The organism is Gordonia sp. w5E2 (assembly GCF_036540975.1).
Classification (GTDB): Bacteria; Actinomycetota; Actinomycetes; order Mycobacteriales; family Mycobacteriaceae; genus Gordonia; species Gordonia jacobaea.
Map to the genome: position 1 here is coordinate 805491 of NZ_CP144213.1, position 57671 is coordinate 863161.

At 65.5% G+C, this 57671-nt stretch carries 48 protein-coding genes (1 of these 48 only partly in view); 33 read left to right on the top strand and 15 right to left on the bottom strand.

Annotated elements, in window-relative coordinates; all coding sequences use genetic code 11:
* The 7 genes from RND64_RS03630 to RND64_RS03660 form a co-directional block, all read left to right on the top strand.
* On the top strand, positions 1 to 1646 hold the 3' portion of the coding sequence (locus tag RND64_RS03630) for an ATP-dependent Clp protease ATP-binding subunit (protein ID WP_049697687.1). It extends 898 nt beyond the left edge of the window; 1646 of the gene's 2544 nt are visible here — the last part of the coding sequence; its start codon lies beyond the left edge, outside the window; its stop codon occupies positions 1644 to 1646.
* Between the two features lie 161 nt (positions 1647 to 1807).
* Positions 1808 to 2446: a hypothetical protein gene (locus RND64_RS03635; RefSeq protein WP_152929997.1), complete on the top strand. Its 639-nt coding sequence runs from the start codon at positions 1808 to 1810 to the stop codon at positions 2444 to 2446.
* A gap of 233 nt (positions 2447 to 2679) precedes the next feature.
* Positions 2680 to 3054, top strand: coding sequence for a hypothetical protein (locus RND64_RS03640; RefSeq protein WP_049698036.1), 375 nt, complete (start codon positions 2680 to 2682; stop codon positions 3052 to 3054).
* Between the two features lie 45 nt (positions 3055 to 3099).
* Complete coding sequence (locus tag RND64_RS03645; protein WP_049697689.1) at positions 3100 to 4038, top strand: aldo/keto reductase; 939 nt, start codon at positions 3100 to 3102, stop codon at positions 4036 to 4038.
* A gap of 81 nt (positions 4039 to 4119) precedes the next feature.
* Positions 4120 to 5262, top strand: coding sequence for an enoyl-CoA hydratase/isomerase family protein (locus tag RND64_RS03650; protein WP_083444304.1), 1143 nt, complete (start codon positions 4120 to 4122; stop codon positions 5260 to 5262).
* The gene (locus tag RND64_RS03655; protein WP_049697690.1) at positions 5211 to 5987 is read left to right on the top strand and encodes an enoyl-CoA hydratase; all 777 of its coding nucleotides are present in this window, start codon (positions 5211 to 5213) and stop codon (positions 5985 to 5987) included. The genes RND64_RS03650 and RND64_RS03655 overlap by 52 nt, the downstream gene beginning before the upstream one ends.
* An 86-nt stretch (positions 5988 to 6073) precedes the next feature.
* A complete protein-coding gene (locus RND64_RS03660; RefSeq protein ID WP_049698038.1) occupies positions 6074 to 6994 on the top strand; it encodes an SGNH/GDSL hydrolase family protein in 921 nt (306 codons plus the stop codon).
* A 326-nt stretch (positions 6995 to 7320) separates the two neighbouring features.
* On the opposite strand, the gene RND64_RS03665 is transcribed toward RND64_RS03660, so the two are convergent.
* Positions 7321 to 9492, bottom strand: a complete 2172-nt coding sequence (locus RND64_RS03665; RefSeq protein WP_152929998.1) for a sensor histidine kinase — start codon at positions 9490 to 9492, stop codon at positions 7321 to 7323.
* 259 nt (positions 9493 to 9751) lie between these two features.
* On the opposite strand from RND64_RS03665, the gene RND64_RS03670 reads away from it, so the two are divergent.
* The 3 genes from RND64_RS03670 to RND64_RS03680 all read left to right on the top strand — a co-directional run bounded on the left by RND64_RS03670 (position 9752) and on the right by RND64_RS03680 (position 13304).
* The gene (locus RND64_RS03670; RefSeq protein ID WP_049697692.1) at positions 9752 to 10447 is read left to right on the top strand and encodes a response regulator transcription factor; all 696 of its coding nucleotides are present in this window, start codon (positions 9752 to 9754) and stop codon (positions 10445 to 10447) included.
* A gap of 637 nt (positions 10448 to 11084) precedes the next feature.
* On the top strand, positions 11085 to 12956 hold the full coding sequence (locus tag RND64_RS03675; RefSeq protein WP_049697693.1) for an Ig-like domain-containing protein: 1872 nt from the start codon (positions 11085 to 11087) through the stop codon (positions 12954 to 12956).
* A gap of 144 nt (positions 12957 to 13100) precedes the next feature.
* Entirely contained in the window at positions 13101 to 13304 is a 204-nt protein-coding gene (locus tag RND64_RS03680; RefSeq protein ID WP_005207466.1) for a cold-shock protein, read from the top strand.
* 67 nt (positions 13305 to 13371) lie between these two features.
* Here RND64_RS03680 and RND64_RS03685 read toward each other — a convergent pair whose 3' ends face one another.
* From RND64_RS03685 to RND64_RS03695, 3 genes are all read right to left on the bottom strand, one after another.
* Positions 13372 to 14748: an acyltransferase gene (locus tag RND64_RS03685; protein WP_049697694.1), complete on the bottom strand. Its 1377-nt coding sequence runs from the start codon at positions 14746 to 14748 to the stop codon at positions 13372 to 13374.
* A 232-nt stretch (positions 14749 to 14980) separates the two neighbouring features.
* A complete protein-coding gene (locus RND64_RS03690; protein WP_049697695.1) occupies positions 14981 to 16207 on the bottom strand; it encodes an MFS transporter in 1227 nt (408 codons plus the stop codon).
* Positions 16204 to 16689 (bottom strand): TspO/MBR family protein, encoded by a 486-nt coding sequence (locus RND64_RS03695; protein ID WP_049697696.1) that lies wholly within the window; start codon positions 16687 to 16689, stop codon positions 16204 to 16206. The genes RND64_RS03690 and RND64_RS03695 overlap by 4 nt, the downstream gene beginning before the upstream one ends.
* A gap of 49 nt (positions 16690 to 16738) precedes the next feature.
* Here RND64_RS03695 and RND64_RS03700 point away from each other — a divergent pair, with 49 nt between their 5' ends.
* Both RND64_RS03700 and RND64_RS03705 read left to right on the top strand, forming a co-directional pair.
* Positions 16739 to 17398, top strand: a complete 660-nt coding sequence (locus tag RND64_RS03700) for a GntR family transcriptional regulator (protein WP_049698039.1) — start codon at positions 16739 to 16741, stop codon at positions 17396 to 17398.
* A gap of 54 nt (positions 17399 to 17452) precedes the next feature.
* Positions 17453 to 17887 carry a MarR family winged helix-turn-helix transcriptional regulator gene (locus RND64_RS03705; protein ID WP_049697697.1) on the top strand — a complete coding sequence of 145 codons (435 nt, stop codon included), beginning with the start codon at positions 17453 to 17455 and terminating at the stop codon, positions 17885 to 17887.
* 4 nt (positions 17888 to 17891) lie between these two features.
* Here the strand turns inward: RND64_RS03705 and RND64_RS03710 are convergent, their stop codons facing one another.
* The 5 genes from RND64_RS03710 to RND64_RS03730 are packed head-to-tail and all read right to left on the bottom strand — an operon-like array spanning position 17892 to position 22827.
* Positions 17892 to 18701: an alpha/beta fold hydrolase gene (locus RND64_RS03710; protein WP_049697698.1), complete on the bottom strand. Its 810-nt coding sequence runs from the start codon at positions 18699 to 18701 to the stop codon at positions 17892 to 17894.
* Positions 18698 to 19543, bottom strand: a complete 846-nt coding sequence (locus tag RND64_RS03715) for an HpcH/HpaI aldolase/citrate lyase family protein (protein ID WP_049697699.1) — start codon at positions 19541 to 19543, stop codon at positions 18698 to 18700. Before RND64_RS03715 ends, RND64_RS03710 begins: the two co-directional genes overlap by 4 nt.
* Positions 19540 to 20409 carry an FAS1-like dehydratase domain-containing protein gene (locus tag RND64_RS03720; RefSeq protein WP_049697700.1) on the bottom strand — a complete coding sequence of 290 codons (870 nt, stop codon included), beginning with the start codon at positions 20407 to 20409 and terminating at the stop codon, positions 19540 to 19542. Before RND64_RS03720 ends, RND64_RS03715 begins: the two co-directional genes overlap by 4 nt.
* A complete protein-coding gene (locus RND64_RS03725) occupies positions 20406 to 21626 on the bottom strand; it encodes a CaiB/BaiF CoA transferase family protein (protein WP_049697701.1) in 1221 nt (406 codons plus the stop codon). The genes RND64_RS03720 and RND64_RS03725 overlap by 4 nt, the downstream gene beginning before the upstream one ends.
* Before the next feature lie 40 nt (positions 21627 to 21666).
* Positions 21667 to 22827 carry an acyl-CoA dehydrogenase family protein gene (locus RND64_RS03730; RefSeq protein WP_049697702.1) on the bottom strand — a complete coding sequence of 387 codons (1161 nt, stop codon included), beginning with the start codon at positions 22825 to 22827 and terminating at the stop codon, positions 21667 to 21669.
* A gap of 204 nt (positions 22828 to 23031) precedes the next feature.
* On the opposite strand from RND64_RS03730, the gene RND64_RS03735 reads away from it, so the two are divergent.
* The 10 genes from RND64_RS03735 (at position 23032) to RND64_RS03780 (ending at position 38000) form a co-directional block, all read left to right on the top strand.
* Positions 23032 to 24090: an alpha/beta hydrolase gene (locus RND64_RS03735; RefSeq protein WP_049697703.1), complete on the top strand. Its 1059-nt coding sequence runs from the start codon at positions 23032 to 23034 to the stop codon at positions 24088 to 24090.
* 273 nt (positions 24091 to 24363) lie between these two features.
* Positions 24364 to 25821 (top strand): nitrate/nitrite transporter, encoded by a 1458-nt coding sequence (locus RND64_RS03740; protein ID WP_049697704.1) that lies wholly within the window; start codon positions 24364 to 24366, stop codon positions 25819 to 25821.
* Between the two features lie 8 nt (positions 25822 to 25829).
* The gene (gene nirB, locus RND64_RS03745) at positions 25830 to 28373 is read left to right on the top strand and encodes a nitrite reductase large subunit NirB (RefSeq protein ID WP_049697705.1); all 2544 of its coding nucleotides are present in this window, start codon (positions 25830 to 25832) and stop codon (positions 28371 to 28373) included.
* Positions 28370 to 28774, top strand: coding sequence for a nitrite reductase small subunit NirD (nirD, locus tag RND64_RS03750; RefSeq protein WP_049697706.1), 405 nt, complete (start codon positions 28370 to 28372; stop codon positions 28772 to 28774). Before nirB (RND64_RS03745) ends, nirD begins: the two co-directional genes overlap by 4 nt.
* Entirely contained in the window at positions 28771 to 29952 is a 1182-nt protein-coding gene (locus tag RND64_RS03755) for a uroporphyrinogen-III synthase (protein ID WP_049697707.1), read from the top strand. The genes nirD and RND64_RS03755 overlap by 4 nt, the downstream gene beginning before the upstream one ends.
* Positions 29942 to 30676 carry a sirohydrochlorin chelatase gene (locus RND64_RS03760; protein ID WP_049697708.1) on the top strand — a complete coding sequence of 245 codons (735 nt, stop codon included), beginning with the start codon at positions 29942 to 29944 and terminating at the stop codon, positions 30674 to 30676. Before RND64_RS03755 ends, RND64_RS03760 begins: the two co-directional genes overlap by 11 nt.
* 56 nt (positions 30677 to 30732) lie before the next feature.
* Positions 30733 to 34833, top strand: a complete 4101-nt coding sequence (locus RND64_RS03765) for a bifunctional nitrate reductase/sulfite reductase flavoprotein subunit alpha (protein ID WP_235434291.1) — start codon at positions 30733 to 30735, stop codon at positions 34831 to 34833.
* Between the two features lie 16 nt (positions 34834 to 34849).
* Positions 34850 to 35203 (top strand): hypothetical protein, encoded by a 354-nt coding sequence (locus RND64_RS03770; protein ID WP_049697710.1) that lies wholly within the window; start codon positions 34850 to 34852, stop codon positions 35201 to 35203.
* Positions 35203 to 37692: a nitrite reductase large subunit NirB gene (nirB, locus tag RND64_RS03775; protein ID WP_049697711.1), complete on the top strand. Its 2490-nt coding sequence runs from the start codon at positions 35203 to 35205 to the stop codon at positions 37690 to 37692. The genes RND64_RS03770 and nirB (RND64_RS03775) overlap by 1 nt, the downstream gene beginning before the upstream one ends.
* Positions 37689 to 38000 carry a Rieske (2Fe-2S) protein gene (locus RND64_RS03780; RefSeq protein ID WP_049697712.1) on the top strand — a complete coding sequence of 104 codons (312 nt, stop codon included), beginning with the start codon at positions 37689 to 37691 and terminating at the stop codon, positions 37998 to 38000. Before nirB (RND64_RS03775) ends, RND64_RS03780 begins: the two co-directional genes overlap by 4 nt.
* A gap of 27 nt (positions 38001 to 38027) precedes the next feature.
* Here RND64_RS03780 and kstR read toward each other — a convergent pair whose 3' ends face one another.
* Positions 38028 to 38762 carry a cholesterol catabolism transcriptional regulator KstR gene (kstR, locus tag RND64_RS03785; RefSeq protein WP_049697713.1) on the bottom strand — a complete coding sequence of 245 codons (735 nt, stop codon included), beginning with the start codon at positions 38760 to 38762 and terminating at the stop codon, positions 38028 to 38030.
* Between the two features lie 130 nt (positions 38763 to 38892).
* Here kstR and RND64_RS03790 point away from each other — a divergent pair, with 130 nt between their 5' ends.
* The 8 genes from RND64_RS03790 to RND64_RS03825 all read left to right on the top strand — a co-directional run bounded on the left by RND64_RS03790 (position 38893) and on the right by RND64_RS03825 (position 49191).
* Positions 38893 to 41085 carry an acyl-CoA dehydrogenase gene (locus RND64_RS03790; RefSeq protein ID WP_049697714.1) on the top strand — a complete coding sequence of 731 codons (2193 nt, stop codon included), beginning with the start codon at positions 38893 to 38895 and terminating at the stop codon, positions 41083 to 41085.
* A 116-nt stretch (positions 41086 to 41201) separates the two neighbouring features.
* A complete protein-coding gene (locus RND64_RS03795) occupies positions 41202 to 42299 on the top strand; it encodes an acyl-CoA dehydrogenase family protein (RefSeq protein WP_049697715.1) in 1098 nt (365 codons plus the stop codon).
* Between the two features lie 57 nt (positions 42300 to 42356).
* The gene (locus tag RND64_RS03800; protein WP_049697716.1) at positions 42357 to 43520 is read left to right on the top strand and encodes an acyl-CoA dehydrogenase family protein; all 1164 of its coding nucleotides are present in this window, start codon (positions 42357 to 42359) and stop codon (positions 43518 to 43520) included.
* On the top strand, positions 43517 to 44572 hold the full coding sequence (locus tag RND64_RS03805; RefSeq protein WP_049697717.1) for a bifunctional MaoC family dehydratase N-terminal/OB-fold nucleic acid binding domain-containing protein: 1056 nt from the start codon (positions 43517 to 43519) through the stop codon (positions 44570 to 44572). The genes RND64_RS03800 and RND64_RS03805 overlap by 4 nt, the downstream gene beginning before the upstream one ends.
* Complete coding sequence (locus RND64_RS03810) at positions 44569 to 44979, top strand: MaoC family dehydratase (protein ID WP_049698040.1); 411 nt, start codon at positions 44569 to 44571, stop codon at positions 44977 to 44979. Before RND64_RS03805 ends, RND64_RS03810 begins: the two co-directional genes overlap by 4 nt.
* On the top strand, positions 44979 to 46154 hold the full coding sequence (locus RND64_RS03815; RefSeq protein ID WP_049697718.1) for a lipid-transfer protein: 1176 nt from the start codon (positions 44979 to 44981) through the stop codon (positions 46152 to 46154). The genes RND64_RS03810 and RND64_RS03815 overlap by 1 nt, the downstream gene beginning before the upstream one ends.
* Positions 46155 to 46217: 63 nt before the next feature.
* A complete protein-coding gene (locus RND64_RS03820; protein ID WP_049698041.1) occupies positions 46218 to 47864 on the top strand; it encodes an AMP-binding protein in 1647 nt (548 codons plus the stop codon).
* Between the two features lie 121 nt (positions 47865 to 47985).
* Positions 47986 to 49191, top strand: a complete 1206-nt coding sequence (locus RND64_RS03825) for an alpha/beta hydrolase family protein (RefSeq protein WP_049697719.1) — start codon at positions 47986 to 47988, stop codon at positions 49189 to 49191.
* Between the two features lie 28 nt (positions 49192 to 49219).
* Here RND64_RS03825 and RND64_RS03830 read toward each other — a convergent pair whose 3' ends face one another.
* Both RND64_RS03830 and RND64_RS03835 read right to left on the bottom strand, forming a co-directional pair.
* A complete protein-coding gene (locus RND64_RS03830) occupies positions 49220 to 50533 on the bottom strand; it encodes an SLC13 family permease (protein WP_049697720.1) in 1314 nt (437 codons plus the stop codon).
* A gap of 19 nt (positions 50534 to 50552) precedes the next feature.
* Positions 50553 to 52265: an MFS transporter gene (locus RND64_RS03835; protein ID WP_049697721.1), complete on the bottom strand. Its 1713-nt coding sequence runs from the start codon at positions 52263 to 52265 to the stop codon at positions 50553 to 50555.
* Positions 52266 to 52424: 159 nt separating this feature from the next.
* Here RND64_RS03835 and RND64_RS03840 point away from each other — a divergent pair, with 159 nt between their 5' ends.
* Positions 52425 to 52565 (top strand): hypothetical protein, encoded by a 141-nt coding sequence (locus tag RND64_RS03840; protein ID WP_197494559.1) that lies wholly within the window; start codon positions 52425 to 52427, stop codon positions 52563 to 52565.
* A gap of 23 nt (positions 52566 to 52588) precedes the next feature.
* Here the strand turns inward: RND64_RS03840 and RND64_RS03845 are convergent, their stop codons facing one another.
* The 3 genes from RND64_RS03845 to kstD all read right to left on the bottom strand — a co-directional run bounded on the left by RND64_RS03845 (position 52589) and on the right by kstD (position 55750).
* The gene (locus RND64_RS03845; protein ID WP_049697722.1) at positions 52589 to 53020 is read right to left on the bottom strand and encodes a DUF6918 family protein; all 432 of its coding nucleotides are present in this window, start codon (positions 53018 to 53020) and stop codon (positions 52589 to 52591) included.
* A gap of 138 nt (positions 53021 to 53158) precedes the next feature.
* On the bottom strand, positions 53159 to 54022 hold the full coding sequence (locus RND64_RS03850) for a MaoC/PaaZ C-terminal domain-containing protein (protein WP_049697723.1): 864 nt from the start codon (positions 54020 to 54022) through the stop codon (positions 53159 to 53161).
* 3 nt (positions 54023 to 54025) lie between these two features.
* Positions 54026 to 55750: a 3-oxosteroid 1-dehydrogenase gene (gene kstD / locus RND64_RS03855; RefSeq protein ID WP_049697724.1), complete on the bottom strand. Its 1725-nt coding sequence runs from the start codon at positions 55748 to 55750 to the stop codon at positions 54026 to 54028.
* A 96-nt stretch (positions 55751 to 55846) separates the two neighbouring features.
* On the opposite strand from kstD, the gene RND64_RS03860 reads away from it, so the two are divergent.
* Together RND64_RS03860 and RND64_RS03865 are read left to right on the top strand one after the other, a co-directional pair.
* Positions 55847 to 56707, top strand: coding sequence for an SDR family NAD(P)-dependent oxidoreductase (locus RND64_RS03860; protein ID WP_231894254.1), 861 nt, complete (start codon positions 55847 to 55849; stop codon positions 56705 to 56707).
* 144 nt (positions 56708 to 56851) lie between these two features.
* A complete protein-coding gene (locus RND64_RS03865; RefSeq protein ID WP_049697726.1) occupies positions 56852 to 57640 on the top strand; it encodes a 2-keto-4-pentenoate hydratase in 789 nt (262 codons plus the stop codon).
* Positions 57641 to 57671 lie beyond the last annotated feature (31 nt).

The following is a 57671-nucleotide window of genomic DNA, read 5'->3' on the forward strand; positions in this document are numbered from 1 at the left end:
GCGCAATCGACGCGGCGAGCATCCTCAAGCCGAAGCTGGCCCGCGGCGAGCTGCAGACCATCGGTGCCACCACGCTCGACGAGTACCGCAAGTACATCGAGAAGGACGCAGCACTCGAGCGTCGCTTCCAGCCGGTGCAGGTCGGCGAGCCGTCGGTGGAGCACACCATCGAGATCCTCAAGGGTCTGCGCGACCGCTACGAGACGCACCACCGCGTGTCCATCACCGACGGAGCTCTCGTCGCAGCGGCAACCCTTGCCGATCGGTACATCAACGACCGCTTCCTGCCCGACAAGGCGATCGACCTCATCGACGAGGCCGGCGCGCGCATGCGCATCCGCCGGATGACCGCACCGCCAGACCTGCGCGAGTTCGACGAGCGCATCGCCGACGCGCGCAAGGAGAAGGAAAGCGCGATCGACGCGCAGGACTTCGAGAAGGCCGCAAGCCTGCGCGACAAGGAGAAGCAACTCGTCAACGAGCGCGCCGAGCGTGAAAAGCAGTGGCGCAGTGGCGATATGGACGTCGTGGCCGAGGTCGACGACGAGCAGATCGCCGAGGTCCTCGGTAACTGGACCGGCATTCCGGTGTTCAAGCTCACCGAGGAGGAGACCACCCGTCTGCTCCGCATGGAGGACGAGCTGCACAAGCGGATCATCGGCCAGGAAGACGCGGTCAAGGCCGTGTCGAAGGCGATCCGTCGTACCCGCGCAGGGCTGAAAGACCCGAAGCGCCCGTCGGGCTCGTTCATCTTCGCCGGCCCGTCCGGTGTCGGTAAGACCGAGCTCTCCAAGGCGCTCGCCAACTTCCTGTTCGGCGAGGACGACGCGCTCATCCAGATCGACATGGGCGAGTTCCACGACCGCTTCACCGCGTCGCGTCTGTTCGGTGCGCCTCCCGGATACGTCGGCTACGAAGAGGGCGGCCAGCTCACCGAGAAGGTGCGCCGCAAGCCGTTCTCGGTCGTCCTGTTCGACGAGATCGAGAAAGCGCACTCGGAGATCTACAACACCCTGTTGCAGGTCCTCGAGGACGGACGTCTCACAGACGGCCAGGGCCGTACCGTCGACTTCAAGAACACGGTGCTGATCTTCACCTCGAACCTCGGTACCTCCGACATCTCGAAGGCAGTCGGCCTCGGATTCTCGAAGACCGGCTCCGACGGCTCGCAGTACGAGCGGATGAAGCAGAAGGTCAACGACGAGCTCAAGAAGCACTTCCGGCCGGAGTTCCTCAACCGCATCGACGACATCGTCGTGTTCCACCAGCTCACCCAGGACGAGATCATCCAGATGGTCGACCTGATGCTGGCACGCGTCGAGACCGCGCTGCGCAACAAGGACATGGCCATCGAGGTCACGGACAAGGCCAAGTCGCTGTTGGCCAAGCGTGGTTTCGATCCGGTTCTCGGTGCGCGCCCGCTGCGTCGCACCATCCAGCGTGAGATCGAGGATCAGCTTTCGGAGAAGATCCTGTTCGGCGAGGTCGAGCCGGGGCAGATCGTGCTGATCGACGTCGAGAACTGGGACGGCGAAGGCGAAGGCGAGGACGCGAAGTTCACCTTCGTCGGTTCGGAGAAGCCGCGCGAGCTGCCCGACGCTCCGGTGGAGCTGAGCAAGGCAGGCGAGGGCAAGAGCGACGCCTGAGTCAGTCGAAAGACCGACAAGTCAATAGATCGACAAGTGCAGGGGTGCAACAGTAAAAGCTGTTGCGCCCCTGCGCTGTATCTTCTCGGGTAGTTGCCGCAGCGTCCGCCAGAAGGACAGCGTCTGCCCGAAAGGGCAGTGCGTGCCGAAAGGACATCGGGATGTTTCGACGTGGGCCCAATGCGCCGACCGCGTTGTATGAGGTCGGCGCGCAACTCGGATGGGCCACGGCCACGTCGGTGGACCTCTCGGCCATCCAGCCGCCGACCTACGCCGGCGTCGATGTCCACGACCTCCGGCGACGTGGCGCCCGATGGCAGGCATGGGCGATCGAGGGCCCCGGCGGTGTGCTGGCCTCACACCTCGAGGTGTTCAACGACGAGTACGACCAGCCGGTGTACGACGTCGCTGGTCGCGCGGCGCCCGATCACACGCGGGTTGCGTTGCCGCATGTCGAGATCGGATGGCGGTTGGTGCCGTACGGCCATCACCGACTCGCGGGCCGGTTCGGGTCGCGGGGGTCGCGCAAGGTGTCGTCGAAGGGCACAGGCATGGCGGTGCGAGTGTCACGCGATTGCGACGAGGCCGCCGTCGATTCGTTGCTCGCCGACCCACGATGGACCGACATCGGCCGTCGCGCACAAGCGATTTCGCGAACCGGACTGGCGGTGGAGATCGTCGGCGGCCGCGCGGTGGTGTTCACCACGACGGCCACAGCGCCACGCGGCACCGAGCGATGGCGTGAGCTGATCGCCGCCGAGGAGGTGCTGCACACCATTCTCGACGAGCACCGCAGATGACCGATCGGCTGACGAAGGTAGGCGCCGGCCAGCGTCGCGATCCGATAGAAAATTCAGCAGCGAAGAGCCTGGTACCGCCCGTGGTGCCGGGCTCTTCGCATGTCTAAGGTGAGGCGTCGGAAAAAGATTCCGGCACGGGGGAACATGTCAGTGCTTTGGCCGCATCCAATGTAATGACAACGCAGAAAGCGTTGACGACCACCGGAGATCCACTCCTCGAAAGGACCATGATCATGGCGACTGCAAGCTACGACACCAACGGCGACGGCTACGTGGATGTTCAGCTCAAGGACACCAACGGTGACGGTTACGCCGACGTGAAACTCCAGGACACCAATGGCGACGGCTACGCCGACGTTCGGTACACCGATACCAACGGTGACGGACGAGTCGATGTCCGTGAGAGCGACACCAATGGCGACGGCTACATCGACACGCAGTACGCCGACACCAACCGCGACGGCTATGTCGATACCGCGAACTACGACACCAACGGTGACGGCTACGTCGACACCGCGAACTACGACACCAATGGCGACGGCTACGTCGACACCGCGAACTACGACACCAACGGTGACGGCTACGTCGACACCAGCTACGGCGTCTAGCGCGCGTGTGCAGCGGCTGACTCAGTGGCGCCTACCATCGGCGTGATGAAACGAATCGCGCTCGGCGCCACTGATGTCACCGTGCCCAATGTCGTCCTGGGGATGATGCGTATCCAGGACCGCTCCGACGACGAGATCCGCGAGCTCGTCGGGGTGGCCCGCGACGCGGGCATCGACTTCTTCGACCACGCCGACATCTACGGCACAGCACCTGCGCACGGATGCGAACAACGGTTCGCGCAGGCCCTGCGGTTCTCGTCGTCGGAGCGTGAGCAGATCACGATCCAGTCGAAGGCGGGCATCGTCAAAGATGGTCCCTACTACGACTTCTCGTACGACCACATCGTCGAGGCCGTCGACGGATCGCTGCGGGCACTCGACACCGACCACCTCGATATCCTGCTCCTGCATCGACCCGACGCCCTGGTCGAGCCCGACGAGGTGGCACGCGCCTTCGACGACCTGGCACAGGCGGGCAAGGTGCGCCACTTCGGGGTGTCCAATCACACGCCACGGCAGATCAAACTGCTGAAAAGGTCTGTGACACAACCGATCGTCGCCAATCAGCTGCAACTGTCGATCACCCACGCGCCGATCATCGCGCAAGGTGTTGCAGCGAATATGGCGGGCGAGGGGCAGGCGCAGACCCTCGACGGCGGGGGCGTGCTCGACTACTGCCGCCTCAATGACATCACCGTCCAGGCGTGGTCGCCGTTCCAGGCCACATTCTTCGACGGCGTCTTCCTCGGATCCGACCGCTACCCGGAACTGAACACCGTGATCGACAGGCTCGCAGCGAAATACGACGTCGCACCGATCGCGATCGCCACGGCGTGGATCACGCGACATCCTGCCCAGATGCAGGTGGTTCTCGGCACCACCACCCCCGCACGCGTCGCCGCCGCGTCGAAAGGTTCCGACATTCCGCTCACCCGTCCGGAGTGGTACGAACTGTTCCGCGCCGCCGGGCATCGCGTCCCGTAGGTCAGGCGACTGGCACCCGAATACTAGGATGTGCAAGTATTTGGGGGGGAAGGTAGGCGCGCGACAGCGAGGAGTGCACTCATGACGGATCAGCCGACGGTTCTCATCGATGTGGTCGGACGGATCGGGCAGATAACACTCAATCGGCCCGCGTCCATCAATGCGCTCGATCATCCGATGGCGCTCTCCATGCACGACGCTTTGCGCACGTGGGCGAACGACCCCGCCATCGACGCAGTCGTCGTCGCAGGTGCGGGTGAGCGTGGGCTGTGCGCAGGGGGCGACATCGCGGCCATCCATCGAGACGCGTCAAAGCTCTCGTCGGGTGGAGGGGGAGACGACGCCGCGACCGCGAACAGCCCGTCCGGCCGCTTCTGGGCGGACGAGTACCGCCTCAACCTCGACATCTCGACCTATCCCAAGCCCTACGTCGCGATCATGGACGGAATCGTGATGGGTGGCGGCGTCGGTATCTCCGCGCACGGCAACACGCGCGTCGTCACCGACAGAACTCGTCTGGCCATGCCGGAGGTCGGTATCGGCTTCGTGCCGGACGTCGGCGGGACATTCCTTCTCGCACGCGTGCCGGACCAACTCGGTACGTACGCGGCGCTGACCGGCGGCACGCTGTCCGGTGCCGACGCGATCGCCATGGGCCTCGCCGACCACTACGTCCCGGCCGAGAATCTCGACGCCTTCCGTGATTCCATCGTCTCCGACGGCGTCGACGCCGCGCTGTCTCGCTACGCCGTGACGCCGCCCGCATCGACGCTCGACGCCGAAAGAGACTGGATACGTGAGGCTTTCGCAGCCGACACGGTGTCGGAGATCATCGAGGGGTGTCGAGCGGTTGGTGTCGAGTCGGCCGATCGTGCCGCGGATCGGATTGCGTCGAAGAGTCCGGCCTCGTTGGCCGCAACCCTGTACGCGTTGCGCCACAAGGAATCCGACCTCGCGCAGACACTGCGTCGTGAGTATCGCGTCTCGCTGCGCTTCCTGCAGCATCCCGACATGGCCGAGGGAATCCGCGCGCAGGTGATCGACAAGGATCGCACCCCGGCGTGGACCTCGGATCATGCGTCGGCCGCCGCGTCGCTCGACGCCGTGTTCGCCCCGCTGCCTGCAGCCTGTGAACTCTCGCTCGAGACCACAACCCGTCTAGGAGGAATCGAATGTCCGAGTACGAGACGATCATCACCGAGAGTGCCGATGGAATCGGTGTGATCACGCTGAACCGACCGAAAGCGCTCAACGCGCTGAACACCACGCTGATGAACGAAGTCGTCGCTGCGGCAGAGCAATTCGACGCCGATCCGGACATCGGCGCCATCGTCATTACCGGCTCCGAGCGTGCCTTTGCAGCGGGCGCCGACATCAAGGAGATGTCCGACAAGACCTTCAGTGAAGTGGTCAGCGAGTCGTTCTTCGGCGCCTGGGACAACCTCTCACGGCTGCGCACCCCGACCATCGCCGCGGTGACCGGCTACGCACTCGGAGGCGGCTGCGAACTCGCGATGCTCTGCGACATCCTCATCGCGGGCGACAACGCGGTGTTCGGGCAACCGGAGATCAACCTGGGGGTCATCCCCGGTATCGGCGGTTCGCAGCGCCTGACGCGCGCCATCGGCAAGGCCAAGGCGATGGATCTGATCCTCACGGGTCGCCAGATGAAGGTCGATGAGGCCGAGCGTGCCGGACTCGTCTCCCGCGTCGTGCCGGCCGCCGAATGCCTCGCGACAGCGAAAGAGGTTGCCGTGACGATCGCGGGCAAGTCGTCGATCGCGGCGGGGCTGGCCAAGGATGCGGTGAATCGTGCCTTCGAGACGACACTGACAGAGGGTGTGCGTGCCGAACGCGGCCTGTTCTACTCGACGTTCGCCACCGACGACCAGACCGAGGGCATGGCGGCGTTCGTGGCCAAGCGCGAGCCGGATTTCCGTAACCGCTGAACCCGATCGATCGCCGACCGGCGGTCATGAGGGGCGACGGGTGTGGTCGCGACGGTCTGCGCCAGGAATATGGGAAGATCACAGGCGTGTCTCGACGCCTGTTCCGCCGCATGGGTATTGCCGCCGGTGCACTTCTCGCTGCCGCGGCAGTGGTCGTGCCCGGCGTCAGCGGAGACGGCACGTCGCATGGGCCGACCGTCAAGCCTGCCGTCCGTGCCTCCGCTGAGACACCGCCGGCGTATGTGGCGCTCGGAAGTTCGTACGCCGCGGGTCCAGACGCCGTACCGACGCGACTGAACGTCTGCTTCCGCAGCCCCGACAACTACCCCAATCGGGTGGCCAAAGCGATGCGCCTGCGACTGGTCGACGCCACGTGTTCGGGTGCGACGACGGAGAACATCGTCGACAAGCCGCAACGATTCCTCGCGCATAAGCAGATCGATGCCGTCACCCGCAACACCGCGCTCGTGACCGTCACCAGTGGCGGAAACGACATCGACTACATCGGTCGATTGCTCGCGATGAGTTGCAACAACGTCGCGAGCGGCGTCGACAAAGCTTTGGGGCCGGCCGCCAGGAGTTGTCACACCGGGCATCGGATCGCCGCGGAACCCACCGACGCCGACTACGCGAGGGTTCAGCGCCTATTGATCCAAACGGTGTTGGAGATCAAGCTGCGTGCTCCTCACGCGCGAGTGGTGCTCGTCGACTACCCACCGCTCACCGTCGCGGGTGAGGCGCCATGCGACCTGCTGCCACTCACGCCCGAGCAGACTGCGCAGACGGTGCGGATCTTCGACAGACTCGCGGACGCCACAGCGCTGGCGGCACACGAGACAGGCGTCGACCTGGTCCAGGCGTCGGTCGCCGGCGCCGACTACACCGTGTGTTCTGCACAGCCGTGGCTGCGCGGGTTCGCTCCGCCGATTCCGTATCACCCGACGACGCGCGGCAAGGCCGGCGTCGCGGGCCTCGTCGTCGAATCGCTCGGCGGTCCGGTCGCCTGATCCGGCGCCCGATTTTTCCTGAAAGCCGGCGTCCCAGTCGGTGTCCCTGAAAGCTGGGGCATGTGCGTGAGGCGGGGTGCCTTTAGCGTTGGTCATGGCTCCGGTGCCACCGGGGTGAGGGGGTAGGCCGCCGTCGGACGAATGTCAGTGTGGATGGAGATCTCGTGGGTGCAGGTTGTTGTGACCATTGCCGCCGCTGTTATCTGCCCAGCTCGCGTGGTGCCCTGGGGAGGGGGCCGCGAGCTGGGCGGCGTCTACATCCGAGCGTGACGTTTCGACGACGGTCGGTGCCTCCGAACACGACGGTCGCCGAGAGGGAACCTCCGTCATCTCGGTGATTCTATGAATCCCAGGTCGGTAATCCCCATCTCGGTGACTGTCGTGCGGACCCGGCCATCAGCGTCGACTCCGACCCACTCGCATCGGTCGTCGGCCTCGGCGACGACGCTCACAGCAAACGTGCGGTGCCGTGGCAGCGCACGTATGCGGACTGCGCCGTCCGCCGCTCGGCGGAGCGTGCCGATGATCAGCTCGCGTGTGGACTTGTCGAGAGGATCCGGGGCGTCGCTGTCGGGGCGATCGAGTCCGCGGTCGTCGAGGAGGCTCACCGCGACCCCTCGACGTCGGGCATCGTCGACCGCGGCGTTGATGTCCGGAGTGCACAATGCCCTGGAACGCAACAGATCTCGTAGCCGCGCCTCGGTGAGGCTGCATTCGGTTCGGGTTGCGTCGTCAAGGCGCTCGCCTCCGCAGAGTCGCAGCAGGAGCGGTCGGGCCAATGCGGTGACCGGTTCGAGTTGTCGGGCGCGTTCCTGGGCCGCGGCACGCGCCGCGGCGACGTTGCCCGCAGCTTCTGCCGTTCGTTGTCGACTGTCGGTCAGATCACGCGCCAGCGTTCGATTGACCCGCGCAAACACGATGCCGATCGCGACGAAGCCGCCAGAGGGGCCGATCAGCAGAATTCCGGGAAGTGCGTTGCCCGTGGCGGCGTACGACCACAGACCTGTCACCGCCAGGGCAACGGCGAAGCCGATGATCGCTGTGGCGGGCCGTCCCCTCATCGCGAGCAGTGCCGCGATCAGCGCCGGTGGGCCGGTCACCCACAGGGGAATCGCCTGCGTGGTGTCTTCGAGTGCGAAGAGGTAGGTGGCGCACATGAGCGCGGGCACCGCTGCGACGAAGAGTGCCGGCAGTGGGCGCAGGACGTCTGTTGCGCCGCCGACCAGGAACGCGACCGCGACCGCCATCATGACGACGATCCCTACCGGGACCCACCAGGGAGCGGAACCCGGATTGAGTGCAGCAGCCGCAGCAAGGACGATGACGATCGACGCAGCGAGCACCCGAGCGGTGGATGAACGCAGGCGGAGTGGGTCGGGTTCATCGACGCGGACGGGATCGGCAGGCCTGTGCCAGACGAGCGTCACGGTGGTGCCCCTGCCGGGACCGGAGTCGACGGTCGCCTCACCACCGACCCGCCGTAATCGTTCCTCGACGGACATCGCGAGTCCGAGCCGCTCACGTGGCACAGCAAGGCGATCGAAACCAGGCCCGTCATCACCGATGGTGACCTCGATCCCATGATCTTCGACGAGTATTCGGCAGGATCGGCTGCACTCGGGTGGAACGTGCCGAAAGCAGTTGCGAGCGGCCTCCGCGGTCGCGCCGACCAACGCTTCCACGGACACCTGCGGAAATGTCGATCCGGCGGATGCGCGCACGTCGCTGCTCACAGTCATGCCGGGATCGTTGTGCTGCGCGGCCTCGCTGAGCCTGCGCACGACCCCGGCAGGTTCTGGATTGAGACCCGACGTCGTCTCGCGCAGGGCGTCGTCGAGCGCGACCAGCGTTGCGGTTGCACGAGAGGGGAGTCGAGGCGAGTCCGGGTTTCGTGCGGCCTCAAGAAGAGTGGACATGATCTCGTCGTGGGTGATCGCCCGTGTGAGCGCGCGTTCGGCCAACCGCGCGCGGGTCGCAGCCGTCTGCTCGGCGAGGGCGATCTCAGCGGCAGAGTTGCGGTCGAGGGTGGCCGCGATGCGCAATCCGGACACGCCGAGTGCGAACGGCACGATGGCAAATGCCGCGCTGCACGCGGCGTCGGCAATCATCGTCGCCGGCGACGAAATCCCCTGGGTCACATTGCCGGTGACCTTGATCGTGATCGCGCAGACGATCAGATACAGAGCTGCCGGGGCAGGTTTCCATGCGATCATCGCGCAGATCGTGCCCAACACCACGAAGGGTCCGAGCCAGTAGACGGTGGCATCGTCGAGCGGTGTGCCGTTCCACGCAGGCCACCAGAGGAGTTCCGCCACGAGCACACCGAGTGCTCCGAGGGCGGCCCACCGTCGGAGCCGGACCGGATTGGCCGAGATCAGGCAATGAACTCCGACGATGACGCCCGGGAGTGCTGCACAGATCAATGCCGTCGGAGTCCACCACCACGCCGATATCGAGCGTGCTTGCGCTACTGCGGGAATCAGAAATGGAATGAACACGCAGTAGGCCGCGCCCGCAAACAATCCGTAGTAGCGAAGCGTTCGAGAGACAGCCGTTCGAGAGGCAGCGGAGTCCGCGGTGGGCGATTGGTGCGTGGCATTCTTCGATGGTCGCCTCGCACTGTTCCGACGGAACTCGGACACCGACCGATATGGTCGGGGGAATTGCCGTGCGGTCACCGCCCGCATTATTCCCCCAAGCAGCTCGTGCTGTCTCGTAGAGAGCACATTCCGACCACTTTCCCGAAGGGACTATCCCATGGTGAATTCGGAAGAATCCGAAAGTCAGATCCGGCGAATCGGAGTCATCGATGATCACGATTCGGTGATCGAGGGCTTACGGGGTTTCTTCGCGGATACACGTGACCTGCAATTGGTTGTCGGCGCGCACACCGTCGAAGAACTCCTTGCTCAGCTCGGACCCGGCTCTCCCGACATGGGCGTCCCACTTGACCTGGTCGTTCTCGATCTCCGACTCGGTGACGGGTCGACGCCTGCGCGCAACATCGCCGAGTTATCGCAAGCCGGAGTAGCGACGCTCGTCTACACGTCAGGAGACGAACCCTATTTGGTTCGGGATGCGGCAGGTGCTGGAACTCTTGGCGTCGTCCGCAAGAACGCGACGAAGGCAGAGGTGTGCGCAGCGGTGCGTACGGCAGCGGCGGGGTCGACCGTTGTGTCGATGGATTGGGCGGCGGCGCTCGACTCAGACCCGCAATTCGTCGACCTTCCCACGCGACTGAGAGAAGTGTTGGAACTGTACGCCGCAGGCGGATCGGGGGCTCACGTCGCTCGGGTCATGGGGCTCTCTCCGGACACCGTCAACGAATACATCGAGCGCATTCGTAGCAAGTACCGCGAGGTGCATCGCGACGCTCCGACGAAGACGGACCTCTACAAAAGAGCCGTAGAAGACGGCTGGCTTCCTATGCCGCGTCGGAATCCGCCGAAATAGCCGCCTCCGATACGGCAATTGTGTCCCCAAATGATGGGGCTTTCCAGTGATCGCAGTAGTTGGAATCGTTTGCGGTGCGGGCGCGCGCCGCCCGCGTGTCGACTCTGCGCGGCCGACGCGAGGCTTCCCCATCACTGAGGAGTGACGATGACCGAGACCACCCGATGACCGAGACAACACGATGACCCAGGCCAGATGTAGCGGTTCGACTCGCAGGGTGCGGGCGGCGGTGGCGGGTGCGGGGATCGGTGCTGTGTTGTGGTGGGGAGGGCAGGCGACGATCTCCTCGGTTGCACAGGCCGCGCCCGCTGACTCCTCGGTATCGACAGAGGGGCCGACCGGCTCGTCGGACCCGACTGCCACACCATCGACTGCCACACCACCGGACGCACACTCGCAGGCCGCGCCCGCGGAGACACCGTCTTCGGATGCTGGTTCGCCGAGTCCTGGTTCTACTAGTCCTGGTTCCACTAGCCCTGGTTCCACTAGCCCTGGGTCGTCGGACGCTGGGTCGACGACGTCGCAGCCCATCGCGCCCCCCGCTACGCCGACCGAGACCGATCCGCCCGCGGACACGTCGACACCTTCACACGTCGACCAGCCGACAGGAGCGCCGTCTGCGCCGTCGATTCGCACAGTGACATCCGGTGCACCCTCAACGTCGGCCGCGGCGTCGTCGGGCGACAGCCCACACACCGCCACACCACGCAGCGACACCGCCACACCTCGCAGCGCTACCCCGGACAGTGCGGCGGTCGTCGAGATCCCGACTTCCCGCGTGGCGTCTCTGTCGGTCGTGAACCCGTTGGCCGGTACCGCTGCCGACGCGTCTGCGACGCAGGTGGTCGTCGGTTCGGGTCCCGCGCCGGTGACGACGTCGGGTGGGGTGCGAGTGGTGAATGCGCCGACGAAGTTCATTGCGACGCTGTTCAGCGTGCTGGGGTTCAATCCGCTTGTGGCGCATGACCCAAGCGCCCCCGCGCCGGCGCCTGCGCTGGTGTTCGCGTGGGCGGCGTGGCAGCAGGTCAATCGACGGTTCTTCAATTCGTATCCGACGGTGTCGCCCTCGACGCCGCTGGTGGATGCATCGACCGGTGTGGTCACCGGGTCACTCGGCGCCAGCGACCCCGACGGTGATGTGCTGACCTACACCGTCCTCACTCAACCCGAACACGGCACGGTGGTGATCAATCCGGACGGCACGTACACCTACACGCCCGACCCCGCATACGCTCATTCGCTCAGTGACACATCAAGTACCGCTACGACGACCGACTCGTTCGCCGTGTCGGTATCTGACGACACATCGTCGAATCCCGTTCACTCGCACTACTTGTCGGCGACCACAACGGCGGGTCAGACTGCCTCGGTCGTCGTGCCGATCACCCCGGAGAACCAGGCACCCACGTTGTCGGTGACCTCGAATGCGCCAACTGCCGGCACTATTCAATTGACCGACGCAAGTTGGCCCGCCGCGGTGACGGTGAGCTCGAACGGCAAGTACGCCTTTGTCGGCGACGTTCGTTGGAACAGGGTCGTGGTCGTCGACGCCGATCCAGCCAGCCCAACCTACAACCAGGTCGTCACGGAGGTGTCTTCCCATCGTGCGACGGGAGTGGCCGTCACGCCGGACGGCAAGACTCTCTACGTCGCCGATAGCTCGCCCTACATCATCGATAATGCGCTCAGGAAGTTTGTGAACGTGATCGACCTCGATCCGACGAGTTCGACCATGGGCACCGCCGTTGCGAGGATCGCCGTCCCAGACGTGCCCGTCGCCGTGACACTGAGCCCCGATGGCAACACGTTGTATACGAACACCCTCGACGGCGTCGTTGCCATCGACGTCAGGGGTGGCTCGACCCAGGGGACGGTGATCGCGACCTATCCGTCACGCCCATATGTCTATGGTGTGGCGGTCAGTCCGGACAACACACGTCTTTACCTGGCAATATCCGATTCCGTAACCAGTTCCGTCTGCATCATCGACATGGATCCCGCCAGCAGCACCTACCAACAGGAGATCGCCACGATCGACGCGATTGGGGTGACTGGCGCTGCAGTCAGCGGAGATGGCAAGCTCCTGTACGTCAGCCAAGAAACGGCACGAGTCGTCTCGGTCATCGACGTCGATCCGCAGAGCCCGACCTACCAGCAGGTTCTCGGGACGTACGCGGTGAGCGCGCAGCCGAACGGCGTCGCGCTCACCCCGGATGGCACGCGTCTCTACACCGCCAACTCCGATGCCACCCTGAGTGTGATCCCGACGGGCGTCGTGACCGGAACTGCGCACGGCTCGGACGCTGACGGAGACACACTGGCCTATTCGGTCAGTGGTCAGCCGGCCCACGGCGCGGTGGTCATCGATCCGACGACTGGCACATGGACCTATAGCCCCGACACTCCGGGCTCGACCAACCCTGACAGCTTCGTGATCACGGTCGACGACGGCCACGGCGGCATTGCATCGCAGGCGATCACGATCAACGCCCCCGCGGTCTCGGTGTGATCGGCCGATTCGCCCAGCGAATGTCGTCCGCTCGAAGGGATTCGTGTCCTTGTGGACATCGGATCGTGGACAGGCCCCAATGTGTGACACACTAGAAGTCGGGTCGTCGAACTGACGGCTCAGCAAAACAGGAAGAGAAATTGCATGACTCAGGGCACCGTCAAATGGTTCAACGGCGAGAAGGGCTTCGGCTTCATTGCTCCCGATGACCAGAGCCAGGACGTGTTCGTTCACTACTCCGCCATCACGGGCAGCGGCTTCCGCAGCCTCGAGGAGCAGCAGCGCGTCGAGTTCGACGTCGAACAGGGCGCCAAAGGACTTCAGGCCACCAACGTGACCGCTCTCTGATTTACATCAGACACAGGTAAAAAGCCCCGACGATGTCGTCGGGGCTTTTTCGTGCACGCTGGTTTTATCAGACCGGCTGTTCGGTGAACTCGTCGTCACGGTTGCGCCAATGATGCCACGCGACGATCCCGGCGGAGATCGCGAGTAGCGCTCCGGTCGCGGCGAACAGGTAGCCGGCCCAGACGTCGAACACCTCTGAGGCGATCACTCCGCCGACAACCGCCACCGCCGCGACGGCCAGCGATCGGCCGACATTCTGCGATCGCCAATCGAGGCGATTACGACCGGTGGTGATCAGGCTGATGGGGCTGCGTCGAAGCACCTCGACCACGAAGATGGTTGCCGCAACGGTGGCCGCGTAGGCAAAGATCACGCGCGGAACACCGGGCCACGACGCCGGTGCGATGGTGGGCAGCAGCGCGCTCAGCGCGAGGGGATGCGCGAGGTAGATCCCGAACGATCTGTCCGACGCCGTGCGGAGAATCTTGTCGGGGACCGACCCCGGTGTTCGACGCTGCTGCCAGATGGTGCCCAGGCAGTACAACATCATGATGATCGCGATGAATGCGTAGACGTTGTGTGGCAGGAACACGTTGGTGGCGCGCGCGACGCTCGTGCCGGTCGACGTGATGTGCAGGTAGTACGCGAGCGTGGCGCCGATGGTCGCGACACACGCCGCGAGAAGTGCCCAGCGCCAACGGATCACGAACGCCTGGAACGCCTCGTAGTGCATGGCAGCGACACATCCCGCGAGGATGAAGAACTGATACGGGAAAATCGTGATGACCAGGTGCGTCCAGATCACGCCGCCGACGCCGTCGGCAAATATGTCGAGCGGCGGACGGACCATGAGGTACATCAACGTCACCTGGATCGCGAAGCTCACGATCAACTGGTAACGGTGAAAACCCCACGTGCGCTTGAGGATCGCGAGGATGAGCGGGAAGAACAGGTAGATCTGCATGCTCACCGACAAGAAGTACAGGTGATACATCGCGTTGCCGGTGATGAGGTCGTAGCCGATGCTCTTGGCTGCGGTCACCATCGAATGTTGATCGGCGACAATGCCTTTCAACGTCTCCAGGCCGCCGATACGGTATCGCCCGTACAGCCAGTAGAACAGTGTCCACGTCACGAAGGGCAGACCGATGAGCTTGAATCGACGGCGCCAGAAGCTGATCGGTTCGAGGCTGCGGTTTCGGTACTGATACGTCAGCACAAAGCCGGTGAGCGCGAAGAAGCCATATCGGGTGTAGCGAAGAAAGACCTCGACGGAGCCTGCGGCAACACTTGTCGCGGCGGTGATGCCGATCATGACGTGATCGAGGATCACGCCTCCGAAGGTCACGAGCCGGACCAGATCGATCTGATACAGGTGCTTGTCGCGGCGGGGTTTTTCGTTCAGCGACGGTTTCTCGGTCAGCGACGGCGTTTCGGCCAGCACCGTTGTGTCTGCTTTGTCGCTTTCGGGGGAGCCTTCGGGTTCTGGCAGTCGCGGCGTCGTCTGCTGGCTTACGATTGCTCACCCTCCGTTAACCCGGCGACCAGAGATCATGAGTCGCCCTAAATGGTGTGTTGCATCGAGGAACGGTACTCCCCGATCCTGTGATTCTTGCTGTGAGACAGCTGTCGGGCCTAATCGACGTCCGGTTTGCGCCGAATCGGGTAATTGCTGGTCAGCGGGTGCGCCGCCACACCGCGAGCCCGATTGCCGCGGCGACGAAGCACGACGCCGCACCAACGGCGAGCCCCGTGCGCGCCCCGGCCACCTGGGTGATCGCACCGATCAACGGTCCGCCGATCGGTGTCGACCCCATGAAGGCGACCGACCACAGTGCCATCACCCGACCGCGCATCTGCGGGCGTGAGTTGAGCTGAAGCGTCGCGTTGCCCGTCGACATGAACGAGACGCTGAGCCAGCCGACGAAAAACAGCGCCACGATCGCCAGCCACAAGCTGGGTGCTGCCGCTGTCACCGCGATGGTGATGCCGAATCCGGTCGCGGTCACGATCAGCGTGCGCAGGCCTGTGGTGCCGCGTGCGGCGACGATGAGGCCGCCGACGACCGCGCCGACCCCCATCGACGACGTCATGAATCCGAAAGCCTGCGGTCCGCCGTCGAAGACGTCACGGGCGGCAACGGGGAGCGATACCTGGAACTCGTATGCGAGCGTGCCGACGAGCGCCATCATGACCAGCGGAACCCACAGGATGGGTTTGCTCCGGACGTAGCGCAGGCCCTCACGGAGCTGTCCCTTGGCGCGGGGGACGGGAATCTCGTGGGAGATCTCCGAGGTTCGCATCGCGACGAGTGAGACCACGACCGCGACGAAGCTCGTCGCATTGATGACGAAGCACCATCCGGCGCCCACGGCTGCGAGTAGAACGCCCGCCACCGCGGGACCGATCGCTCGCGCGGCGTTCACCATGACGGAGTTCAGGGTAACCGCGTTGCGGATCAACGATTCGCCGACGATCTGGTGGATGAAGGCCTGTCGCGCCGGATTCTCGAATGCGTTGTTGAGCCCGAGGAGTAGCGCGAGGATCGCGATCTGCCACACCTCGATCCAGCCGCCGAGTGTGAGGATCGCCAGCACCAGCGCGAGCACACCCATGATCGACTGCAGAAAGATCATGAGCAGACGCCGGTCGACGCGGTCGGCGATCACGCCCGCATACGGCCCGATGATCAGGATCGGTAGCGCCTGCAGAGCGACGATCAGACCGAGGATCGACGACGACCCGCTGAGCGTGAGCACCAGCCAGGCCTGCGCCGTGGCCTGCATCCACGTCCCGATCAGCGAGACCGCCTGACCGCCGAAGTAGAGGCGGTAGTTGTGTACCGACAGTGACGCGAAGACCCCGGTCGACTGCGCGGGTAGCGGCGACGTCGGGGCGGTCAACGCTGCGCGCGATTGAGCCGCCAGACGTCTGTCGACAACTTCGTCGCGAAGCCGCACCACAGCGGGTACGGCGTCAGCGCGGCCCCCGCGCCCGGCGAGACCTTGGCCGTGCGCCGCGCGAGGTCGGCGCTGCTCGCGGTCAGTGCCAACGCGGTGATCGCCGACGCTCCGAGTCGGTGCGCGCCGAAGAACAGCCAGCTCCAGCCGGCGTTGAGCACCAGATTGGTCCCGAGCGCTGCGATGTACTTCTTCGCCTCGGCGGCGTCGTGTTCGTTCAGTTCGTCGATGCTGATCGCCGATGTCACCGCGATGTCGGCATAGAGTGCGGTCCACACGATCGGGAATGCGAGATCGGGTGGCACATACGACGGCTTGTTCAGTTTCGGGTACCACGACTGCAGTGCCGAGCGAGACGCGATGCTGCCGACGGCTGCCGCTGCTGCGGTACCCAGGCCCGTGGCGAGAAGTGTTGTCAGACGCACTCCATCGACGTTACCGCCGCGCCCAACTCAATAGACTATATTGTTTGCCATGAGTGCCGACGTTCCCGCACGCACCCGCAGGCGTCGGCCACGACTGTCCGACGAGGCGGCCGAGCATGTGCGCGAGCTGATCGTCTCCGGTCAACTCGAGCCTGGACAGTTCATCCGTCCGGAGACGATGGCGGCCGAACTGGACATCTCTGCGACACCGATGCGTGAGGGACTGCTGACCCTGCAGAGCGAGGGCTTGCTGCGCGTCGAACCGCGCCGCGGCTTCATGGTTTCTCCGTTGAGCGCCAACGACATCGAGGATGTCTTCGTCGGGCAATCGCTTCTCGCAGGCGAATTGGCCGCGCGCGCCACCTCACGGATGTCCGACGACGATCTCGACGCGCTTGAGAAGATCCAGGCGGATCTCGAACATGCCGCTGACACAGCAGATTACGACGAAGTGGAACGACTCAACCATGTGTTCCACCGGTCGATCTACTCTGCCGCCGGCTCTCCGAAGCTCTCGTGGATGATCAAGGGATCGCTCAACTATGCGCCGCGTCGGTTCTTCGCCTCGGTCGACGGGTGGCCGCAGGCGTCGGCCGCCGACCATCGGGCGATCATCGCGGGGTTGCGTGCTCGCGACGGCGAGGCCGCTCGGGCGGCGATGGTCGACCACATCAGGAACGCGGGACACCTCCTCGCCGCACAGCGTTGACGAGGGCGTTGCCGGCGACTTACGGATTATGTGCAATCCGCCTAGGATAAGGGCATGGCGGGTGAGGGTGAGACGAGTGTCGAGGTCGCAACCCGCCTGTTCGACCTGTTGACCGACGCGCTCGAACGCAGAACCCGAGACCTGAGTATCGCCGGCTCGTCGACGCTGTTCAGTTTGTGGCGCTGGGGGCCGCGGCGCGCAACGAGCCTCGCCCTACTCGAGGGTCTCAACCAGCCTGCCATGACCGCGCTCATAGCCTCGCTCGAACGCTCGGGAATGGTCGAGCGCCGTCCAGATCCGGCCGACGGGCGGGCGTCGCTCATCGCGATCACCGATTCGGGTACCGCCTACATCGAGGAGCGAGTGCGTGAGCACGTCGAAGCCCTCGCAGTGGGAATCGACGGAATGTCGGAGCGTCGGAGGTCTGAATTGTTCTCGGCGACAGACGCTCTCGCTGAACTCGCCGATCGACTCCGCGCCGACGGCTAGTCCGCTAGTCGTCGAGAAAAGTCATCACCAGCGGACTGGCCTCTGCACGACACTCGTCGAAATAGGCGTGCCGGGCGCCGTCGAAGACGTGCGTCCTGGCGTCAGGAATGGCCGACGCCAGGATCTCGGCGTTGACGACCGGTGCAAATCGGTCGTCGGAGCCGTGGAGGATGAGGGTTGGCGCGGTGATCTCCGGCAGGTGGTCCCATGCATCGTGAGAGTCGCTGGCGCGCAAGTGTTGTCGGCGTGCGCGTAACGTCATCGTCGGGTCACCGAGAACTGTGTACGGCCCGGGGTTGGCCGACTGCCATTCGGGCGTGTACATCAGGTCGGTCATGACCTGCGTGGCATCCGGGCCGGCCAGGGCGCGACGGACCGACGAATCCCGTTCGCGCGCATGGCTTCCTCCGGGAGTCGTGCAGCCGAGAACGAGTCTGCGGACGCGATGGGGCGCGGAGATGGCGATCCACTGCGCGGTGCGCCCGCCCATGGATGTGCCGTAGACGTCGAATCGGCCGATTGACAACGCATCGAGCACCGACAGCGCATCCTGCGCGAATAACTGCGTGCTGTAGTCGCCGTCGGGGGAATCGCTTGCGCCGGTGCCGCGATAGTCGAAGGTGACGGTGGTGCGGTGGCGCGCGAAGTCGTTGCGGGTGCGGTCCCACCAGTGATGGTTGTTGGACTGACCGGGTAGGAGGAGCAACACCGGTCCGCTCCCGCGTACCTGGACGGCCAGGCGGGTGCCGTCGGACGCACGGGCGGTCTCGTGATACTCCTGCACGGGAACCATTCTGACAGCACCGCTGGTCATGACCGGACCGCGGCGAGGATCTGCTGCGCGCGTGCGACGACGGGCGGATCGACCATGTGGCCGTCGACGGCGACAGCCGACCCGTCGGCACGCGTGGCGTCGACGATCCGCCGTGCCCACGCGACCTGATCATCGGTCGGTGCGAGGCTGTCGTGCACCGCAGCGACTTGGCTCGGGTGGATGCAGAGCTTGCCGCGCAAACCGATTCGCGCGGCGTATCCCACATCGTCTGTGAGCTGCTCGGTGTCGCGCAGCGCCGTCGTGACCCCGTCGACGGGCGAAGCGACGCGCGCCGCAGCCGACGCGAGAACCAGCGTCGACCTCGCGTTCAGTAGCGCCTCGCGATCGTCGGGGTCGACGCCGAGTTCGGCCGCGAAATCGATGGTGCCGAAGGCGACGCGTGCGACGCCGGGTGTCGCGGCGATCCGAGGGGCGTTGAGCACACCGACCGCGGTCTCGATCAGCGGGATGACCGGAGCCTCTGTTGCCGCGGCGACCTTCCAAACGATCTCCGGCGATTCGGCTTTGGCGATCATGGCCGCTGTCCCGACCGCGCTGTGTGTGCCCACCGTGCTGTGTGTGCTTACCGCGCCGAGCATGGCGACGTCGTCGTCGAACCATGTCGTGTCTGCGCCGTTGATCCGGACAACTGCGGGGTGTCCGGCCGACAACCACTGGGCAACATCGGATCTCGCGGCATCCTTGTCGTCGGGCGCCACCGCATCCTCGAGGTCGATCACGACGACGTCGGCGCCTGCCGCCTCGGCCTTCGCGAAGCGATCGGGGCGGTTTCCGGGAACGAACAGGAAGGTCCTGGCAGCACGGATGAGGTCGACGTTCATTCGAGCGCACCCTGCCCGGTGACGTGCACCGTGTCGATACCGCTGACGATCTTCAGCTCGATGTCATCGCCGTCTCCCGATGGCCGGCCTTCGAGGCGGAATGCGTCGCCGAGGAACAGGGGCTTGCGTAGTCGAAAGTCGAAGCTGCGCAACGATTGCCCTGACCTCGCCCGCACCAGCTCGGCCAGGTAGGTCGCGAGAAGTGGGCCGTGGACCACGAGGTCGGGATAGCCCTCGACCTGCGTCACGTAGGGCTGGTCGTAGTGGATGCGGTGTGCGTTCGACGTGAGCGCCGAGTAGCGGAACAGCAGGGGAGCGCTGGGCGTCGGCTCCGCGGTCCACGCGGCGTCCGTCCGACCGAGCTCCTCCACCTCGCGCTCAAACGGACGTGACGATCCGGAGTCGCTGCGGTACACCAGGTCCTGATCCTCGACGAGGGCCGTCCGGTCGTCTTGGATGTACTCCGACCGCACGGTGACGAACAGCATGTCGCCTGTGCGGCCGTGCTTTTCGGTGACCGCGTGCAGGCTCGTCCGTTTCTGTGTGGGCGTACCGAGGCGGAGCGGTTCGGCGATCCGGATCGACGACCCGGCGAACATGCGTCGTCGGTCGGGGATCGGTGGGAGGAAGTGGCCATCCGTCGGATGTCCGTCGGGGCCGAGTTCACCGGTGGGGGGCCACTCGGAGAAGTAGACCCACTGCCAGGTCATCGGGAGTTGTGAACCCGCGCTGAATGTTTCGTCCAGGTCGAGGGTGGCCGCCAGGCGTGATGCCTGTGCGGGATCGAGAGCGTCGGCCTCGACGACGGGCTGCGGTGCCCAGTTCTCGACGTAGCTGCTCAACGTGGTGGTCGCGGTGTCGGTCACGAGGTGCCTCCCTGTGCGGTACCGGTCTTCTGTGTGGGTGCACCGAGCACGCCCGACGAGAGGAGTGCGTCGATGTCGTCGTCGGATGCGCCCAGTTCGCGGGCGATGGCGATGCTGTCGGCGCCGAGCGCCGGAACCGGGTCCATTCGCGCTTCGTCACCGAAACCGATGGGCGGCAACAGAGCTCGTATCGGTCCGCGCTCGGTGTCGACGCTGCGCCAGCGGTCACGGCCCGCCAGAACCGGATGGTCGAGGAACTCCGAGACGGTGTTGACGCCGCCGAAGGCTATCTTCGCCTGCTTGAGTCGGGCGGTCAGTTCGTCCGTTGTCATCCTGCCGAAATGCTCGGTCACCGCGGCGTCGACGGCCTCGCGATTGGTCACCCGCAACGTGTTCGATGCGAACCGTGGATCGACGGCGAGAGCGGCGTCGTCGAAGACGTTCTCGCACAGCCGTTGCCACTCCGGTTCGTTCTGAATGGCGAGGAGAAAGATGTGTCCGTCCGCGGCGGGGTACGGGCCGTACGGCGAGATGGTGGCGTGCGCGGCGCCGAAGCGTCCCGGTTGTCTGCCCGCGCCCTGAGTGAAGTGGGCCGGCTGGCCCATCCACTCGCTCAATGCCTCGAACAGCGAAACCTCGAGGGTGGCGCCCTCGCCGGTCACCTGGCGCTGATAGAGCGCCGCGAGCACTCCGGAGAATCCGTACATCCCGGCGGCGATGTCGGCGATGGAGACACCGACCTTTGCGACGTCGTCGGGAGTTCCGGTCATCGACACCAGACCCGTTTCGCATTGCACCAGAAGGTCATACGCCTTGCGATCAGCCCACGGTCCGGTGCTGCCCCAGCCGGTGATGGAGAGCACGATCTTGCGCGGATCGCGCGCCCGCACCTCGTCGGCTCCGAGCCCGAGTCGTTGCGCGGCACCCGGCCCGAGGTTCTGGACGATCACGTCGGCGCGATCGGCCAACTCGTGCAGCATCTTTGCACCCGACTCCGATTTCACGTCGAGTGCAACGGACTCCTTGGAGCGGTTGAGCCACACGAAGTAGCTGGCAAGACCGTCGACGGATTCGTCGTAGGCGCGGGCGAAGTCGCCCGTACCGGGACGTTCGATCTTGATCACACGCGCGCCGAGATCGGCGAGCTGTCGAGTCGCAAACGGTGCTGCGACAGCGTGTTCGAGCGACAGGACCGTCACTCCGGACAGGGGGAGCATGCTCTCACCTCCGCGGTGATATTCGGGTGTGGTGATCAGATCAGATGTCGAGTCCGCCGCGTTTCACGAGTTGCTTCGCGATGACGTTCTGCTGGATCTCGTTGGTGCCCTCGCCGACGATCATCAGCGGTGCGTCACGGAAGTAGCGCTCGACGTCGTATTCGGTGGAGTAGCCGTAGCCGCCGTGGATGCGAACGGCGTCGAGCGCGATCTCCATCGCGGTCTCCGAGCAGAAGAGCTTGGCCATTCCGGCCTCCATGTCGGCGCGTTGTCCGGTGCCGACGCGGTCGGCGGCGTCGAACAGCAGGCTGCGGGCCGCGGCGAGCTTTGTTCCCATGGTGGCGAGCATGTTGCCGACGGCCTGGTGCTTCCAGATCGGCACCCCGAAGCTCTCGCGGTCCTGTGCATAGCTCAGCGCGTCGTCGAATGCTGCTCGCGCGACACCCGTGGCGCGTGCGGCGACCTGGATGCGGCCGACCTCGAGGCCCTTCATCATCTGGGCGAAGCCCTTGCCTTCTGAGCCGCCGAGCACGGCGTCGGCGGGCACGCGCGCGTCGGTGAAATTCAGTTCGCAGCTCTCGACGCCCTTGTAACCGAGCTTCGGCAGGTCCTTGGACACCTCGAAGCCGGGCACCTTCTCGACGAGGAGGATCGAGACGCCGGCGTGCGCGGGCTGGGCCTTGGGGTCGGTCTTGCAGAGCAGTGCGACCAGGTCGGACTTGCGGGCATTGGAGATCCACGTCTTCGAGCCGTTGATCACGTACTCGTCGCCCTCACGGATAGCGCTGGTGCGCATGGCCTGCAGGTCCGAGCCGCCGCCGGGTTCGGTCAGCGCCATCGTTGCGCGGATCTCGCCGGTTGCCATGCGCGGCAGGTACTTCTCCTTCTGCTCCTCGGTGCCGAAGGTCAGGAGAAGCTTTGCGACGACGGTGTGCCCGCCCATCGCGCCCGCGAGACTCATCCAGCCGCGGGCGAGTTCTTCGGTCACCCGCGCGTAGCACGGCATGGAGACCTGGGCGAAACCGTACGGCTCGGGGATGGCAAGCCCGTAGATGCCCATCTCCTTCATCTGCTCGATGAGGTCCTCGGGGTAGGTGTTCGAGTGCTCCAACTCCCGCACCACCGGGCGTACCTGCTTGTCGACGAAGTCGCGAACGGTCTTGATGATGGCTTCTTCTTCGACGCTCAGCGTGCTGGTCATGGGAACTCCTTCAAACGGTGTCTATTAAAAATAGTCTATAGAGTTTGCGGGGAATTGTCACCACCTTCTACGTCCAGGGGGGGGCGACACGCTCGGCGTATGCCGTGGTCACAACTGCCTAACGACGCCCCTGAGCATTTGGCGACGCTCGGCGCGCGGCAGTAACATTTGAGGCTGTTGTTATTGGTGTGACTAAAGGGGCTGATGGTGCGACTTCGTGGAGTTCGGTGTGCGACGGCTCTGACCGCGCTCGCGGCTGTGATCGTCGGCGCTGCCACGATGAGCGGAGTTGCCGCAGCCGACCCGACGCCCGTTCCGCCCCCGTCCAGCATTCAGACCGTCGTCCATGACTCGCCGCTGCAGTCGACGCTGATCGTCTACTCGGCATCGATGAACAGGGCAATCCCCGTCACGGTGCTGCATCCGAAGGACACCAGTAAGCCGGTGCCCACCCTCTATCTGCTCAATGGCGCAGGCGGAGGCGAGGATTCGGCGACATGGGCAGCCAAGACGTCGTACGCGCAGTTCTTCGCCGACAAGAACGTCAACGTGGTCACCCCGATCGGCGGTGCATTCTCGTATTACACCGACTGGCAGCGCGACGACCCGGTTCTCGGCCGCAACAAGTGGCAGACGTTCCTGACCAAGGAACTACCGCCGCTCATCGACAAGGAGTTCAAGACCACCAAGGCCAACGCGATCGCCGGCATCTCGATGGCCGGTACGTCGGTGCTCAATCTTGCGATCGCAGAGCCCAAGCTCTACAAGGCCGTCGCAGCCTACAGCGGGTGTGCACGAACCAGTGATCCGCTTGGGCTGCAATACATTCGGATGGTCGTCGGCGATCGCGGACGCGGAAACATCGTGAACATGTGGGGCGTGCCCGGCGGCCCGGGGTGGCGGGCGAACGATCCTTATCTGAACGCGGCCAAGCTGCGCGGTACCAAGGTCTACATGACCAGCGGCACGGGGCTGCCCGGCCAGTACGATCGGCTCGACTCGCCACTGATCAACGGTGACCCGGTCACTCTCGCCAACCAGGTCCTGCTCGGTGGGGTCATCGAGGCGGCCGTCAACAACTGCACCCAGCAGATGGTTGCGCGTATGAGGCAGCTGAACGTGCCCAACAAGGTTCTGACCCGATCGGGCGGGACGCACTCCTGGGCATACTGGGAACAGGATCTCCACGACACCTGGCCGATGATCGAGGCCGATCTCAACGCCAAGCCCGCACCGGCCGCAAAGGCTGCGCCGAAGAAGTAGGGTTTGCTCTAACGCCGGGCACGCGGCCCGGCCGTCGACTCTCCGCTCGGCCGCTCTTCCACGCAGAGTTCGCACGTCTCGCGGTCTTCTCATGCTCGCGGTCTTGTCACACTGCCCTTCTCACACCTCGCCGCCTCGTCAGGTGAGCAGACTGTGACGGCGAGGTCACGCGCAGAAAACTTCCTGCAACAGGCGCTTCCTATGGTCATAGACACATCACGTCGCGCCGCCGTTGTCGCGACACCTCAGCCCATTGCAGGAAGCGGCATCAACATGAGTTACACCTACACCCGTAAACACCACATCACCGGATGGGACCCGGAGGACCGGCAAGCCTGGGATGCGGGCGGCGCAGAGATCGCCAAGCGCAACCTCGTCTGGTCGATCATCTGCGAGCACATCGGCTTCTCCATCTGGTCGCTGTTCTCGGTGATGGTGCTCTTCATGTCGCCGGAGTACGGCATCAGCCTCGACCAGAAGTTCGCCATCACGGCAACGGCCACTCTCGTCGGTGCGTGCCTCCGTATTCCCTACACCACGGCGACCGCCAAGTTCGGCGGCCGTAACTGGGCGATCTTCTCCGCGGTGGTCCTGCTGATCCCGACCACCCTGGTGTTGATACTGATGCTGAATCCGGGCAAGTTCGGATTCGGTTGGTTCCTCTTTGCCGCGGCGCTCACCGGCCTCGGCGGCGGCAACTTCGCGTCGTCGATGACCAACATCAACGCGTTCTTCCCGCACCGCCTCAAGGGCTGGGCACTGGGACTCAACGCGGGCGGCGGCAACATCGGTGTCCCGGTGATCCAGTTGATCGGGCTGTTGGTCATCTGGTTGGCGTCCGACAAGCCGGAGATCGTGTGCGCCATCTACCTCGTCGCTCTCGCGTTCGCCGCGATCGGTGCCGCGCTCTACATGGACAACCTCGACCACCAGACCTCGAGCTATCGCTCCATGGTCGATTGCCTGAAGTACCGCGACACGTGGTTGATCTCGCTTCTCTACATCGGCACGTTCGGCTCGTTCATCGGCTTCAGCTTTGCCTTCTCGCAGGTGCTGCAGATCAGCTTCAAGTCGTCCGGCGTCGGTAATGCCGCACTCGCCGCAGCCCAGATTGCTTGGATCGGACCGCTTCTCGGTTCCATCGCCCGTCCGTTCGGCGGCAAGCTCGCCGACCGCTTCGGCGGTGGCCGCATCACCTTCCTGTGCTTCCTCGCGATGATCGCATCGGCGTCGGTCCTGGTGATCTCCGGAATGGCCGCCGACGCACACGCCCATCACAAGATCGGTACCGCTCAGCTGATCGGCTTCATCGTCGGATTCATCCTGCTGTTCCTGATCTCGGGCATCGCCAATGGTTCGGTCTACAAGATCATTCCGACCGTCTTCGAACACAAGTCGCGCAACCTCACCGGCCTCGACACCATGGGCCGCGTGATCTGGTCACGCAAGATGTCCGGTGCACTCATCGGCATCGCGGGTGCGGTCGGTGCGCTCGGCGGCGTCGCCATCAACCTGGTTCTGCGTTCGAGCTACAAGGCCAATCAGTCTGCGACGGTTGCCTTCTGGGTGTTCCTCGGCTTCTACGTGGTCGCTGCGATCATCACCTGGATCTTCTACGCCCGCCGCGAGATCGTGCTGGAGGAGCGGGAGACCACCGACATCGCGGTCGACCCGCCCGTCGCCGACGACGCGCCTTCGGCCACGGTCCCGGCAGCGGAACCGGCGAAGTGACCCGCGAGATGGATTCGGCACCAACGATGGATACACAAACCTGTGTGGTCGTCGGCCACGGAATGGTCGGACACCGATTCGTTCAGGAACTGCGCGAACGCGACACCGCGAACCGATACCGGGTGATCGTGTTGAGCGAAGAACCGGTCGCTGCCTACGACCGTGTCGGGTTGTCGAGCTACGTCGGATCGTGGGACCCCGCGTCGATGTCGCTGCCCGACAACACCTATGCCGGAGACGGCCTCGTCGAGCTCCGGTTGGGCGAGTCGGCCACGACGATCGACCGCGATCAACGTCGGATCATCACTTCGTCGGGCAACGAGATCGACTACGACGCAGTCGTTCTCGCCACCGGATCGTATCCGTTCGTGCCGCCTGTCGAGGGCAAGGACAATCCGCGGAGCTTCGTGTACCGCACGCTCGCCGACCTCGACGCGATCCGCGCGATCGCCGAGGCCGCGGAGCCGGGTGCGCCGGGAGTCGTTGTCGGCGGCGGACTGCTCGGACTCGAGGCGGCCAACGCCCTGCGACTGCTCGGAATGACGCCGCACGTCGTCGAATTCGCGCCCCGACTGATGCCACTTCAGGTCGACGACGGCGGCGGAGCTTTGCTGGCATCGCTCGTCGGTGAGCTCGGTCTGCACGTGCACACAGGCGTGTCCACGACGGCCATCGCCGACGGAGACGACGAACTCCTCGCCGTCACACTGTCGGACGGGACCGTCCTCGACGCCGCGCTCGTGGTGTTCTCCGCGGGAGTCCGCCCGCAGGACGCGATCGGTCGGCAGGCCGGGCTCGACGTCGGTGAGCGCGGCGGAATCATCACCGATACCGGATGTCGCACAAGCGATTCGGCGATCTGGGCGATCGGTGAGGTCGCCGCGGTCGAGGGTCGGTGCTACGGGCTCGTCGCTCCCGGCTACACGATGGCCGAGATCGCCGCGGACGGCATCCTCGGCGTCGAGGACACCCTGTTTCCCGGCGCCGACATGTCGACGAAGCTCAAGCTACTCGGCGTCGACGTCGCGAGCTTCGGAGACGCCATGGGTGTCACCGAGAACGCACTCGAGATCGTCTACTCCGATCCCGTCGCGGGCACCTACAAGAAGCTCGTGCTCTCCGACGACGCGTCGACCCTGCTCGGCGGCATCCTCGTCGGCGACGCCGATGCGTACGCGATGCTGAAACCGATGGTGGGACGCGAGATTCCGGGCGATCCGTCGTCGTTGATCGCGCCCGCGGCAGGCGAGGGCGGCGGCATCGGATTGTCCGCACTGCCCGACGACGCCGAGATCTGTTCGTGCAACGGCGTTTCCAAGGGATCGATCTGCTCGGCCATCGCCGAGGGCGCATGCTCGGTCGCCGACATCAAGGGCTGCACGTCGGCGGGTACGACGTGTGGTGGCTGCGTGCCGTCGATCACCAGGCTGCTCGCCGACTCGGGCGTCGAGTTGTCCAAGGCCCTGTGTGCGCACTTCGCGCAGTCGCGTGCCGAACTGTTCTCGATCGTCGCCGCAACCGGAATCCGCACCTTCTCCGAGCTGATCGCCCGCTTCGGGACCGGCAGTGGGTGCGAGATCTGCAAGCCGACCGTCGCGTCGATCCTGGCCTCGACGTCGAGCGATCACATCCTCGACGGCGAGCAGGCCGCGCTGCAAGACACGAACGACCACTTCCTGGCCAATCTGCAGAAGAACGGCACCTACTCGGTCGTTCCGCGGATGCCCGGTGGCGAGGTGACCGCCGACCAACTGATCACGATCGGTCAGATCGCGAAGGATTTCGGCCTGTACACCAAGGTCACCGGTGGTCAGCGCATCGACATGTTCGGTGCGCGCGTCGAGCAGCTTCCCGAGATCTGGCGCCGACTCGTCGACGCCGGGATGGAGTCCGGCCACGCCTACGGCAAGAGCTTGCGGACTGTGAAGAGCTGCGTCGGTTCGAGCTGGTGTCGCTACGGCGTGCAGGATTCGGTGGCAATGGCGGTCCGCCTCGAACATCGCTATCGCGGGTTACGTTCACCACACAAGATCAAGCTCGGCGTGTCAGGGTGTGCCCGCGAATGCGCGGAGGCGCGCGGCAAAGACGTCGGCGTGATCGCGACCGAGAATGGATGGAACCTCTACGTCGGCGGAAACGGCGGCCAGAGTCCCACGCACGCAAAGCTTCTCGCGTCCGGACTCGACGACGAGACGCTGGTGCGCTACATCGACCGCTACCTGATGTTCTACGTCAGGACCGCCGACAGGTTGCAGCGCACCGCGCCGTGGCAGGAGAGCTTCGACGGAGGGCTCGATCGGTTGCGGCAAATCGTGTGTGACGACATCCTTGGTATCGGAGGCGACCTCGAGGATGCGGTCGCCAGGCACGTTGACGGCTACCGCGACGAATGGGCCGCAGTGCTCGACGATGAGGACAAGCTGCGTCGCTTCGTGTCCTTCGTCAACGCCCCGGAGACTCCCGACCCGACCATCGCCTTCGACGACTCGTCGGGCCGCAAGGTCCCGGTGCTGCTCGGCACGCCCACACGACTCAAGGAGACAGCATCATGACCGCGTTGGACGACGCTCCGCAGTCGGCGGGCGACACCACTGTTGCGACCGTGAGTACCTGGGTGCCGGTGTGCACGCTCGACCAGTTGACTGTCGGCCGCGGTGTTGCGGCGCTCGTCGGCACCACACAGGTCGCGGTGTTCCGCCTGTCCGACGGCGCGGACACACTGCGCGTCGTTGACAACATCGATCCCTTCGGCCGCGCCGCCGTGATGTCGCGCGGGCTGATCGGCGATCGAAATGGTGAGCCCACCGTCGCATCACCCCTGCTCAAGCAGGTGTTTTCGCTCGAATCCGGCGCGTGTCTCGATGACGAGTCGCAGGCGCTGCGGACGTACCCGGTGCGGGTTGTCGATGGAATGGTCGAGGTCGGGATCATCGAGACCAGCGACACCCGATGACACCCTCCGACCCACCCACGGTCACGGCGAATCCGGACAAGACCCTGACCGGCTTCACCATCGGCATCACGGCGGCGCGGCGAGCCGACGAGTTCGCCGCGCTGCTCACACGTCGTGGCGCCGAGGTCATCCATGCCCCTGCCATCCGCATCATCCCGCTCATCGACGACGACGAGCTCGAGCGTGCCACCGAATCCATTCTCAAGGAACCGCCAGACGTCATGGTGGCGACCACAGGAATCGGATTCCGCGGCTGGGTGGAGGCGGCCGACGGGTGGGGACTCGCCGACGACCTGGTGGACACGCTCGGTGGCGTGCGCCTGCTCGCGAGAGGCCCCAAGGCCAAGGGGGCCATTCGCGCGGCGGGTCTGCGTGAACAGTGGTCGCCGCCTAGCGAGTCGTCGAGCGAGCTGATCCGTGAGCTACTCGACGAGGGAGTCGCGGGTCTGCGGGTGGCAGTACAGCTCCACGGCGCGACGACGAGCTGGGAGCCGCTACCCGACCTGTGCGACGTGCTCCGCGAGGCGGGCGCGGAGGTCGTCCCGGTGCCGGTCTACCGCTGGACTCCGCCGGACGACACCGACCCGATGGCCCGGATGATCGACGCTGTCATCAACCGCGACCTCGACGCCGTGACGTTCACCAGCGCACCAGCGGTGGCGTCGATGCTCGGTCAAGCGCATCGCACCGGTGCGCTTGAACCGTTGCTGCACGCCATGCGCACCGTGGTACCCGCGATGTGCGTCGGCAACGTGACGGCGGGGCCGCTGCACGCGCTTCAGGTTCCCACGGTCCAGCCCGCCCGGTTTCGTCTCGGAGCGCTCGTCAGACTCATCGCCGAGGAACTACCGCGTCGCGCGAGCGTGCTCCGCGTCGCGGGGCACGACCTGAGCCTGCGCGCGTCGGGCGTGGTGGTCGACGGCTGCTTCCAATCGGTGACGGGCTCGAGTATGGCGCTGCTGCGCGTGCTGCATCGTGTTCCGGGACAAGTCATTTCGCGCAAAGCGATGCTCGACGAACTTCCCGGCGGTGGCACTGATACGCACGCCGTCGAGATGGCGGTCACCAGACTGCGCTCGGCGTTGGGCGATTCCAAAATGATCCAGACGGTGGTCAAGCGTGGATACCGCTTGGCCGTCGACCTCGAATACGACGAGAACGATTCCGATGACGCCTGAACACTTCGCTGCCACCGCGCCGCAACCCATCCTCGTGGCTCACGGCACCCGCTCGGTTGCGGGAGTCGCGACCATCGCACGCATTGCCGAACTCGTGGGGGAGCGCGTCGGAACGACGCGCGTCGCATTCGTCGACGTCCTCGGTCCCTCGCCGTCGGAGCTACTCAGGCAGACCCCGGGGCCTGCGCTGATCGTGCCCGCTTTTCTGGCCGCGGGATACCACGTCCGACGCGACATCCCGGAGCACATCGAGGCCAGCGGCCATCAGAGCGTCGCCCTGTGCGACAACATGGGCCCCGACCCGATGCTCGCGGTGCTGATGCTCGAGCGACTGCGCGCCGCCGGCTGGCGGCGCGGTGACGCCGTGGTCATGGCCGCCGCCGGATCCTCGGATGCGCTCGCGCTGGCCGACGTCGAGACCGCAGCTGGTCAGCTCGGCGAGCTGATCGACGACGACGTTCCGGTCGGCTACGTCACCACCGCGACACCACGCGTCCCCGACGTGGTGTCGGCCACGCGTGGGTCGCGGCGGCGTCGGGTCTTCATCGCCGCCTACCTGTTGGCGCCAGGACTGTTTCACGCCCGCTTGAGCGAGTACGGCGCCGACGGCGTTGCTGCCCCGATCGGCGCGGACCCGCGGGTGGCGGATCTGATCGTCGCGCGGCTCACCACCACGGGCCGGGGCGACTCACAGTCGCGACTAGCGCGTGTGAGAACCATGTGATCGACCGGTAACGCGCATTCATGGCATCGGAAACAATCGGCTCCAACCATGGAGTCATGCCCGCGACCTCCACCGTCGACTCGCTCTGTGCTTACTGCGGGGTGGGGTGCGGGATGGTGCTGCACGTGTCGACGCCCGACGGCGCAGGACTTCCGTTGGTCACCAAGACCACCGGACGTAAGGATCATCCGACGAACTTCGGCCGGTTGTGCACCAAGGGGTCGACCACGTCGGACATGCTTGCCGCTCCGGGACGGATGGAAAAGGCGTCGATCCGGACTAGCCGTGACACCGACCGGGAGTCGGTCGGAATCGACGAGGCGATCTCTTTTGCCGCACGTCGGATGCGGGCGATAGCCGACGAGCACGGCCCGGATTCGGTTGCGGTGTACGTGTCGGGCCAGATGTCGACCGAGGCGCAGTACCTGTCGAACAAGTTCACCAAGGGCTATCTGCGCGGCATCAACATCGAATCCAACTCGCGACTGTGCATGGCCAGCGCGGGCACCGGCTACAAGCAGTCCCTCGGCGCCGACGGCCCACCCGGCTCCTATCAGGACTTCGAGCACGCCGACCTGTTCTTCGTCATCGGCTCCAACATGGCCGACTGCCATCCGATCCTGTTCCTACGCATGATGGAACGGGTCAAGGCAGGCGCGAAACTGGTCGTGATCGATCCACGACGCACCGCCACCGCGGCCAAGGCCGACCTCTACCTGCAGGTCAAACCCGGCACCGACCTCGCCCTGCTGAACGGTCTGCTGCACCTGCTGATCGAGGCCGACGACGTCGACCACTCCTTCGTCGAGACCTACACCGAGGGTTTCGATGCGACCAAGGAGTTCGTCTCCGAGTACACGCCCGGTGTCGTCAGCGAGACCACCGGCATCCCCGAGGCCGACATCCGCGCGGCCGCACAGTGGATCGGTGAGTCCACGAACTGGATGAGTTGCTGGACAATGGGACTCAACCAGTCCATCCACGGAACCTGGCACACCAACGCGCTGATCAATCTGCACCTGGTCACCGGCGCGATCTGCCGCCTCGGCAGTGGTCCCTTCTCGCTCACCGGACAGCCCAACGCGATGGGCGGACGCGAAATGGGTTATATGGGGCCGGGTTTGCCCGGCCAGCGGGCGGTGATCTCCGAGGCCGACCGTGACTTCTGCGAGGACACCTGGGGTGTGCCACGCGGTACGCTGCGCAGTGAGGTCGGGACCGGCACCATCGACATGTTCGACCAGATGGCCGACGGCAAGATCAAGGCCTGCTGGATCATCTGCACCAATCCCATTGCCAGCGTGTCCAATCGATCGCGTGTCATCGAAGCACTGCAACGCTGTGAGCTGGTGGTGGTGCAGGATGTGTTCGCCGAGAACGAGACCCTGCCCTACGCCGACGTCGCACTGCCCGCCACTCTGTGGACCGAGTCCGACGGGGTGATGATCAACTCCGAACGCAACCTCACCCTCTTCCAGCCGGCCGTCGCGCCACCCGGCGATGCGCTGCCCGACTGGCAACTGATCTGCCGGATCGCCACCGAGATGGGATACGGCGAAGGATTCTCCTTCGGTTCGGCCGAAGAGGTGTTCGAGGAGATCAAGCGGTTCTGGAATCCCAAGACCGGCTGGGACATTCGCGGTGCCAGCTATGCGCGGCTCCGCGAGACCCCGCTGCAGTGGCCGTGCCCGCCCGACGACGACGCCGACCGCCACCCCATCCGCTATCTCAACGACGGCCGTAGCCAGACCAAGGTGGTGCGCGCCGACGGCACCACACCGGAGTTCGTCTTCCCCACCCCGAGCGGGCGGGCGATCTTCCACGCCCGACCATGTCTGCCGCCCGCCGAGATGCCCGACGACGAGTTCCCCCTCGTCCTCAACACCGGCCGGCTGCCGCACCAGTGGCACACCATGACCAAGACCGGGCGGGTGGCCAAGCTCAACAAACTCAACCCGTCACCGTTCGTCGAGATCCACCCTGACGATGCGGCCGCTCTCGATGTGGCCGAGGGGGATTCGGTGCGCGTGCGATCACGGCGCGGTGCCGCGGTGCTGCCTGCCGTCCTCACCGACCGCGTACGCCCCGGCAACTGCTTCGCACCGTTTCACTGGAGCGACATGTTCGGTGCGGACGTCACCATCAATGCCGTCACCAACGACGCCGTCGACCCGGCGTCGTTGCAACCGGAGTTCAAGGTGAGTGCCGTGGCGTTGGAGAAGGTCGCCGCAGCGCCGACCGCTGATACACCCGCACCGGCCCATGCCCGCACCGATGTCCCGGCGTCATCTCTCGCTGTGACACTGGGACTTTCGGCCGTTGCTCCGCCCGCGCTGTCGGCCACCGAACAGGCCTATGTGGCCGGAGTGCTCGCCGGGCTGCAGAGCGAGGCGTCGATTGCAGGCGTACCGCTGTTGCCGCCCGAGGCACCGCTGTCCGAACAGAATCGCGCCTGGGTGAATGGTGTTCTCGCCGGGGCATTCTCACGATCCACGTCCACCGCGGACGGGCCGCAGGCAGCAGCGCCGGAGGACGCGGCGCTCGCGCCGACCGTCGAGGTGCTCTGGGCATCGCAGACCGGTACCGTCGAGGACTACGCGCCGACCGTCGCACAATCGCTGGCGGCGCAGGGCTATTCGGCCGCAACCAAAACCCTCGACGAGGCCGGACTCGCTGCCCTCACCCCGGAGAGCACGGTGCTGATCGTCACCTCCACCACCGGAGACGGCGATCCCCCGGACAACGCCACATCCTTCTGGGACCAACTTTCCGGCGACGATGCGCCACCGCTGAGCGGCGTGCGGTACGGGGTGCTGGCCTTCGGCGATCCCAGCTACGACGAATTCTGCGGTTTCGGACGCAAACTCGACGACCGGCTGGCCGAACTGGGGGCCACGCGTCTTCTCGACCGGGTCGACTGCGAACCCGATTTCGAGTCGACGGCGCAGGGCTGGCTCGACGCCGTATCCGGTGAACTGGCCACGGCGCTGCCGTCGGCGAGCGCCCCCGCGGAAGCCCCGCCGGTGCCGGACGCGCCGATCTCCTACGGCCGTAAGAACCCGCTGGTGACCTCGCTGGTCCGGAACACCCGCCTCAGTGGCGACGGATCGGCAAAGGACGTGCGGCAGTTCGGGTTCGCGCTGCCCGAGAACACTCTGACCTACGATGCGGGCGATGCCCTCGGGGTGTGGCCGCGCAACAGTCCACCACTGGTCGAGGCGTTCCTGGAGACCTCCGGACTCGACGCCGACACGGTGGTCACCGTCGGCGGCGAGGACATGCCGTTGGCCAGCGCCCTGCGTGAACGCCTCGAGATCGCGAAGATCAGCCCCGGTGTCCTCGAATTCGTCTGCGACCGGGCAGCATCGGCGGATCTGCGGTCGATGCTGGCGCCGGAGAACAAATCCGACCTAGACGACTGGCTGTGGGGCAGGCAGATCGCCGACCTGCTCACCACGTTCCCGATGCGTGCATCGGCGGCCGACTGGTTGTCGACGCTGGCGCCGATGACACCCCGGCAGTACTCGATCTCGTCGAGTCCGCTGGAGAGTCCCGACGAGGTCCAGTTGACGGTGTCGGCAGTGCGCTACAACCTGCACGGCGTCCCGCGTCACGGCGTCTGCTCGACCTACCTCGCCGACCACGCCGCCGACGACGACATTCGAATCTGGGTGCAGCGCAATGCCGGCTTCTCGCCGCCCGAGGATCCGGACGCCCCGATGATCATGGTCGGCCCGGGTACCGGAATCGCACCATTCCGCGGGTTCCTGCATCATCGTCGGCTACTGGGTCATCGTGGGCCGAACTGGTTGTTCTTCGGTGAGCAGCACGCGGCCACCGACTTCTACTACCGCGACGAACTCGAGACGATGCTCGCCGACGGGTCGTTGGACCGGCTCGACGTCGCATTCTCCCGCGATCAGAAGTCGAAAGTCTATGTGCAGGACCGGATGATCGAGCACGGTGAACAGCTCTGGCGATGGCTGTCCGACGGCGCGCACTTCTATGTGTGCGGTGACCGGATGCGGATGGCCCGCGATGTCGACGACGCGCTGACCCGGGTCGTCGCCGAACACGGTAAGTTGTCCGGCCCCAGTGCCGAGGCATATGTGAAAGCCCTTGCCGCCGATAAACGTTACGTGCGTGACGTCTACTGAAAGGTGACCCCGCCCCATGAGTGACAGCAGCACACCGCGATTTCTGCAGGGCCTGTTCGCGTTCAAGGGAGCCGGCTTCGAGACCCTCGCGGTCATCGACGACTCGCTCACGCTGACCGTGCCCGATGGCTCGACCCTGCAGGCGGTCTACTTCCGTGGCGGCAACAGCAGCGACGAGATGATCACGATTGCTCTGATGCACGACGGGAAACCGGTGCGCTACTTCCCGATTGCCGCTCAGGGCGGCACCCACGTGCCGCTGCGCCTGGTCGAGGACTTTCTGGAGGGCGCGGAGATTTCCCTTGCGCTCGCCGCACCCACCTCCGCGTCGGGCACCGTGGTCATTGACCTCGGCGTGGTGGAGTTCTGATGGCGCAGGAGACTGCGGTGACCCGGCAGTCGCTGGTGGTGGTGGGCAACGGCATGGCCGGCGCCCGCGCCATCGAGGAGATCCTGGCGCGTGGCGGGGCAGAACAGTTCGCCATCACCGTCTTCGGTGACGAACCGTATGGAAACTACAACCGCATCGCGCTATCCCACGTGCTCGCCGGCTCGGATGCCCCCGACGACATCTACCTCAACGCCGTCGATTGGTACGGCGACAACGGAATCGACCTGCGCGCCGGGGTGCGGGTGGTCCGGATCGACCCGTACGCCAAAGTCGTTCTCGCCGATGACGGTTCGCGGGTGGCCTACGACAAGTTGATCATCGCCACCGGCAGCCGTGCCTTCTTCCCGCCCATCGAGGGGTTGTGGGTCGACGACACCACGCAGCTGAGCGGCGTATTCGGCTTTCGCAGCCTTGACGACACCACGGCGATCATCTCCCACGCCGACGACGCCGAACACGCGGTGGTCATCGGCGGCGGACTGCTCGGACTCGAAGCGGCGCACGGTCTTTACGGCCGTGGTGTGGCGTCGACGGTGGTGCATTCCGGTCCGATCCTGATGAACGCTCAACTCGACGAAACCGGTGGCGCGGTGTTGCGCAGCGCGATCGAGTCGACCGGCGTCACCGTGGTCACCGGTAAGCGCACCGTCAAAGCCTTCGCCGATGATGAGAATGCCATCACCGGAATCGGATTCGCCGATGGCGAGCAGATGGATTGCGATCTGCTGGTGCTGGCGACAGGTATCCGCCCCAACGTGGGGCTTGCCCGCGGTGCCGGACTGACCGTCGAACGCGCCATCGTCGTCGACGACCACATGCGCTCGATCGACGACGACGACATCTACGTGGTCGGTGAATGCGCGCAGCACCGCGGCCAGGTGTACGGACTGGTCGCACCCCTGTGGGAGCAGGCCAAAGTCCTGGCCGATCACCTCACCGCAGCCAATTCGACTGCCGCATATCATGGTTCGCGGACCTCGACGAAACTCAAGGTCGCGGGCGTCGACGTCGCCCAGATGGGTGTCAAGGCACCCGAACATGCCGACGACGAGTACCTGCAGTTCTACGAGCCCCGGCACGGCGTCTACAAGACCGTGGTGATCCGGGAGAACAAGCTCGTCGGCGCCACGCTCGTCGGCGACGTCAGCAAGGTCTCGTTCCTGATGCAGGCCTTCGACCAGGGAACCGAACTCCCCGACGAACGCATCTCGCTGATGTTCGACATCGGAACACCCGACGCCGCAACGGGAGTCGAGGAACTCTCCGACGATGCCCAGGTGTGCAACTGCAACGGCGTCGACAAGGCGACGATCGTCGGCTGTGTCGCTGGCGGCACCACCTCGGTGGCCGGCGTGATGGCCGCGACCCGCGCCGGAAAGGGCTGCGGCTCATGTAAGGGGTTGGTGGCGCAGGTCGTCGAATGGGCCGCAGGCGACGCGGTCACCGAGGACCCGTCGGCCAACTGGTACGTTCCCGCAATCCCGTACGAGAAGCCAGAACTCATGCGGCTGATCCGCGAGCTCAAGCTCTACTCGGTGCGTTCGGTGTTCGCGGCCCTCGCACCCGACGGCAAGGAGGATGCGAACTCCAAGATGGGGTTGTCGTCGCTGCTGGAAATGATGTGGGGTTCGGACTTCATCGACGAACGCGCCGAACGCTTCATCAACGACCGCGTCCACGCCAACATCCAGCGCGACGGTACGTTTTCCGTTGTGCCGCAGATGAAAGGCGGCGTGACCAACGTCGAGCAGTTGAGAAAGATCGCCGACGTCGCGGAGAAATACGACGTGCCGCTCATCAAACTGACCGGAGGCCAGCGCATCGACCTGCTCGGCCTGCGCAAGGAGGACCTGCCCGCCGTGTGGGCCGATCTCGACATGCCGTCGGGGTATGCGTACGGCAAGAGTTTCCGAACGGTCAAAACCTGTGTGGGAAGCGACTTCTGCCGGTTCGGGGTTGGCGACTCGACGGCGCTGGGCATTGCTCTGGAGGAGCGGTATCAGGGCATAGCGGGTCCGGCGAAGATGAAGCTCGCGGTCACCGGGTGCCCGCGCAATTGCGCGGAAGCGCTGTGCAAAGACTTCGGCGTCGTCGCGATCGACGGCGGCAAGTGGGAGATCTACGTCGGCGGTGCCGCAGGCGCACACATCCGCAAGGGAGATCTGCTGGCGACCGTCGACAGTGCCGACGAGGTCATGACACTGGCGGGCCGCTTCCTGCAGTACTACCGCGAGAGCGCGAAATGGCTCGAACGCACCTACGCGTGGGTTCCGCGCTACGGCATCGAGAAGATCAGGGCCGTCGTCGTCGACGACGCGGAAGGCATTGCACAACAACTCGATTCCAACATGCAGCGGTCCGTCGACGCCTATCGAGACCCCTGGCAGGACGGCAAAAAGCCTGCCACTCCGGGTCAGTTCCGTTCGGCGCTGCCGCTGCTGCCGCTCCCGCAGGTGCCGGTCCGATGAGCGAGATAGCAGTCGGCAACATCGCCGACATCCCGCCGGGCGAGGGACGGGCATTCGGTATCGACGGTACACAGATCGCGGTCTTCCGACTGCGCGACGACTCGCTGCGCGCACTCGACGCCGTCTGTCCACACCGCGGCGGGCCACTGGCCGATGCGCTGATCGACGACTGTGTCGTGGTGTGCCCGCTGCACAATCACACCTACGACCTGGGCACCGGTGACGAGATCGCCTTCGGCGGCAGCGGAGTCCGTGCGTACGCGGTGCGCGCCGACGAGTCCGGCACCATCACCGTCGACCTGGGCTGATCGCGACGGCCCAACCCGGCGGTTCGGTTACGCCTGAGCTGCGACCCGGCCCTTGAGGAGCAGTCGGACCGTGAGCTCGAGCCGGTTGGTGACGTCGGTGGCCGAGGCGCGGCGGGTGAGCCACTGCACCAGGTTCGACATCCACACGTCCGACAGCACGCGTGCGATCGCGAGTTCTTCGTCGCTCGGCTCGCCCTCGTCGACGATCGCGCCCGCGAACAGTCGGTCGATGATCCCGGCGACCTGATCGACCTCGGCGGTCGCCGACGCGTCGGCGAACATGAAGGCCCTCGTCATGGCCTCGGTCAACAGGGGATCGCGCTGCATCGCGAAGGTGATCATGTCGAGTACGTGGCGCAGCCGCTCGATGGCGTTCTCGCCCTGCAGTTGCGAGCGGTCGACGCGGGTCTCCACGCGTTCGAACTCGCGCGCGAGCGCGGTCACCAGCAGGTGCACCTTTGACGGGAAATATCGGTAGAGGGTTCCCACCGCAACGTCGGCTTTCTCTGCGACGGTGCGCATCTGCACGGCGTCGTAGCCGCCTTTGGAGGCGAGGGCGAGCGTCGCGTCGAGGATGCGGCGTCTACGGTCGCGTTGTGCGGCCGAACCACTCTCCGTCGTCGACGTAGCTGCGGTTGCTGTTGCTGTAGCGGCGTCGGGTGGTGCGGGAGTGCCCTTGGCGGCGACCGACTTCGACGAGACTCCCTTGTTCGGACTCGGTGCCGACTTCTGTGGCACGGCATCTTCAGACGACCGGGTCATATGTAGGCGACATCCTCATCTCGTGACCATCGACGCTGACGGCGTCGAAAGGTCTGGTGGACAAAACCCCTTCGGACTATTAGAACAGGTTCTAATTCTTCGTCACAACCGGAATGCAGAGGATTTCAGCGTGAGCCTTGCCACGTCCGACGAACAGATTGCCGTCTGCGAAGCCATTTCCGCGTGGGCGACGCGTCGTCGCACCACCGACATCGTACGGGCTGAACTGGAGAAACCGCGCGACCACTGGCGAGACCTCTTTCCGGAACTGGCCGAATTGGGCGTTTTCGCCGCGCTGGTCGAGGAGGCGCAGGGTGGCGTCGGTGCCTCGTTCTCCGACGTCGCCGCGATGGTCGAGCAATGCGGAGCGAGCCTGGTGCCGGGTCCGATCGGCGAGACCGTCGTGGCGACCCTGGCGCTATCCGTGTCGACCGATCCCAGTGCCGCGGCGGTGCGCGACGCGTTGGTGTCGGGAGAGGTCTCCGCGACGGTGCCCACCCTCACGCGGGCAGGCGGCGAGGCGGAGTTGGTCGACGGATCGATCGATCTCGGCGGCGTCGTCGGATATGTCGACGGTTGCGTGATCCTCGCGAAAATTGCTGGTCAGGGCCTCGATCCGGGATGGTATGTGATCCCTGCCGATGCGGGTCTACGCGATGTCGAGCCAGCGGCGAGCCTCGACGGCCGAGGCTCGGTTGGCCGGCTGCGCATTACAGACCTGAGCGTCGCTGACCTGCTCGTCGTCGACGATGGTGATCTCATTGCGGGCGCACTGTCGGCGACCGCCGTCGCCTACGCCAGCGGCGTGACGCGCTGGGCGCTCGACACCGCGGTCGACTATGCCAAGGTGCGCACCCAGTTCGGTGTACCCATCGGCTCGTTTCAAGCCGTCAAGCACATCTGCGCCGACATGCTCTGTCGCAGCGAACAGGTCACCGCGGCGGCGTGGGATCTCGCGGTGGCCGTCGACGCTGCGGTGGCCGCACCGGTGGGCGACGACGACGCCGAAGCCGCGCGCGAGCAACTCGCATTCTCCAGGCTCGCCGCCGACGTGCTGGTCGCCTCGCTGCCCGTTGCGACGGCTGAGGACTGCATCCAGGTGCTCGGCGGCATCGGCTTCACGTTTGAGCACGACGCACATCTCTACCTGCGAACGGCATTGGCGCTGCGCGCGGCGACGGCGGCCGCGTCCACGCAGCGTGAACAACTCGGTCGCCTCGGCATCCTCGGTGGGCGTCGACGCTTCGAACTCGACCTGACCTCCGTCGAGCATCGCCGTGGCGCCATCAGAGCCGACATCGCCGCGATCGCGGCGGCCGAACCGAATGCGCAGCGGGCGGCGATGGCCGAATCCGGTTATCTCACACCGCATTGGCCGCCGCCGCATGGTCTCGGCGCCGACCCCGCGCTGCAGTTGCTCATCGACTCCGAGTTCGAACGCGCGGGCGTCGAACGTCCCGACCTCGTGATCGGGGCATGGGCGATCCCGACGATCCTCGCGCACGGAACAGCCCAGCAGCACACACGTTTCGTGCATCCGACCCTCGTCGGCGACATCGTCTGGTGCCAGTTGTTCAGCGAACCCGAGGCAGGCTCCGACCTTGCGTCGTTGCGCACCAGGGCTATTCGCGTCGAGGGCGGTTGGAGTCTGACAGGGCAGAAGATCTGGACCTCGCAGGCGCACAACGCGCAGTGGGGGATCTGTCTCGCGCGCACGAATCCCGAGGCGCCGAAACACAAGGGGATCACCTACTTCCTGGTCGACATGGCGTCGGCGGGCATCGACATCCGACCATTGCGCGAGTTGTCGGGTCAGGCCAACTTCAACGAGGTTTTTCTCGACGACGTGTTCGTGCCCGACGAGTGCGTGGTCGGTGAGGTCGACGGCGGCTGGCGGCTGGCTCGTACGACACTCGCCAACGAACGTGTGGCGATGGGTGGTTCGGGACTCGGCAAGGAGATGGACGCGCTGCTGGGTCAGATCGACTCGTTGGGTCGGGAGCTGTCCGCAGGCGAGTTGGCACGGTTGGGTGATCTCGTCGCCGACGCGCACGTCGGACGTGTCCTCGACGCGCTCGCGGTTTCTCGTCGGCTGGCCGGCCACGATCCGGGCGCGGTATCGAGCGTGCGCAAGCTGATCGGCGTCGCGCACCGGCAGTCGGTGCCAGAGTTCGGTCTCGACCTGCTCGGGGTCGACGGCGTCGGGGCGGGCGATGCGTCCGATCAGCTCCTGCAGAACAGGTGTCTGTCCATCGCGGGCGGCACCACCCAGATACTCCGGACCGCCGCTGCTGAACGGATTCTCGGTCTGCCGCGCGGCTGATGCGGGACTCTGGCTGAGAATCAGCAGATCAACTGCCAATTCGCCCACCGGGAGCGCGGAGTCTGATACAACTAGAACGAGTTCTAGTTTTGGTGTTGGCGAAAAGGGGATCGTCGGTGGATTTCGGCATGGACAGCTCCGCAGAAGCGGTCGCCGATGTGGCGCGGGATGTCTTCGCCCGCCACGAGTCCGACTGGACGTCGTTGTTCGGCGGACGGGTCAGGGCGGGCGAGTCGCGGGAGGATGCCGCGGCGTCGTACGACGGCTTTGATCGCAACCTCTGGACGGCGCTGACCGACGCCGGGCTGCTGGCCTTGCCGCTACCGGAAGCGCTCGGGGGTGACGATCTCGGAGTTCTCGGCGTGCTTCCGTTGCTGCGTCAACTGGGTTCGGCCGCAGCGGTGACGCCTGCACTCGGCTCGCTGACGTCGTCGCTCCTCCTGCAGACGGTCGACGACGCCTCGCGTGATCGATGGGCCGCGACTCTCACCGCTGGCTCATGGCACGCGATCGCGATGGGCGAACCCGGCGACCCGTTGACCTCGACGCCGCGCACCACGTTGCGTGACGGAAGGTTGTCGGGCACCAAGAGCGGAGTACTCCACGCCGACGGCGCGTCGACGCTGCTCGTCGCCACCGATGGCGGGGTGGTCGCCGTGGCCACCGCCGCCGACGGTGTGTCGATCACGCGAACTCCGGCGTCGAGCGGGTGGGGCGAGTTCACCGTGCGATTCGACGACGTGACCGTCGACGACGCCGATGTGCTGACCGCCGATGTCTCGGGGCTGCGTGACCTGTACCGACTCGCGTTGAGTGCGTACGCCGACGGTCTCGTCGCGGGGGCCACGCGCCTCACCGCCGATCACGTGTCCAACCGCACGCAGTTCGGTAAACCGATCGCGCTGTTCCAGGCCGTCGGACAGCAGTTGGCCGACATCTACGTCGTCGGACGGTCGCTGAACCTCTCGACCACGGCTGCCGCGTGGCGCTTGTCCGAAGGTCTTGATGCACAACAGGATCTGGGTATCGCGTCGTATTGGACGGCAGCGGAGATACCCGCGGCGATGCGGACCATGACCCACCTCCACGGTGGCGTCGGCGTCGACCTGACGTATCCGTTGCATCGCTACTTCTCGATCGCCAAGGATCTCGCGCGACTCGTCGGAGGAGCCAATGCTCGGCTCGACGAACTCGCCCACGCGTCGAATCCATAGCGATGCCAACCTGATTCACCCGACCGCTCAAACCGAATCCGCAGGGGAAGCACACCGATGTTCATAGACCTCACGCCGCAGCAGCAGGAGTTGCGTGCAGATCTGCGTGAGTATTTCGCCGATCTGGTCGACCCCACGGCAGCACAGACCATGCTCACCGAGCGCCACGGCCCCACCTATCGGGACGTGATCCGACAGATGGGGAGCGACGGGTGGCTCGGGGTGGGGTGGCCGAAGGAGTACGGCGGCAAGGGGTTCGGGGAGATCGAACAGCAGATCTTCACCAACGAGGCAGTACGCGCCGACGTTCCGCTTCCCGCGGTGACGCTCCAAACGGTCGGCCCCACCCTCCAGGTACACGGAACCGACGAGCAGAAGAAGCTCTTCCTTCCCCGAATCCTTGCCGGCGACGTCCATTTCGCGATCGGCTACACCGAACCCGAGGCCGGGACCGACCTCGCCTCACTGACCACGACGGCAGTCCGCGACGGTGATCACTACGTGGTCAACGGGCAGAAGATCTTCACCACCGGCGGGCACGACGCCGACTACATCTGGCTGGCGGTACGCACCGACAAGGACGCCCCCAAACACAAGGGCATCTCGATCCTCATCGTCGATACCTCCGATCCCGGTTTCAGTTGGACGCCGATCATCACCGCGGACGGTGCCCATCACGTGAATGCCACGTACTACAACGATGTTCGCGTTCCGGTGTCGATGCGCGTGGGCGACGAGGGCAGCGGGTGGAGACTGATCACCACGCAGCTCAACCACGAGCGCGTGATGCTCGGACCTGCCGGACGTATCGAGGGACTGGCGTCGCGTGTCCGTGCGTGGGCGTCGCGTCCCGGCCCCGACGGCACGGTGATCGCCAAGCATCCCGACGTCGCGCGGGCGCTCGCCCAGATCGATGCGTACGCGCGGATCAACGAACTGCTCAACTGGCAGGTCGCGTCGACGGGGGAGGCCATCTCGATGGCCGATGCCGCGGCGACGAAGGTGTTCGCGACAGAGCGCGTGCAGGTGGTGTGCCGAATGATCGACGAGATCATCGGCCGTTACGGGGATTTCACCGATCCCGAGACCGCGGCGCTGGTGGACTGGCTCGACGTTCAGGAGAAGAGAAACGTGGTGATCACCTTCGGAGGTGGCGTCAACGAGGTGATGCGCGACATGATCGCGACCGCCGGACTAGGACTGCCTAGGGCGAAGCGATGAGCGACATCCGCACCGCCGCGCAGGCGATCATCGACGCCGGGCCGAGCGCGCCGACCCTCGGGCGCGATCCGGTGAACACCCCGATGATCAACAACTGGGTCGAGGCCATCGGCGACACGAACCCTGTCTACATCGACGCCGACGCCGCGCGTGCCGCGGGACATCCGGGCATCGTCGCACCTCCCGCCATGGCGCAGGTGTGGACGATGCGCGGGCTGAACGGGCAGCGTACGGCCGACGATCCGCTCGGCCGGGCGTCGGAACTCTTCGACGAGGCGGGGTACACCTCCGTCGTGGCCACCAACTGCGACACCACCTATCATCGCTATCTCGATGTGGGAGAGCAGGTCTCGCTGTCTGCCGAACTGGTCGACGTCGTCGGACCCAAGCAGACGGCGCTGGGGGAGGGTTGGTTCTTCACCACGCGCAACACCTGGTCGGTCGACGACGAGGTGGTCGCCGAGATGGATTTCCGCATCCTGAAGTTCCGCCCGCACGACGACGACGTGGCGCCCAGGGATGCCGGCGCAGGCGAGGTGCCCTCCGACCTCGACCCCTCACGGATGTTGCGGCCCAGCGCCTCTCGTGACACCGAGTTCTTCTGGGAGGGCGTCGCAGCCCACGAACTGCGCATTCAGAAGCTCGACGACGGAACGCTGCGTCATCCGCCGATACCCGCGACCTGGAAGCCTCGGCTACCCGATGGCACCGTGCCGGTCACCGACTACGTCGTCGCGTCGGGCACGGGAACGGTCTACAGCTATGTGGTGCACCGCGCACCCAAGGTGCCGGGACGTGAACTGCCTTTCGTGGTCGCCCTCGTCGAACTCGACGGACTCGAATCGGTCGACAGCGGTGACAGCGACGACGACGGTTTGCCGCTGCCTTCTCCCGTCCGACTGCTCGCCGAGTTGCGCGACGTCGACCCCGCCGACGTGCACATCGGGCAGCGCGTCGAGGCGATGTTCCTCGACTTTCCCGCCGACGAGGAGTCGGGCACCGACGCCTGGACGCTGCACGCGTGGCGCCAGACCACACAGGAGGCGCAGTGACGACCAGTGCGATCCCCACTGTCGAAGTAGGAACAACGTTGCCGCCATTGACAATCGACGCGACGCCGACGTTCATCGTATCGACAGCGCTGGCAACCCGTGACTTCCAGGATGTCCATCACGACCGCGACCTCGCTCAGGCCAAGGGGTCCAAGGACATCTTCGTCAACATTCTCACCGACACCGGACTCGTCGAACGATTCGTCACCGACTGGGCCGGTCCGTCTGCGAGGATTCGTTCGATCAAGCTCAAACTCGGTGTGCCGTGGTATGCCTACGACTCGTTGACCTTCACCGGCGAGGTGACCGACGTCGACGACGATCTGGTCACCGTGGCCGTTACGGGAACGAATGCTCTTGGTAAGCATGTGATCTCGACCGTCACGCTCATGAGGGGAGGTCGCTGATGGGGCAGTTGTCGGGCGCAGCCGCGATCGCCGGGATCGGGGCCACCGAGTTCTCCAAGAACTCCGGGCGCAGCGAACTTCGGTTGGCGACCGAGGCGGTGCAGACTGCGCTCGCGGATGCCGGCCTGACCCCCGCCGATGTCGACGGTCTCGTCAGTTTCACCATGGACACCAACTCGGAGATCGCGGTCGCCCGCGCTGTGGGAATTCCCGAGCTCACGTACTTCTCGCGTATTCACTACGGCGGAGGTGCGGCCTGTTCGACGGTGCAGCAGGCAGCGATGGCTGTGGCCACGGGCGTGGCCGACGTGGTCGTTGCGTACCGGGCGTTCAACGAGCGGTCGGGTTTGCGCTTCGGACAGGTGAATTCGGCTGTGGCCAACCAGGAGAACTCGTCGGGCACCGACAACGCGTTCAGCTATCCGCATGGGTTGTCGACTCCGGCAGCGTTCGTCGCCATGGTCGCGCAGCGGTACCTGCACGAGTTCGGCGCTACGAGTGAGGATTTCGGACGCATCGCCGTCGTCGACCGCAAGCACGCTGCCAACAATCCCGAGGCGTTCTTCTACGGCAAGCCCATCACGTTGGCCGACCACCAGCAGTCGCGATACATCGCGGAGCCGTTGCATCTGCTCGATTGCTGTCAGGAGTCCGATGGCGGTGTCGCGATCGTCGTCGTGTCGGCCGAACGCGCGCGCGACCTACCGAATCCGCCTGCCGTGATCTCGGCGGCGGCGTCGGGCAGCGGCGTCGACCAGTTCATCATGACCAGCTACTACCGTGACGAACTCGCCGCATTGCCCGAGATGGGCCTTGTCGGTCGGCAACTGTGGGAGCAGTCGGGATTGCGGCCCGACGATATGGACGCCGCGATCCTCTACGACCACTTCACGCCGTACACCCTGTTGCAGTTGGAGGAGTTGGGGTTCTGTGGGCGCGGCGAGGCAAAGGATTTCGTGCGGGAGCCGGGTGCGTTGGAAGTCGGCGGTCGGCTCCCGTTGAATACACACGGAGGTCAGTTGGGGGAGGCATACATCCACGGAATGAACGGCATAGCCGAAGCCGTCCGGCAGTTACGTGGCACGTCGGTGAATCAGGTGCCCGGCGCAGAGCGGGTGGTGGTGACGGCCGGAACAGGAGTTCCGACAAGCGGTTTGGTGTTGACGGCGGCGTGAGTGCCGCGCAGCGCGGATAGAGATGACGGGTCACAAGCAGTGCAGCAAGAGGAGCCAGCAGCAATGAAATTCAACCTCGCCGACGTCTTCGAGACAGTCGCCGATTCGGTACCCGACCGCATAGCCCTCAGTTACGGCGGACGCCAGATCAGCTATGCAGAGCTCGATCGACTCTCCAGCCAGGTCGCGCACATGTTCGCCGCGCAGGGCATCGGACTCGACGACAACGTGTCACTGTTCCTCAAGAACAGCGTCGAACACGTCACCAGTCTGCTCGGCCTGCTGAAGGTGCGCGCAGTACCTGTCAACGTCAACTATCGCTACACCAATGCCGAGTTGAGCTACATCTTCGACAACTCCGACTCGCGGGGAATCGTCGTCGAAGAACCTGAGCATCAGCGCAGCGTTGCCACGTTGCTGCCCGAACTGCCGCTCGTGCGAACGGTATTCGTCATCGGGGAGATCGTCGACGAACTGCGCGCGGCGGCCGACGATCTGCCGGACGGACGCACTGTGCAGGTCGTACAGTTCTCCGATTCGGAGAAGCTCTCGGACGCGCGAGATTTCGAGACGAGAACCGGCGACGAGCATTACCTCCTGTACACGGGCGGCACCACCGGCTACCCCAAGGGCGTGATCTGGCGACACGACGACTTCTTCCGCAAGCCGATCTCCGGTGGCAATCCGTATGGCGAGGCGCGCAAGGATCTCGCAGAAGTCGGTGCGGCGGTGAAGGATTTCCCTTCGATCGCCTTCAACATCGCGGCGCCGCTGATGCACGGCGCGGCGTCGTATTCGTTGTTCACCTTCCTCACGCTCGGCGGTCGGTTGGTGCTGATGCGCGACTTCGATCCGGCCGCAATCGTGTCGGGCATCGAGGACGAGCAGATCCAGATCATCCTCATCGTCGGCGACGCGATGGGAATGCCGCTCGTCGACGAACTCGAGCGCCGCACAGGCGACGTCGACCTGTCCTCGCTGTTCTCGATCACCTCGGGCGGGGCGATCTGGTCGCAACACGTGCGTGAGCGCATGGCCGCGGTGAAGCCAGACCTGGTGCTGCGTGACAACTTCGGAGCGTCGGAGTCGGGCAACGACGGCGAGATCATGATGGACGACAACGGCAACCTTCGGGTGCCGCCGACCGACAAGATGATGGTGGTCGACGAATCGCTCAACGAGATCACCCCGGGCTCAGGCGATGTCGGGTACATCGCGCGAATCGGCAATGTGCCCCTCGGCTACTACAAGGACGAGGCCAAGTCTGCCAAGACCTTTCCGACGCTTCCCGACGGTCGACGCATCTCGGTGCTCGGCGACATGGGGACAGTCGAGGCCGACGGCACCATCGTGTTCCTCGGTCGCGGCTCGCAATGCATCAACACCGGCGGCGAGAAGGTGTACGCCGAGGAGGTCGAGGCGACACTGCACGCGCACCCCGCCGTCGCCGACGCTCTCGTCGTTCCGATTCCCGATCCCAAGTACGGGCAGCGGGTCGGCGCGGTGGTCGCGGTGGCACAGGGCGAATCGGAGCCGACTCTCGAAGACCTGCAGACCCATTGCCGCGAGTCGCTGGCCGGCTACAAGGTCCCACGGACCGTCGTATTCGTCGACGAGGTGAAGCGGACGCCCGCGGGCAAAGCCGACTACAAGTGGGCGAAAGCCGCCGCGGCCACAGCGCCAGCTGCCCCGGAGTCGGCAGGCGTATGACGCCCACTCGGCGCGATGAGACGCCCACTCGACGGGAAAACCCGTCGACTGGGCGCTCGAGACCGTCGACTGGGCGCTCGAGACGGCCGAGTGTGCAGTCGCCGAGCGAGGGCGGCGCTCAATGTATACGGTGTTCATCGTGAGTAAGCGAAGCAGGGTCGGGCGTCGGGTCGGTGTGATGGTGTCGGCGGTGGCGGTGGTCGCCGCGACGATGTCGGCGGTGATCGGGGCGCCGCCCGCGAGCGCCGCGCCGAGCGGGCCGTCGGGCACGGTGGTGTCGACCGAGCCGCTGCCCGCGCGGATCACGGTGCCCGGTGCTGTCAACGCGAAGCGGATCACGTACTGGACCAAGGGTGTTCGCGATGCGGCTGCGTTGTCGAGCGGTGCGGTCTATCTGCCGCCGGGTACGCCGCCCAAGGGCGGCTGGCCGGTGATCGCGTGGGCGCACGGCACAACCGGCCTCGCCGATCACTGCGCGTACTCCATCGGCGGTCCGGTCGCCGTCGAGCGTGACTGGGAGTACCTCGGCTCGTGGATGTCTCGCGGATACGCGGTGGTCGCCTCGGACTATGTCGGGCTCGGCACGCCGGGTAACCATCCGTATCTGAACGGTCGCGTCGAGGCGCACAGCATCGTCGACAGCGTGAAGGCTGCACGGCAGGTGTATCCGCAGTTGTCACGCAAGTGGGCGGTCGTCGGGCAGTCGCAGGGTGGCGGCGCCGCCATCACGACGGCCCGCTACGCGACGCAGTTCGGTGGCAAGGATCTGGACTACCGAGGTGCTGTGGGGACCGGCGTTCCGGCGTATATCGAGAATCTCGTTGCGGCGCTTGGTCGTCCGTCGCCGGTCCGACTCGGAGGGTTCTCGCCCAACACGACGATCTACGTGATGTACATCCTCTCCGGACTCCGTACGTCGTTCCCGGAATGGAACATCAATTCGTTCCTGACCCCGTACGGCCGGTACTGGGTCGACAAAGCCGAGACCCAGTGCGACTCCGACAACGAGCTCGGCGCCCTGGTTCGATCGCAGAAGGTCGATCCCGGAAAACTGCTCAGCCGCCCGCTGTCCGATATCCCCGGATTCCAGGCGAAACTCACCGATTACATGGGTATCCCCGAATCCGGCTACGACAAACCGTTCTTCATCGGGCAGGGCGGCCTCGACACCGACGTCAACACCCCCGGAGTCTTGCTCCTGGTGTCGCGACTCAAGGCGAACAACCAGCCCGTGACGTTCCGGTTCTACCCGGACAAGGACCACAGCGGCACGGTCAACGCGTCGAAGGTCGACTCGATCCCGTTCGTGGACAAGCTCTTCCGCTGACCCATACGGCCGAGAGTTCTGCCGGGGCTCACCCGAAAGCCCGCAGCCCGACCCACAGCGCGAGTACTGCGGCGACGAGTGTCAGCGGCACCGACACCAGCCCGAGCGACAGATAGAGACGAGACGACGTCGACGCCGAGTGTCGACGCATGACGTCGCGCCACAGCAGATTGGCCAGCGAACCGAACACGGCCAGGTTGGGGCCGATGTTCACGCCGAGCAGTACCGCGAGCACCAGCGCGGGCTGACCCGCCAAGAGCGGGACGAGCAGCAGGGTCGCCGGGAGATTGTTGAACAGGTTGGCGGCGACCGCTGCGATCACCGCGGCTCCCAGCAGCGCGAGAAGGCCTGCCCCGGACGGCATCAGCGTCGAGAAGAGGTCACCCACGGGGCCGTTGCGCACGGGCAGGATGATCACGCCCAGTGCGGCGACGAAGATCAGGAACGGGACTCCTGCCGCGCGGACGGCGTCGACGCAGGTCGCGCGGGGTGTTCGCCACAGCCACGGCAGCGCCATCGCCAGCGCCCCGATCCCGGCCACGGCCGCCAGCGGGACGCCGAGAGGCTCTGCGACGACGAATCCCACGAGAAGCCCGCCGAGTGCGCCCAACGTCAGCAGCGGCGCTCGTGGCGTCTCGACGTCCTCCGAATGATCCTGCGCCGCATCGGATACGACGAGCTCGGGAGAATCGTCGACCTCACCGTGCCCGCGGGGCGATCTCAGGTCCGCCGCGAAGAACCACCGAAAGACGAGATATTCGACGACGATCGCCGCGACCCACGGCCACGCCATGATCGCGGCGAAGCGCGTGAACGACAGCCCGGCCGCGCCGAAGGCGAGCAGATTGGTCAGGTTGGAGACGGGCAGGAGCGTCGACGCGCTGTTGGCGAGATGGTTGCTCGCGTAGGCGATGGGTGTGACTCGCGCGCCGATGTGTCGTGTGGTCAACACGGCAACCGGGGTCAGCAGCACGATCGTGGTGTCGAGGGACAATACAGCGGTCGTCACGGCAGCGACCACGAATACGATGCGCAGCAATCCGATCGCCGAACCGCGACTCCACCTGGCCAATACCACCCCGACCCAGGTGAAAACACCTGCGCGTGCACAGATCTCGGCGACGACGAGCATGGCCGCGAGAAACCCGATTGTCGGCAGCATGAACCGAACCTCTGCCGCGGCGGTGTGCCAGTCGACGAGACCCAGCGCGGCGACGAGCAAGGCTGCCGGCACGGCGACAACAGCGGGTGGGACGCGTGTGACCGATACGGTGGCGACGATGGTCACGACCAACACGACGACCGCGACCACGGTGCCGAACGCGCTGCTCGCCTCGATCACCGGAGCGAGCCTACGCTGCTCACCTGTCCGTCGAGCGTTGCCTGTCGTCGTCCGCCCAGCCGAACTCGTTGGTCTTCGTCACGGGTTCCCCCATATCGGGGTCGGTCTTGTTGTCGGGGTAGGTGACGGCGACGACACGACGAGGCGCGAGCCACAGCAACACGGCGGAGCCGGCGAGGAGGACCGCTCCGAGGACGACGCACGCCTGATTCATCGGCGTGATGAACGCGTCTTGCGCGCCGTCGAGGATGGCCCGCGCCAGACCGCTCGCCTGCTCGGGAAGCCGGTGTGCCACCTCGGTGGCCTCCGCGAGTGATTTGCCGATGCGAGTCGACGCCTCGTCGGCTTGGGCGAGCAGCGCCTGGCCGCCCGCGGTGTCTCCCGCGGCGATGCGTTGGCGTCCGGCGGCGTCGAGTTGGTCGTGTGCGAGCGTGCTGGTCGCCCCGATTCGGGCCGAGTATCCGGCCGCGAGCAGTGACCCTGCGATAGCGATCCCGATGGCGGCACCGAGTTCGCGCGCGGTGTCGTTGACCGCTGATCCGACGCCCTGGTTGTCCAGCGGTGTGTTCGACATGATGGCCGTGGTCGACGGTGCGGTCGCGAGTCCGATACCGACCGCGATGACACCGGTCATCGCCGCGAACATCGGGTAGCTGTCGTAGTCGATGAGCCCGAGGAGCAGCATCCCGATGCCTGCGACGAGGATTCCGCCGGCGAGGACGAAACGCAGCGAGTGGAACCGCACGGCGACCCAATTGCCGACGAGGGCGAAAGCGCTGACACCGATGACCATCGGCATCAGTGCGAAAGCCGATTGCAGCGGGGAGTAGCCCATCACCAGTTGCAGTCGTTGCAACAGCAGATAGAAGGCGCCGAACGACGCGAAGAACTGCAATGCCACCGAGAGTGCGCCGGAACCGAATGCGCGGTTGGTGAAGAGGCGCACGTCCAGCAGCGGGTCGGTGATGCGCAATTCGACCATGCAGAACGCGACCAACAACACCAGTCCGCCGATCAGCGCGACCAGAACGAGGGCGTCGCCCCACCCGCGGTGTGGTGCTTCGAGAAGACCGAAGACGATTCCGGTCACGCCGAAGACCGATAGGGCGGTACCGCCGAAGTCGAAGCGTCCAGGATTGCTGTCGCGGGAGGTTCCGATCGTCAGGCACAGCAGAGCAGTCACCAGAGCCGACGCCGCGAAAGTGATGAAAATCGAGTGCCACGAGAAGAATTCGAGCAGGACGCCGGTGACGAAGAATCCCGCGATCGCTCCCGCTCCAGCCACCGCCGCCCAAATGCTCACCGCGATACTGCGCTTGTCCGCAGGTACACCGGAGGTGATCAGCGACAGCGTGGTGGGCATGATGAGTGCCGCTGCGACGCCTGCCAGGATTCGGGTGCAGATCAACTGGGTGGGATCGGTCGTCCAGATCGCCAGCAGTGAGGCGACAGAGAAGACGACGAGACCGACGATCAGGACCTCGCGTCGCCCGAAGCGGTCACCGATGGCGCCTGCCGGAAGCAGCAGTGCCGCAAGGGCTAACGTGTAGCCGTCGACGATCCATGTCATCTGGCTCGAGTCGGCGCCGATGTCGATGGCGATGTCGGCGAGTGCGGTGTTCAGCGCGGCCATGGCGGCGACCACCATGCTGACCGCAGCGCAGGCGATCAGGATCAGCCACGCCGCGCGCGTGTTCTCGCGCGTCAGTCGCGTGCGTGTCAGCCTGGCCATGTAGTCCCCGTCGCTATCGAGTCGAGGTTATTCACGACACGCTGCCGGGAAACGCCACAAACTCCTGCACCATGTGACACATTTATCACTGTAGTAACACACTGGGAGTATTCGATCAGGTAGCTGGCGGGTATCCCGGACGATCGAAAGTGAGAGATCATGGCCTCATCCCAGGTCGCATCTTCACGAGCAACCGACACGACGCCGGTCCGCCTGCACATCTGGCGGGTGTTGTCGATGCTGGCCGCGCTGATCGCGGTCGGTGTGGTGTTGGTTCTCATCATCACCTCCGCGGCCTAGCGCGACCAGCCGACACGTCGGACTCAGCCCGCGTACTTCTCGATGACTGCGCCGACTCGTGGAAGTGCCGCGGCCACATAGCCTTTCGCCTTGCCGCGCAGCGAGTTGTACGCCTTCGCGAGCGCAGGCTTGGCGTTCGACACCTGGTCGTCGGTCACCTGGAGCAGCGCTTCGGATGCCGCGTCGGAATTCGCCGCGAGGTGATCACCGAACGCGACGCCGGCAGGCTTGCTGTCCCAGAACGGTTGCAGCGCGCTGAGAAAGTCGGGCAGCAACTGGTCGGTAGCCCGAGTCACGATGTCCGGCTTGATCTTTTGGACAGCGCCGTAAGCCGCTTTGACGGCGGCGCCGCTGAGACCCTTCTGCTCCGACACCTCGGCGTCGATGACGCCGACGAAATCGTTGACCACTGCCGGACGGTTGGCTCCGAGCAGTGACTGCAGCGAATCGCTCATCGAATCTCCTTCATGGCCCGTGGCGCAGCCACGGGAGGTAGCGGGAATGACCGTCAGTGACCTTATCGGTTCCGACTGTGATGGTGCGCGCTGGCGGCATCCACCTACGACGTCGCGTCCGCTACTCCCATCGGACGCTCAGCGGCGTTTCTCGACAACCACGTTCGCCAGCGCCGGGGCATTGTCGCGTTCGATCACCGAGGCCGTCACCAGGAGCCTGTCGGCCTCGTCCCACACGGCAACGTCGAGCGTCTCACCCGGGAACACCACGCCCGCGAAGGTTGCCGAGAAGTCGGCTACCGCAACGACTTCACCGCCGAGGAGTCCGTCGACGACGGCCCGACACACCGATCCATACGTGCACAGGCCGTGCAGGATGGGCCGCGGAAATCCGGCGGCCGCGGCGAATGCCGGGTCGGAGTGCAGTGGGTTGCGGTCGCCGCACAACCGGTAGAGCAGCGCCTGATTCGGCAGCGTGGGGACCTGCAGGATCGCGTCGGGTGCTCGGTCGGGATAGGCGACCTTGCTCGACGCCCCGCGCTCACCTCCGAAACCGCCCTCACCCTTGGCGAAGATCGACGACCGCTCGGTCCACAGCGGTTCGCCCGTCTCGTCGACGGTGATGCCCTCGGAGATGATGACCGCCGCAGACCCTTTGTCCTGGACCTCGACGATCCGCTTGCGCGTCGTCGCCTTGCCCTCCGGCGGCAGTGGTCGATGCGCGGTGGTCTGCTGGCTGCCGTGGACGACCTTCGCCAAATCGATGTCGATACCGGGGAAGGAGGCCGTGGGAGCCTGCGTAGCGTGGAACGTCGCGGCGACCGTCGCGAAGGTCGGCAACACCTTGGGAGCGGCGTCGTCGACGTAGCGCAGGCCATCGACGTCGAGCGGATCACGGGCTGCTCCGACGGCGAGGTGATAGAGCGCGACGTCGGATGCCGTCCACGAGAAGGTGACCTCGGGCAACTCCGCCCCGACTGCGACCGATGGATCGATGGGCACGGCTTACGCTCCTGCCGTCGTCGACGTCGGGGTTGCCTGCCCGGTGCGTGCGGCGGCGTCGAGCGCGGCGAGGTACCCGAAGACGAGCGCGGGGCCGATGGTGGCGCCGGGGCCGGCATAGGTGTGGCCCATGACCGGTGCGCTGGTGTTGCCCGCGGCGTAGAGGCCCTCGATGACCGAGCCGTCCGGTCGCAGCGCGCGGCCGGTCGCGTCGGTGTCGATGCCGCCCTTGGTGCCGAGGTCTCCCGGCACCATCTTGACCGCGTAGAACGGCGCCTTGCGGACCAGCCCGAGGCTCGGGTTGGGCTTGTTGGTGATGTCGCCGTAGTAGTGGTCGTAGCCGCTCTCGCCGCGATGGAAGTCGGCGTCGACGCCGGACTTCGCGAATCCGTTGAAGCGTTCGGTTGTCGCGGTCAGTGCGTCGGCGGGAACGCCGATCTTGTCGGCGAGCTCGGCGATCGTGTCGGCCTTGACGACGACCCCGGAGTCAAACCACTTCTTGGGCAACGGTTGTCGCGCGTTGATCCCCGCGAAGAGATACCGGTTGCGGCACGTCTGGTCGAAGATCAGCCAACCGGGCACGTTCTCTCCCGGGCCCTCGCCCTGGCCGAACTCGCCGCCGTACATCTGGTGCACGGCCTCCACGTAGGGCAGCGATTCGTTCATGAATCGTTCGCCGCGCATGTTGACGATGAACGTGCCGGGGACCGAGCGTTCGGAGAGTGCGAACCACGGCCCGCGCGGCAGGGGAATGGTCGGTCCCCACCAGGCGTCGTCCATCAGCGACACCGCGGCGCCGATCTTGATGCCCGCGTTGATGCCGTCACCGGTGTTCGACGGCGCGCCCGTCGTCCAGTCGGACCCGATCGGTTCGCGCTGGTATTTGCGGCGCATCTCGACGTTGTGCTCGAATCCGCCACACGCGAGGATCACGCCTTTCTCGGCGCGGATGTCGAACTGCTTGCCGTCGGATTCCGCTCTGACCCCGACGATGCGGCCGTCGTCGGTGAGAAGGTCGACGAGGCCGGTGTTCAGTCGCAGGGGAACGCCGGCCTGCCGAACTCCGAGCAGCAGCTCGGCGGCGAGCGCTGCGCCCATCGCGATGAGTTTCTTACCGCGCGAGCGTGCCCAGAAGAATCGGCCGCCGACCTTGGCCATCCGCGCCGGGCCGCGCCAATGGCGTATGCCGGTGTTGAGCCAGCGGTAATCCGATTGCAGCACAACCATGTTCAGCGGCGCCTTGGTGTACTGCGGGTGCAGGGTGTCGAGGTCGTCGCCGAGTGCTCGTGCATCGAAGGGGCGAGGTTCGACGCTGCGCCCGCCGATACGGCCGCCCGGCGCCTCCGGGTAGTAGTCGGAGTAGTTCTTCACCCACTCGAGGTCGAGAGGGGCGTGCTTCATGAGGAAGTCCAGCGCCTCGGGGCCACGGTCGATGTAGGCGTCGATGCGGTCCTCGCGTGCGTGCTCGCCGATGATGGCCTTGACGTACTCGCGGGCCCGGTCGGGTGTGTCGTCGACGCCGTCGCGCTTCAATACGGAGTTGTTGGGGATCCAGACGCCGCCACCCGAGCGCGACGTCGAGCCTCCCCAGTACGGCGACTTCTCGATGATCACCGTCGTGAGGCCCTGCGCCGCAGCGGTGATCGCGGCACTGAGCCCTGCCGCGCCCGCACCCACGACGACGACGTCGTAGGTCTCTGGTTGTTCTTGCTCGCGCTCGCCTGCCATCGGGTTCCCTTCGTGCTCCGTGGTGGAACGTGTTCTCTATACGAATTAGAACACGTTTCAGAAATGTGGCGCCAGGGTGTGGGAGAGTCGGTGCGCATGGAGCAACGTCGAGTGGCTGTCGTGACCGGGGCGAGCCGGGGTGCGGGCAGGGGAATCGCGCTCGCGCTGGGTGCGACCGGGGCCACGGTATACGTGACCGGGCGGACCGAGAACGACGGCGACAGTGCACTGCCCGGTTCGGTGAACTCGACCGCTGCCGAGGTGAGCGCTCGTGGCGGCGTCGGTGTCCCGATGGTGCTCGACCACGCCGACGACGCCGCCGTCGCCGCACTGTTCGAGCGGGTCGGCGACGAGAACGGCGGCTGCCTCGACATCCTGGTCAACAACGCGCTGACCCTTCCGGACGCATTGACGACGAAGGGCCCGTTCTGGAGCAAGCCGCTCTCGCTGACCGACCTGTTCGACGTCGGAATGCGGTCGACGTATGTCGCAAGCTATTACGCCGCACCGCTTCTGGTGCACCGCGGCTCGGGCTTGATCGTCAACACCTCGTCCTTCGGTGGCGCGTGCTACATGCACGGACCCGCGTACGGCGCGGGCAAGGCTGCCGTCGACAAACTGGCTCACGACATGGCCGTCGACTTCCGGCCGCATGACGTCGCCGTGATCTCGCTGTGGATGGGCCTGCTGCTGACCGAGCGCACCCGCGCGGCATTCGCCGATCACCCGGATGCGTATGCCGGTCTCGCCGCCAACGCCGAATCGCCGGAGTTCGTCGGGCGGGTCATCGCCGCGCTCGCCGACGATCCCGATCTGATGTCGCGGAGCGGGCGCGTGCTCATCGCGGCGGAACTCGCCGCCGAGTACGGCGTCGTCGACGCCGACGGCCGACAGCCGCCGTCGCATCGCGCGATGCTCGGCGACCCGCCGACGTTCAGCACGGCCGTCATCGACTGAGGCGTGGACGGAAGCGCGGGTGGGGCGCCGAAGGGACTGCCGCAAAACTGGAACATGTTCTAAACTAGAACGTGTTCATGCCGTGGTGGCCTGTGTGCTCGCCGCGGTAGATGTGAGCCGTACCGACCCCGGAAGTGAGCAGAAGTGGCCGTCGACAAGGCAACTCGCGAGCAGATCGCGGCGGATCTGTGGACAGCAGAACAGACCGCAACCGCCATCGAGCGGCCAACCGACACCCATCCCGACCTCGACGTCGTCGACGCCTACGAGATCCAGCTGATCAATATCCGCAAGCGTCTCGATGCGGGCGCGAAGGTCGCGGGGCACAAGGTCGGCCTTGCGTCGGAAGCCATGCAGAAGATGATGGGCGTCGACGAACCCGACTATGGGCATCTGCTCGACACCATGCAGTACTACGAGTCGACCCCCATCGACACGGCTCGGCTCTGCTTCCCGCGGGTCGAGGTGGAGGTCGGGTTCATCCTCGGCAAGGACCTGCCGGGCGAGGGGTGCACAAACGACGACGTCATCGCCGCCGTCGAGTGGGTGGTGCCGTCTATCGAACTCATCGACTCGCGGATCACGGACTGGAAGATCACACTCTGCGACACCATCGCCGACAACGCGTCGTCGTGCGGATGGATTCTCGGCGAGCAGCGGGTGGCCATCGGCGATATCGACACCGGCGACGTCGACGCGGTGCTGCACCGCAACGGTGAGGTTGTCGCGAAGGGCAATTCGTCTGCGGTGCTCGGGCATCCGCTCAACGCGGTGTCGTGGCTCGCGCGCAAGGTCGAGGGCTTCGGGGTGCGGCTGCGCAAGGGCGACCTGATACTTCCCGGGACCGCGACACGGGCCTTCGACGTCGCGCCGGGCGACCACGTCGTCGCAGAGTTCGCGGGGCTCGGCACCGTCACACTGGACTTCGACTGAGTCCCAACAGTTTTCGTCAAGACCACGACCA

Coding starts and splice junctions, on each gene's coding strand:
- kstD (WP_049697724.1), bottom strand. CDS start 55,750: ATGGCAGGCGAGCGCGAGCAAGAACAACCAGAGACCTACGACGTCGTC.
- RND64_RS03755 (WP_049697707.1), top strand. CDS start 28,771: ATGACACCCTCCGACCCACCCACGGTCACGGCGAATCCGGACAAGACC.
- RND64_RS03860 (WP_231894254.1), top strand. CDS start 55,847: ATGGAGCAACGTCGAGTGGCTGTCGTGACCGGGGCGAGCCGGGGTGCG.
- RND64_RS03730 (WP_049697702.1), bottom strand. CDS start 22,827: ATGACCAGCACGCTGAGCGTCGAAGAAGAAGCCATCATCAAGACCGTT.
- RND64_RS03710 (WP_049697698.1), bottom strand. CDS start 18,701: ATGACCAGCGGTGCTGTCAGAATGGTTCCCGTGCAGGAGTATCACGAG.
- RND64_RS03705 (WP_049697697.1), top strand. CDS start 17,453: ATGGCGGGTGAGGGTGAGACGAGTGTCGAGGTCGCAACCCGCCTGTTC.
- nirB (WP_049697711.1), top strand. CDS start 35,203: ATGGCGCAGGAGACTGCGGTGACCCGGCAGTCGCTGGTGGTGGTGGGC.
- RND64_RS03650 (WP_083444304.1), top strand. CDS start 4,120: ATGACGGATCAGCCGACGGTTCTCATCGATGTGGTCGGACGGATCGGG.
- RND64_RS03820 (WP_049698041.1), top strand. CDS start 46,218: ATGAAATTCAACCTCGCCGACGTCTTCGAGACAGTCGCCGATTCGGTA.
- RND64_RS03715 (WP_049697699.1), bottom strand. CDS start 19,543: ATGAACGTCGACCTCATCCGTGCTGCCAGGACCTTCCTGTTCGTTCCC.
- nirB (WP_049697705.1), top strand. CDS start 25,830: ATGGATTCGGCACCAACGATGGATACACAAACCTGTGTGGTCGTCGGC.
- RND64_RS03655 (WP_049697690.1), top strand. CDS start 5,211: ATGTCCGAGTACGAGACGATCATCACCGAGAGTGCCGATGGAATCGGT.
- RND64_RS03780 (WP_049697712.1), top strand. CDS start 37,689: ATGAGCGAGATAGCAGTCGGCAACATCGCCGACATCCCGCCGGGCGAG.
- RND64_RS03735 (WP_049697703.1), top strand. CDS start 23,032: ATGGTGCGACTTCGTGGAGTTCGGTGTGCGACGGCTCTGACCGCGCTC.
- kstR (WP_049697713.1), bottom strand. CDS start 38,762: ATGACCCGGTCGTCTGAAGATGCCGTGCCACAGAAGTCGGCACCGAGT.
- RND64_RS03825 (WP_049697719.1), top strand. CDS start 47,986: ATGTATACGGTGTTCATCGTGAGTAAGCGAAGCAGGGTCGGGCGTCGG.
- RND64_RS03845 (WP_049697722.1), bottom strand. CDS start 53,020: ATGAGCGATTCGCTGCAGTCACTGCTCGGAGCCAACCGTCCGGCAGTG.
- RND64_RS03740 (WP_049697704.1), top strand. CDS start 24,364: ATGAGTTACACCTACACCCGTAAACACCACATCACCGGATGGGACCCG.
- RND64_RS03835 (WP_049697721.1), bottom strand. CDS start 52,265: ATGGCCAGGCTGACACGCACGCGACTGACGCGCGAGAACACGCGCGCG.
- RND64_RS03680 (WP_005207466.1), top strand. CDS start 13,101: ATGACTCAGGGCACCGTCAAATGGTTCAACGGCGAGAAGGGCTTCGGC.
- nirD (WP_049697706.1), top strand. CDS start 28,370: ATGACCGCGTTGGACGACGCTCCGCAGTCGGCGGGCGACACCACTGTT.
- RND64_RS03725 (WP_049697701.1), bottom strand. CDS start 21,626: ATGCTCCCCCTGTCCGGAGTGACGGTCCTGTCGCTCGAACACGCTGTC.
- RND64_RS03765 (WP_235434291.1), top strand. CDS start 30,733: ATGCCCGCGACCTCCACCGTCGACTCGCTCTGTGCTTACTGCGGGGTG.
- RND64_RS03670 (WP_049697692.1), top strand. CDS start 9,752: ATGGTGAATTCGGAAGAATCCGAAAGTCAGATCCGGCGAATCGGAGTC.
- RND64_RS03800 (WP_049697716.1), top strand. CDS start 42,357: ATGTTCATAGACCTCACGCCGCAGCAGCAGGAGTTGCGTGCAGATCTG.
- RND64_RS03635 (WP_152929997.1), top strand. CDS start 1,808: ATGTTTCGACGTGGGCCCAATGCGCCGACCGCGTTGTATGAGGTCGGC.
- RND64_RS03700 (WP_049698039.1), top strand. CDS start 16,739: ATGAGTGCCGACGTTCCCGCACGCACCCGCAGGCGTCGGCCACGACTG.
- RND64_RS03805 (WP_049697717.1), top strand. CDS start 43,517: ATGAGCGACATCCGCACCGCCGCGCAGGCGATCATCGACGCCGGGCCG.
- RND64_RS03645 (WP_049697689.1), top strand. CDS start 3,100: ATGAAACGAATCGCGCTCGGCGCCACTGATGTCACCGTGCCCAATGTC.
- RND64_RS03640 (WP_049698036.1), top strand. CDS start 2,680: ATGGCGACTGCAAGCTACGACACCAACGGCGACGGCTACGTGGATGTT.
- RND64_RS03770 (WP_049697710.1), top strand. CDS start 34,850: ATGAGTGACAGCAGCACACCGCGATTTCTGCAGGGCCTGTTCGCGTTC.
- RND64_RS03840 (WP_197494559.1), top strand. CDS start 52,425: ATGGCCTCATCCCAGGTCGCATCTTCACGAGCAACCGACACGACGCCG.
- RND64_RS03815 (WP_049697718.1), top strand. CDS start 44,979: ATGGGGCAGTTGTCGGGCGCAGCCGCGATCGCCGGGATCGGGGCCACC.
- RND64_RS03760 (WP_049697708.1), top strand. CDS start 29,942: ATGACGCCTGAACACTTCGCTGCCACCGCGCCGCAACCCATCCTCGTG.